This window comes from Acinetobacter sp. H1(2024), assembly GCF_046557555.1.
Taxonomy (GTDB): Bacteria; Pseudomonadota; Gammaproteobacteria; order Pseudomonadales; family Moraxellaceae; genus Acinetobacter; species Acinetobacter seifertii.
Window position 1 is genome coordinate 1,153,427 of the sequence record NZ_JBKGFO010000001.1, and the last position, 57,671, is coordinate 1,211,097.

Sequence of the window (57,671 nt, forward strand, 5' to 3'; positions counted from 1 at the left end):
TGATAGTTTAAATGCTGACATTGAATGTGATGTCGTGGTTATTGGCGGTGGTTTATTAGGTTCATCGACTGCCCTACACTTAGCTGAACAAGGTGTAGATACGGTTTTATTAGAAAAAAACCGCATTGGTAGTGCAGCTTCTGGGCGAAATGGTGGACAACTTACTCCTGGTTTAGCACGCTGGGAAGCTCAAGAAATGGCTGACCGATTAAGCTATGAAGATGCAAAAAAACTATGGCATTTTACTTCTACGGAAGCCATGCAACTCATTGATGATATCTCGGAAAAATACCAACTCAACTTTGACCGTAAATACGGGCATATTACTGCCGCTGTTCATGAAGGACATTTGGTTGGCTTAACCCAAGGTGCCGATGCCAGAAAATACTTAGGTGAAGACCATACCCGTATTGTGGGTAAACATGAACTCATGGACTTTATTAAGTCAGACTACTATACAGGCGGTTTAATTGATGAGTTAGGTGGACAAATTCATCCCTTGGCTCTAAACCGTGGTTTAATTTATGGCTTTTGCCAAAATGGCGGTACTGTTTATGAACAAACAGAAGTTATTTCAATAGAAGAAAAAGAAGATGGTATTTATGTTCACACAGCAAATGCTGTCGTAAAAGCTAAAAAATCTGTAGTTCTGGCAGTACACCATGCCTCGTTTAAACTTTTATCTGAACAGAACAATACCACTATTCCATTTTATACCTATGTCGCGACCACCGCTCCTTTAGAGTTTGACACCAAAGAGCTTCTGCCATTTGGACATCCGGTCTATGACACTCAGTTCCAGATTGATTACTACCGTCCTGTGTTTAACAACCGTTTATTGTTTGGTGGCCAAGGTACAGGAACATGTTGGGGACCAGAGAAAACTTTAAATTATTTAGAGCATCGAATTCATACGGTGTTCCCGCAAATTAAAAATCTAGAGATGGATTTTGTGTGGAGTGGAACCACTGATTTAACTGTTAATGGTGCAGTCGATAGCCGTAAATTTGGCAACAAGTTCCCGATTTATGCTGTTCACGGCTGGAGCGGTCATGGCGTAGCACAGACAGTACGTATTGGTAAAGCCATCGCAAATGATTTTGTTGGCCAATCGAATGACTTTGAAATGTTATCTAACATTGACCATCAAAATATTATTTTTGGCCGTACCCTTGCCCCTGTTGTTATTCCACTTGCGAAAAGTATGTATGGCATCGGTGCAATGATTAACCCAGGCAAAATGGTGTCTTTCTAATTTATAAAAACATCATTTTTCTAAAAAAGGATTCGTATAGCTTTGTGCGGATCCTTTTTTATTTAACTGAGTAAAATCCTTTTCAAATTAGGTTATCCCTAGCCAATCTATTACAATAGCATCAGCTTTTTTAGACAGCGCATAGTATTTTGAGTAACTCAACTTCCCAATTAAAACGTGGACTTAAAAATCGTCACATCCAGTTAATCGCTATGGGTGGTGCTGTGGGCACAGGACTGTTTTTAGGCTCTGCACAAGTCATTCAGTCTGCTGGTCCTTCAATCATTTTAGGTTATGCCATTGTCGGTTTGGTTGCATTTTTAATTATGCGACAAATGGGTGAAATGATTGTAGAAGAACCTGTGGTTGGCTCTTTTAGCTACTTTGCACAAAAGTATTGGGGAAGGTTTCCCGGTTTTTTATCGGGCTGGAACTATTGGGTAGTCTACATTTTAGTGGCTATGACTGAGCTTACCGCCGTAGCGAAATATGTACATTATTGGTGGCCTCATATACCTGCGTGGGTTTCGGTTTTATTTTTCTTTGTACTGGTCACTTGCTTAAACCTAGGCAACGTTAAATTTTATGGCGAATCTGAATTTTGGTTAGCCATTATTAAAGTTACCGCGGTCATTTCAATGATTGTGTTTGGCTTATATTTATTGCTGACGGCAGGCAACGACTCTATAGCGAGCTTTTCAAACCTATGGCAGCATGGCGGCTTTTTCCCGCATGGTTTTTCGGGTTTGTTCTATATGCTCGCCTTTTTAATGTTTGCATTTGGCGGTATTGAACTGATCGGAATGACCGCTGCTGAAGCTGAGAATCCGGAAAAAAGTATTCCACAAGCCATTAACCAAGTTATTTTTCGAATCTTGATTTTTTACGTGGCTTCACTCGCGATTATTATGTCGCTTATTCCTTGGAACCAACTGGACCTGGGTGGTTTAGATAAAAGCCCATTTGTCATGATTTTTAGTCAGCTTGGCATTGGATGGGCGGCACATTTACTGAACTTTATTATTTTGACTGCTGCACTGTCAGTTTATAACAGCGGCATGTATGCCAACAGCCGTATGTTGTACGGACTAGCAGTACAAGGCAATGCCCCTAAAGTCTTTGGACAAGTAAGCAAACAAGGCGTACCAACAGCCGCTGTTGTCTTCTCTTCTATCCTAATTTTTGGGTGTGTTTTACTTAACTATTTTGTACCAGAAGAAGCTTTAAGCCATCTTATGTACATGGCTGTTGCAGCTTTAGTTTTAAACTGGGCCATTATTAGCTTTACCCATTTAAAATTTAAAAAAGCCATGAAACTTGAAGGCAAAGTTGCCAAGTTCCCTGCTCTATTTTCACCTTTAAGTAACTATGTCGTGCTCGTTTTTATCGGCATGATTTTATACATTATGTGGACTCAAGGTTTTAAAGAATCGGTAATTTTGATTCCAATCTGGATTGTTTTAATGCTTGGTTTATATAAAGTTTTAAGATTAGATAAATCACTCTGAACGTCCTAAAAGGCTTATTCAAATAGAATAAGCCTTTCTTGTTTTAGGGAACTATAAATGCTTACCCTTACTGCAAGTCTAATCAAGCCAAATATTTATCTTGTTTCTGATCAATCACACATCACTTAGTCGCTTTTAGGTACAGGTTATCCATTTAAAAATGGTGCTTAAGACATTTTTAAGAGATGATTATTAAAGTACAAGTGTTTACATGATCTATAAATATTTGTGCCAATGTTCAGCTAAAATCGTGGCTGACCAGGTATATCGTTGCGATCACCAATCAGGAAAAAGACGCTTCGCCATAAGTCGTGTTCTTTACCCACTTTACTGATTCTGCTCCATTCACTGCGTCACTTAATGATGAAAGACAGGAAAAATTTTATGGAAAAAACGCTGCAATGCCCAAAGTGTGGTTCTACAGAAATTGAAACACGTGATCATGACAAACTACTTAAAACCACTGGCGGTGTTTTACTAACAGCTGCGGGAACAACAGCGGGTACCGTAGGCGGTGCTGCAACAGGTGCTTCTATAGGAGCAGCGATTGGTACAGTTGCTGGACCATTAGGTGTGATCGTTGGCGGTACGGTAGGAACCTTTGTCGGTGCAGTTAGTGCAGGTATTACTGGCGGTGTAGTTGGCAATATTTTTGGTAAAAAAGCAGGTGTAATGATCGACAAAAATATATTTCAGGATTATCGCTGCCTAAAATGTAAATACCGCTTTAAAGTAAAGAAATAATCTAATTTCAATTGAATTAAGCAGGTAAAATCAATTTTCAACTGACTCTCCTGCTTAAACTCAACTTTTATAAAGTTCCTCAAATCATAAAGATATGAAGCAACTTATCTAATAAATTAAAACCCAAATTCAGATTTTAATTTACTTCGCAATTCCATCTTGTTGGTACTGAGGTGAGCGTGGGCCATATAACAAACCTGTACCCGGACTATAAGGAGTCGGAGTAAACAGTTGAGCATTTACCATACTTGCTATTGGATAAGCACGATCATTAAAGTTGCTAGAAATCTGTTCAACCAAAGCACCGACTACAGCACCAAGTAAACCAGAGTTACCATCACTACTTGATTGGGATAACTTTTTCTCACCTGTCCAAATCACATCACCTGTTTTTAAATCAACAAGTTTTGCATCTGCACTTACTGTGGCAACACTTTGAATCACTTGATATTTAGAGCCATATTCTTTAATTCGAATGTATAAAGCAGCATCTGCACCAAAAATCTCTTGTAGTTTTTGAGGAGCAATAGACTGCGCATCACTGCCATTGGTGACACCATTCTCTTTAAACATGTTGTCTACAACAGAGATGGGAAAAACATAATAGCCAGCTTCTGCTACAGGTGCGATTACGGTTGGCCAATAACTGTAAGTCGCTTTTACATCTGGTGAATCATTGACTGGTGGCAATACCAAAATTGACTTTGGCATATGAGCTTTATAAGCGGTTATGTCTTTATTCGGTGCTGGAGTGACTGCACATCCAGTAAATGTAATGCTAGAAATAACCAAACCAGCAATTAGCAACTTCTTAATCATGATTTTGTATTCCCACCATTCGCATTCATTTTTTGCAATAAGCGATCCATTAAAACTGTAGACTCTGGATAGACTTGACGTTCAAGCTGGAAATACTCGATTGCTTTTTGAGAATTATTTTCTTGTAAATACAATAACCCTAAATGCGCATATAACCCCGGCGGAACAGCTAGGCCCTTACCTTTAGTTTTTTGAATCTCAGCTTCTAATGTCGTGATTTGTGCACTTGGTGTCGCTTTTTCAGGTGCGGTATACATCAAATAAGTTTGATGCGGATAACTTCCCCATTTATATAAAGATTGAGGACCAGTGGCACAGCCCACCAATCCCAAAGCAAAAACACTACTTAAAACAATTTTTTTCATCTAACACATATCCAAAATTATTGAATTGACCAACGGTTATTTTGAATATCTGTTACAAGATTATTTACCGCTTCACGAACAGCTAAATCGAGCACTTTACCATTTAAAGTAGAATCGTAAGAGGCAGTAGAACCAAAGCCTAAGACTTCACGTGCACCTAATGCATATTCACCAGCACCTTGTACTGAGTGCACAACTTCTGAAGTTTTTACGTCAATAATATTTAAATTAACTTTTGCATAAGCAACTTGCTGTTTACCGCGGCCTAAAATACCAAACAGTTGCTGATCACCAACTTCTTTACGGCCAAACTCAGATACATCACCAGTAATCACATAACGAGCACCTTTAATAGATTGAGCAGTATTGCTATAACCTACTTCTTGTTTTATTTCAGATAAATTGTCGCGATTTAAAACTGAAAAATAACCAGTTTGCTGTAAATGTGTCTCAAGAATCGTTTTCGCTTGGCCGCCTAAACGGTCTACATTATCTGAGAAAACTCCTCTCATATAGCTAGAGCGGTTATCAAACTTACCAATAGAAACAGGAGCTTTTACTCCATTATATTTAATTGCAGAAGTTGCTGCGGTGACTTGAGGACTTTGTATCGTTCTTGATGTTTCAGTGGTTGAACATGCGATTAAACCAAAAGAACTCGCCATAGTAATGATTAATATTTTTTTCATGTTTACTCTATAAAGATAACTAAAATACAAAGAATACATATTATATACAAAAAGACTATCAAATGAGCTTCTAAATCAATCCGTGAGCAAAAATCTGATCAATTAAATTAAAACTTTTAAGTAATCCACTTATTATTTTCTGAATATTTAATCATAAGAAGCATATAAATAAATAGTCACTCCAATGAGCTGTGTATGCCTACGAAGTCAGTTAGAGAAATTCTATCTGTACAATCAAAATCAGCTACTTACTTTACGCTATTTATAAGATATGAAAGAATTACGGCCTCATATAACTTTTGAAATTTAAAATGAGAAAAATATTATTTTTAACTTTAGTCAGTGTGCTTAGCTCGTATAGCTTTGCAGAAGATAATAATTCGGTTTATAGAGGACTTGGTACTGGGCCTCAGAATTTTTTAAAGTTCCAAATACTCAAACAAAAAGGCTTTTTAGCCAATAAACCTAATATTTCACGAGCAGACTATAACGATATATATAAACTGAAAAAGCCTTATGAGTTTATGGGTCAAAATGTTGTACTCATTTCAGATGAATATATGTCTGAATATGTAGGCTGTTGTGTAAGTGAAGGTTGGGGAGCTGTATTTAAGCAAACTTCTAATTTGAAATTGATTGAAAAATTTGCAAAAACAAATCAATGTAGTGTCGGTCCTATAGAGTCAACCAGTGATTACTATGGCTTTAAAATTCGTTCTCTACCAAAAGGTAATTACTATGAATTATCATGTCGTGAACGTGACTTGGCTCAGTCTGAATGAGTTAAAATTAAAATCTGAAAATAAATAATAGTTTTTAAAATCTCTGATAAAGACAGACAAATATCTTTGTCTGTCTTTATCATTAAAACTAAGATCTAATGAATTCCAACAGATCTTTATTAATTGTTTCTGCTTCAGTAGTCGGCATTCCATGAGGGAATCCTGGATAAGTAATTAACTTACCATTTTGAACAAGCTCTGCAGATAATTTACCCGAAATTTCAATAGGAACAATTTGATCATCTTCACCATGCATAACAAGAACAGGAATCTTAATTTTCTTTAAATCTTCGGTGAAATCAGTCTGAGAAAACGCAACGATTCCATCATAATGAGCTTTAGCTCCACCCATCATTCCTTGACGCCACCAATTTAAGATAACTGGCTCTGATACTTTTGCACCTGGACGGTTGTACCCATAGAAAGGACCTGCTGGCACATCGTAATAAAACTGAGAACGATTTTTAAAAAGTTGATTTTGAAGATCGTCAAAAACCTCTTTTGGTAAACCATTTGGATTATTCTCAGTTTTAACCATTAGCGGAGGAACTGCACTAATAAGCACAGCTTTAGCAACTGGATCATTTTGATAATTAGCAACATAATGTGCTACTTCTCCCCCTCCTGTAGAATGGCCAACGTGCACTGCTCCATGAACACCGAGATGATCAACTACTGCGGCAACATCAGAAGCATAATGGTACATATCATGACCATCCCAAACTTGTGATGATCGACCGTGACCACGTCGATCATGAGCAACGACGCGGAAACCTTCTTTAAGAAAGAAAAGTAATTGTGCATCCCAATCATCTGAGCTTAGTGGCCAGCCATGATGGAAGAAAATAACAGGAGCATCTTTCGGCCCCCAATCTTTATAAAAAATTTCTACATTATCTTTTGTAGTTACATAGCCCATTTTATGCTCCTAAATAGAAGTTATCACTTTTAATTCATTCAATTGAAAGCTATAAGCTGCAAATTGCTAACCTACAACCTAGGAATATCAACACTAAATTTCATGTTGATGTTTTTTTAAGAAGGCGTAACAAATTTACCCTCAACTCGTTAGAGTTTTCAAAAACTTATTTATCTCTACCGTCAACTAGAAGTACTAATTGCCTGAGTTGATACAACTACCGCGAGCAACATTTAGCTATTGAAAGAGATAGTTTTCTAATATCAAACCTATTTTTAAATAGAGATAATTTAGTTTTATCTCAAATAGTTTGATATCAAACTATTTGTATAATTATTATTTGCATACATTATTAATTAAGTCAAATATTTTTTATACTAACTACTTAAAGCCTGAAATCATTTTTCACAATATGAATAAAAACCGTACTTTAGATAGTCAGCTTTGTTTTTCGCTATACACAGTTGCGAATGCATTGACTCGTAAATACCGCCCTTATCTTAAAGAGTTCGATTTAACTTACCCTCAATTTATTGTTTTATTGAGCTTATACGATAAAGATAATATTTCACTTAAAGAGTTAAGTGAGAATACTTTAATAGATGCAGGTACGCTCACACCTTTAGTCCAAAAATTAGAAGCAAACGACTTTTTAAAGAGAATACCCGTACCTGAAGATGAAAGAATGAAAAAAGTTGTCCTTACACAAAAGGCAGCTGATTTAAAAGAACAGATTATTGATATTCCAGATAAAATTCGATGCTCAATGAGCATGAATGACGAAGAATTAGATCTAATCATTCACTTATCAAAGAAATTACTGGTTGACTTATAAATTGAGCCTTCATTTATAAAAGATCATTAAAGATGTAACGCCTTTAATGATCTATATTTATCGCATTTACTTGCATAAAATTCACAAAGAAATTAATTAAATAATTATCCAATATTTATGCTGAAATTTATAAAATGATAAATCCTGTTGTTTGTCACATCCACGCATAGAACTTAGATGTAATTTAACGCAAAGTATTAAAAAACCGCTCCACCACTGCATCTCTTTCATCTAAACAATCTGTACTTAAAAATTTAAACATTAAGCCATCGATTAGATTTAAAACCATGTCAGCACTTGGCCTTAAGTCACGGGTTTCAATACTAAAAATTAAGTCAAAAATTTCATGATGCAGCCATTTTCTATACTCAACTGCCATTCGATAAGCCTGAGGATAAGTCACCTTAATTTCAAAAAAGGCTTTAAGTAATAAGTGGTATAGGCTGTTAGAGTTAGCATGTAAAACTATAATTTCTTTCAGCTTATCGGTTGATGTGCGGTAATAGCTTGAATAAATAATAGCGAGTACTTCTTCTTTAAGTAGACTTTTTTGAAAGCCGATGCACATTTCAATCAAACCCTCTTTTGAGTGAAAATAGTTGTAAAGCGTGGCTTTTTGAACTTCTGACTCTTTAGCAATCAGGTCTACACCTGCTGTGTGAAATCCATAGGTTGTAAAGAGGCGAATGGAAGTTTGAATAACCTGTAATTTTTTGGAAGATGTTTCTAAATTTCGCATAGTTTTACCGTTATAAAGTTCTTGTTGTTTCTAAAGGAGAAAAAGCCTGTGCCCTTTCTGGGAGAAAAAAAGGCACAGCAAAGCCGTAAAGACTGTGCTTGGCACATCTCAAGTTTTATAGTTGATGCAAGTTTTTTGAGCCGTAATGACTTAAAGCCTGAAAACCCTAAAGGCCATCAAGCTGCTTTAAATTGTTAAGTAGTGTCGTTATAGCTTTTGGCAAAGGCTGCCAAGAAATAATGGATGTGCAAAGCCAACTCCTTTTTATTGGGAGTTCTGCCAAAACATTAAAATTATGGTGGCAGAACGAAAGGGGGTTCGCAGACTGGAAACAAAGGAACCAGCACACCCGAAGGTGTCCCCCTTCCGCCCTACCGTAGAGAAAAAGGGGGCGAACGAGTTCCCGACACACAAAATAAGAATTTTGCATATCGACTTTGTTTTCCCGGTCTGCGACAACCGACTGGCAATGTGGCCAGCAGGCAAAGAATAGTGCCCAACCCTGTTGCAGTCAAGCACACAAAATGACATTTGTTTTAAATTAGATCATTAAAAAGTAAGGATAAATAATTGACAAGTTATTGTTAATTTGAGGTTTATAAAAATAGAAAAAATCTTAATAACGTGTGCAAGGTGAGATGTTTAGGACTTAAGTGAGAGCAAGTGATGTTTTTTAATTTTTAAATAATTAATTCTATTCTGATCAAACGCTAATGATTTAACCATACAAAAAAGGAGTGACTTTACTCACCCCTTTCTTATTAAATATCCGTGAATTACCAACCCCAACACGTTCCTGAAGCAGGTTTTCCACATAACTTGTAGTTTACCGCATACCAAATACTTCCACCTGTACGCGGTGTTTTATCTTTCTTAATTTCGTCACGGGTCAAATCTGCAAGATTAGAAATTGAAGTCGCAGTAACAGAACCTTTAGCGGCATTTTTCACAAGCTGTAATGCGCCCAAATCTGCGGCAGTTGAAGTACCATAAATAATATCAGTCGGTTTAGTACTTCCCATCAATAATGAATAATCAGCAACCGCTGCCTGATAGCCTGTTGCACTGCCCGATACAGTTAAATCACTTTTTATTTCAGTAGTTGCCAATACATCTGCAGCACCATACACACTCGCATCGGTATGATAAAAACTTAAAGGATGTACCAGATTATTAGCGATTTGCTTATTAAACCAATCTTCCCATAAAAACTCAGTATAGTCCGTTGCATTGGCAACTTTGCTATAACCAATATCACGTGTGAAATAAACCAATGAACGATATGGATTATTTTGCATACCGTCAGGGTTAGTTGCAGATTTTAGGCCTAAGTTTTTAGGTAATTGTTGATATGAAATCGGTTGGTTTTTTCCATCTCTTAACCATGCTTGGCCATTGGCAAGCATTTTCGCCCAAAACTCATCCGCAGTTTTACTATCGCTATAATTCCCAACAACTTTTACCCATACTTTAAGTTGACCACCGCCATCAGGCAGCTCACGGAATTCGGTCATTGTATGATGACCATCGGTCAAATAAAGACGCCCATCATAACCCACAACAACTGTTTTCAAATCAGCCGTTTCAGTGCCCGGCTGTTCTTGACAGTTAAATGTCTCCAATTGTTTTAAATTGGCCTTTTGTAGGTCTTGCAGACTTGTAAAATCATCACGACCTTTTGCACCAATCGCTTCACAATAATCGCTAAACTTCTTACCAATGGTTTTATTTAAATAAACTAATTGATTGACTGGGTCTGCTTGCCAAGTTGGGCGCTGTAAATCACCTTGCCAACGCCCTAATTTATAATAAATTTGATCATAACCAATTGCACCCTGCGTCGGAATCAAATCAGCAATCGTAACTTGAATTACATCATTGGTTTTGAGTGTAAGAAAACGCTGGTCACGGGTATCTGTAGGTGTTGGAGAAACTGCCGTAGATTGCTGATCATTACTATCATTGCAAGCAGTTATAGCCATCATGCTCGCAACAAGAAATACTAAACTTAGAACTTTATAAGATTTTTTCTGCATGACTGGAATTTACCCCAATAAATTGCATTATTTTTGTACAGCAAGATTTCATTTATATGACCAATCGATGTCATTTTGATGAATATATAGTTCGATTAGTCAAATATGGTTTTCTATACTCAGCATTTCAAAAACACTTAACAATGTCAGAACTTTGTTATTTTTAAATTAAAATAAAAAAATAGTTATTTAATATCTGCAAATTCAAAAAAGGTTATTCACTCCTACTTTTATGTATCCTGATCTTTTACTTCAGGAAACATTAAAACTCATCTATTTTTATAGCTTTCACAACACCCAATAAATTGACGTCCAACTTTGTAGACCCTGCAACCAGCTTACGGAAGCTGAAATCAGTCATTAGATTAAGGTCACCTTCAAGAGCCATTATTTTGCCCAGTACAACTGTATATCTACATATTATTGGCTACTTGGAAAAGATATATTAAACTCGACATATCTATTCAAATAATATTTATTCAAATAGAATATAAAAACTTAAAGATAAATACTTAAGATCGTTATTATTTAAATTTTATTTTATATAACAAAGTTTTTACAGTTCTAACAGGAATAATAAGTCATGGAAAAGCAAGATAACTTATCAATTGCTCATAGATATCTTTCTAATACTATTTCAAAAGTAACAAGCTTGCCCACACATGAGCTGAAAAATTACAACACAGCCGAAAATGTAAATTCGTTCTTTTTTACTCATGACTTTGGTACTTATGAGTTAGAGGCTAAATTTAGTTATGGCGAGGGTTCCCCACAGAAAATAGCATTACTTATACATGGGGGTAACTCTGATCTAAGCTCTTTAACCCCTTTAGAAGAGCTTCTTAGAAGTAAAAATATTGCAACACTTTCCTTTAACTTAAGCGGTTTAAATAATACAAGCGAAACAAAGTCATCGTTATCTCAAAACATAAATGAAAGTATGACTTTTTATAGTCTTTTAAAAAAAGTAGATATTGTTATTGGATATAGTTTGGGTGGTTATATTGCAATTCATTTAGCAAAAAAATTTCAAATAGATGAATTAATTTTATTATGCCCAGCCATATATTCAGATCTGGCAATAAATAAAATGTATGGGCCAGATTTTAAAAATGAAATTTCAAAACCTTATAGTTTTTATTATTCATCAATTTGGAACTTCTTAATGAGTTATAGAAAAAATGTATTAATTATTTATGGTGAACTGGATGGAGTAAAAACTAACAATGGAAAGTCAAAAGGATTTTATGAGATTAATGAAGTTACGAAGTACTCTCCTATTCCGTATGAAATAGTTCAAACTTTCAAAAAAATTTCTATGCGAAAAGCAAACTTCAATTTAATAATTGAGAAAGACAAAGATCATTATTTAATAAAAAATATAATAAAATATAATATTTAAAAAAATATTGATTTTTTAAAAGAGACGCTCTAGTCTTTAGCTGAATTTTAATCACAATAAACTAGCCATGAATCAAATAGTTAAAAACTTAGACACTTATCATCTTTATCTTTCTCCCTAAATTTCTCATTTAATTAGTGAAATGTCATATGAACTGGCTTTACTAGGAGGCCCTGATTCTTTACATGTTCAAGATAAAATTCTAGCTTTTAAAGAAATGCTAATTGCAAAGTTAAACTCATATGAAAAAAGTATTATTGAAAAATATATTCGTAGAGAAATACCTTATCTCGTTCTTGAAGGACTCAATATTAAAAAGTTAGATCGTAGTAAAATTGATATTACTCAATCAACACAATTACCGTCACTTGAATTACTTGAAACAGATATAGATATATTAACACTCGCTTCTTCTGAACAAATCATATTGGCACTGCTTGAGGAAGATGCTTTCGCATTTGATATAGATAATTTAGGCAAAATCGTTAGAGTTGTTGCAAACTTAAAAGGTGGTGGAATCACAAAAATTGAAAATGAGAATCCTGACAAGAGTTCACATTCAGGTATAGCACTAACTGCACACACCGAAGCTCCTTATCATACAGTGACTAAAGTTGTTAATAATCATTCACCTGCTCCCTCTTCTTTAATTTTAACAGCAAGATGGAATCCCCTGAACGAACCTACTAGTTTAATTCCAATCTCAAGAATATTAAGTCAATTAACTCTTGAAGAGACAATGGCTTTAACAACAGAAAGTTTTAACTTTACTAGAAGTGAAACTTTTAATGAAGGCCAAGGATCTGGTGGAGAAAACGTTTCTATTTTAGAAGTAGATAAACATGGTTATATAGCCATGAAATATAACTCCTATAGATTCACTCCAAATGAAAATGCTTCTTTAAAAATTAAAAATGCTTTTTATAAATTTGAATCAATTGTTCGACAAGCGCATATTGTTGATTCAATTAATTTAAATCCTAATACAGTTTTAATTATTAACAATAGTTTATGCTTACATTGCCGAGATATTATTAAAGATAACCGTAGAACATTAGTTCGATTATTTGGTTATAGAAAAAATCTTGATTATATTGTGCTGCAAAAAAATCCACTTATTGTGAAAGGCTAATAAATTGAATTTTGAACTCCTCCTTATCTTAGGCTTAGTGGCTATGGTAGCTGGATTTATTGACGCTATTGCAGGTGGAGGAGGTTTAATCACTCTACCTGCATTGCTCTTATCAGGTGTCCCTCCCGTATCTGCAATAGCAACCAATAAATTACAAGCAGCCTCTGCAACACTTTCAGCAACTATTAGTTTTGCAAGAAAAGGGCTTATCGAGTGGCGTAAGGCAATCCCTATCGCTTGTATGTCTTTTTTAGGGGGAACATTAGGGGCACTTTCAGTTACCCTGATGCCTAAAAATGTTCTTTTAACTATCGTACCAATACTTTTAATTTTGGTTGCTTTATATTTTATTTTTTCACCAAAGCTCAGTGATGTTGATAAAAAACCTCTTATTCCTTATTTTTTATTTGCACTTCTAGTGGCGCCGTTACTAGGGTTCTATGATGGCGTTTTTGGTCCCGGGGTTGGTTCATTTTTCATCGTTGCATTTGTACTGTTATTAGGATTTAAGCTAGTAAGCGCTTTATCTTATACCAAGTTAGCAAATGTGGCTTGTAACCTAGGTTCGTTATCTATATTTATCATTAAAGGATACGTCATTTTTCCAATAGCTTTTGTGATGGCTGGTGGAGCTTTTATTGGTGCCTCGATAGGCGCAAAATTTGCAGTAAGATTTGGCTCAAGAGTGATCAAGCCCTTACTCATAATCATCAGCTTATGTATGGCTTTAAAGTTACTATTAGACCCTAAAAACCCGATTTTTATATATTTAAGCCATTTCTTTTAGTCTATTTATTAATTTGTCTGCATCTCAATAGTTTGTTTTCTAACAGCTCTTACATTTGTTAAAAGCTTACCACTCTCAAAAATACATATTATAAAAAAAGCTAAGCCCCGATTAGCGGGGCTTAGCTTTTAAAAAGTAATTCTAATTTAAAAATTACTTATTTGATGTCTGCAAATTCAGAAACAGGTTTGTTCACTTCAACTTTTGTGCCACCGAATTTTTCACTTACGAATTTTTGCACTTTCGGTAAGTGGTAAAGTTCACCAAGTTTCGTATAGATCGGGTCATTTTTGTTTGCTTCAGCTACGCCCAATAAATTGACATAAAGCTTAGTAGACTGGTCAACAGGCTCACGGAAGATAGCGTCTTTCATTACATTAAGACCACCCTCAAGTGCCAATGTATTACCAAGTACAATTGCATCTACATCGTTTTTAACACGAACTGCTGTAGTCATTTGAATTGGTTTTAATTGTAAATTTTTAGGGTTTTCAGCAATGTCGTTCGTAGTCCCTTTTATAGGATCAAAGTTTGGTTTAAGTTTAATCAGTTTAGCAGATTGTAATAATGTTAATGCACGAGCTTCGTTAGCAGTATCGTTTGGAATTGCAATCGTCGCGCCTTGTGGGAACTCTTCAACAGTTTTAATTTTATCTGCATAAATACCCATTGGTTCCAAGTAAGTTGTCGCAATAGCTGCAACTTTCGCTGTATTTGAAGCATTGTAAGCTGCCAAATAGTTAAATGACTGGAACGCATTTACATCTTGCTCACCATTTGCGACAGATGTATTGAGCACAACATAGTCAGTCAAATTGGTAACTTGAAGTTTAATACCCGCTTCTTTAGTCTCAGGAAGCGTTGCAACATATTTCCATACATCCGTATCTGAACCTGTTGAAACCAGTTTAATTGTTCGAACAGACTCAGTTTTGTCTTTGGTTGTTGCAGTATTTTCAGTTTGTGCAGGTTGTTTATTACATGCAGTCAGTGTTAGTACAGATGCGCTGAACAATACACTAAATAATTTTTTCATAGGTACATCCTAAAATAGGAAACGCCTACCCTACAAAAGAGTGAGACATTTCCAACCATTGGGTCGAAATGCAATATTTGGCCGGAAATAATTTCCAGATATAGGGTTTAGAAGCCTGAATTCAGCACTATTCATTCCTTGAACTTGCTCGCTAAACAATAGAATTATGTTTTGAAACAGCCTCTAAATATGGGATCATCATATATCAACAAGTGAATATTCTACAAATAACTTGTTCAATTCTGATATATAGTCATGCTCACAGCAACATATTGAAAACATAAACATTTTTTAAATACCACATACATATTTGATTTATATGAAATTTTCAGGATTTGTTATCAATATTTAAGCTAAATATAGATTTAATTTGTACTTTAATCATGTGCTTAAGATAGACAACGCATCTCATAAACTTTCATTTGAGCAATATGCGATTTTAATTAATGCAAAACAGATAAGTTTTCATTTCTTACATTTATCACCAGATGTAAAGCCACATCTGAGGTATCAGCAATATTTTTATATATTACAAATATTTTAATCATATTTATCGAATAATTTTTGATCATACCACTTTTCAAATTCAAAACTGGTTACAGGCAATTTTTTGATCATGTCCTCACTTTCCTTAAACATTTTTTCGACTTCATCTTTAAAATCAATATTAAATCCTTCTAAATCTTCTAGCTCAGTCCCTCTATGAATTATATTAATTAAGTCCATAGAACAATTATTTTCTTTCAAAAGTCTAAGCATATATGGTGTATACAAAAAATGTTCAGCTTCATTTATATCTATATAATTATTTTTTAAAGAATGCAAAAGCCCGAGATTAACTAGTAAAATTAACTTTTCCAAATCAGTTTTTCCTGATTTATTCATTTTTCCCTCCAAAAATCCTATCTTAGCTTCAAAAACCTAAACAAAAGTTCTTTAGTAATAATGGATATATTCACTTCACATCCAAGCAACTATATTAAATTTTTCTTTTTTGAACTATTTAAAATTTTACAAAATAGTTAGGTACTTTTTTGAGTCTGTTATATGTATTTATACAACTACGGAATAAGTATGATAGCCACTGACATCAAGGCCATATGTTGTTTCAACTGAATCAATTTATGTTATAGAAATAAAAAAGCCCCTGCTTGTAACAGAGGCTTTCAAAATTTGATGGATACCATGAAATCCAAATTCAATAAAATACTTCTCAATAGATTTTATTAAAGTTTATTTCCTTGGTGAGCAATTAGCTCAAACTAAGTATGGATGATATAGCACTATGTAATTCATCTTCTGCATTTTCAATTTCATTGCTTGTCCAAGCAATATAGCCGTCTGGTCTAATCAGCATGCATTCATTTTCATCATTAGTCCAACAGCGTGAAAGCTCTCCATAAGAGTCTTCCACATCTCTTTTTGGCCCTATCTGTATAACTTTAATATCCAAGTTAAGCTGTCTATTAATATGATCTACAGCAAGCTTCCATTTATCACCTTGCAACCAACAGAAAAGCGTAAATTTTCCATTGCCGATTAAATCCAAAGTTGAGATTTTTCTATGATTTTTGACTAACCATGTATGAGAGAGTTTATGGCCAGCATTAAATGAAGGATAGTAATAAAGATCTTCATCTCTACAAGAATCTAATTCATTTTCAATATTATGTTTTGCTCCAATAATTGCAGATGAATCATATCGTACATTAGTTTCTACACCTAAAGCAGCAAACTCATAAGCTTTATATTCAATTGCAGACCTTAAATCACGGCGTTTAAGAGCACCTTTTTCATTACTCTCACTCAAATCATTAATGCTTTTTTGCATCGCCTCTGTACTGTACTTTCCATCTAACTCTAAAGCAGAAAATATAGTAGAGAACTCTCGGACACTTTGATTTGCACGCTTAACAATTCGTTCACCAACAGATGCTCTTTCATCATTAAAACTGTCTAATAAACCACGACCCGCTTTGCCATTTAATACAAATGCTAATTTCCAACATAAGTTATAAGCATCTTGTATAGATGAGTTTGAACCGAGTCCATTAGAAGGTGGATGGCGATGGACAGCATCACCAATACAGAAAACTCGACCTTTCGAATATTGCTCCGCATACATTTCATTGACTGTCCATAACGACTTACTACTTATATTTATTTCAATGTCGTTATCGCCAATAAGCTGTTTGCAAATCGCAATCGCTTCATCATCGGTAAGAGAAGGCTCCTCTTTTTCAATGTCGTACCCCCAAACAATCTGCCATTCATTCCAAGGTCTGACCATTCGCAGTAAGCCTAGCCCAATTCCTCCAATGTTTGCTCCGGGTTGTATAATCCACCAGAGGTATCCAGGTCGATGCGAAACATATTTTGTTAAATCGGCTTTAAAAATAATGCTGATACTGCCACTTTTCCCCATTTTACCAGCCATAGGCAAATCTAAGTCTTTTACGACTTGGCTGCTTGCACCATCAGCTCCGATTAGATACTTACATCGGATTAAGTATGTTTGTTTAGTTAATCTATCTAAAACAGTGACGGTTACACCATCTTCATCTTGTACATGAGATATATATTCCGTATCAAATCTTGGATGGCTACCTCGTGATGCCGCATTTGAAAGCAAAATAGGTTCAAATAGGTGTTGAGGAAGATCACACTGTTCACAAGGGCTCGCTTTAGCATACTCAGACATTCTTTCTGGATGATTCATTCCATAAGGAAAACGTCCAATTTCATCACCCGTTAAAGATGTGCAATAAACCACATCTCCCATAACTTCTTTTGGGGCTGCTTTTACGATTACTTCATCTGAGATGCCTAAGTCTCGTACAACTTCCATTGTTCTTTGACTGATATAATGGGCACGCGGACTGTTTGCTAGCCATCTATATTTAGTTATTATGATATTTCTAATTCCATAAGTACTTAACATAAGTGCAGCAGAAGAACCAGCCGGACCACTCCCAACAATTAAAACATCAGTTTCTAACATTTTTATCCTATTATTTACATATTTTTAGTATCTAAATAGTTATTGCACATATTTAAAGCAAATAACTATCTTAAACATAATGTTGCTTCAAAAACTCTTTAAAACCAATTGGAGATAAAAGCTTCACTATATTAATTTTCCAATAGATCTATAAAATAGATAAAATTAATTTCCACATATTTATAGATCTATTATTTTCACAAATATAACATTTAAGGTTTATTGGTTACATTGGCAAATCCCTACACAATATATCTTTTAGATACATCTAACTCTCCGATTAAGTTTATATTTTTTAAGCATAATTTTTTATTTATTAAAATTATATGAGCCACACCTTTAAAAATAAAATTATAAAACAATCATTATTTCAATTATACTTTATAAAAACAAATATTTTGATACCATCAATAGAAATATGAGCCATGAAAAATAAAATAATATTGTCGATTTTAGATAAATATTTTACAATACTATTTCCAATCCAAAAGATTTCTCAATTTATAAGCTAATAAAACAATAAATCTATTGAAAATTAAAATATTTTTTATACATAACTTTGATACTTATGAAGTAAATTAGCAAAATAAAAAAAATATTTTATTTTAAAAAGACCTATCAATTATGCAATACAAAATAAAGCCCTTTAAACTTTCTAGTTTAAAGGGCTTTTAATATTCATTTAAATAAGAAAGACTTTTAATTTGTAGGAGCTAATTCAAAATCTGGAACAATACTGCAAAAAGTAGAATATTTGCGATCACTATGGCCCAACCACCATATAGCATGTATTTCAGTTGACTTGAACGTGCTAAGCCCATTTGACCAAACATATCAGAAGATGGGAAAGGACCAAACCAGTCTACTTGGGAACTTGATAATAGAACTGCTGTAACCGCAACAGGTGGAACACCATTTGCCAGTAAAATTGGTCCAAAAATTTTATTGGTAAACGTCATTTGTGCAACAGCTGCGCCTGGAATATGCCCCACAATATTAAATAAGAAAATACCAAAACACAGCATTGCAGGACTTAAGTCGACCAAATACGGTGTCGCATTATCCAACAGTGTTTGGTAAGCATTGAGTTTTTCAACAAGAACTAAAATTGGATTGTATAACCAGTAAAGAATAAACATCCAGACTAATTTACCGCATCCCTCATAGAGTGCTTCCAAAATTTGTTTAGGACTAAACCCCGCAACTAACCCAGTTAATGTGGCAACAGTAAGCATCACAATAATTGCAAAACTAAAACCTGCTTTAAAAATAATTCCAAGAATTGCCATCACGATAATTGTTCCAATGAATACAATCGCCGCACGTTTACTTCTTTTCAATTCGGAGGCACTTTCTATTTTTTCAGAAGGCTCTAAGAAATTTTCATTATAGGTATATTTTCCAAAAGTCCACTTTTGTATATAGCCAGACATGAACCAACCTGTAAGAAGTGTGACAACACTCATAGGAATGGCACAAGCACTTAAGTATTGCGGGTAAGTCAAGCCTCCCAACTCTAAAATAGTCACTGTACTTGGTGTAAATGGTCCTATAAAAAGACCGACCGAACCTGCTGTCATCAACAGTAATGCAACGGTGGGTGGCGTTAAACCAACAGCTGCTGCAATGGGAATAATGACAGCAACAATAATGGCATTACCACCTGCCATAGTCCCCAGTGAACCACAAATAACAACTGATGAAATCATGATGCCAAGTTTCACGCGAGGAATACTTGAAAGCCCAACTTTATTGACAATAAATTTGACCAACTCTTTCGCTGCACCTGTTCGGTTGGCAACTTCACCAACCCCAGCACCCAACATAATAATAAGACCGACAGTTGCAATAAATGAACCTGTAGACTTTGCAAGTATTCCACCCAATTCAAATACACTGGTGGATGTCATTATCACACTGATAATAATCGCAATAATCACCGCAAGCACAATATCTAGACCGATAACAGTTAAGAGTGCTAAGGCAAAAATAGGCAATAACCCAATTAAACCGACCTCCTCTATGGGTAAGCCTTTTGCATAAAATGCTAAAACAAAGCTAAGAATAATAATTGCAATAAGGACAATATTTTTAGGTGTCCTGATATTAGGTATTGTTATAGAAGATTGCTCAACTGACATATGTATCACTCCTTGATCATTGGCATTGAATTTCATACCAATTTACAAGGGTTTATTGACATTAAATAATGAATTCTAATAGATTACCTATAACTATTAGTTATGTGCTCATTTATGAATCTTCGACACCTAGAAATCTTCTATTTAGTCATGCTTTTTGGTTCACTCACAGAGGCAGCATCATCGTTATGCATTTCACAGCCTGCGGCAAGTAAACTACTCAAACATGCGGAACAACGACTTGGTTTTTCTCTATTTAAGCGAGTCAAAGGTAAATTACAGCCAACAAAAGAGGCCTATATCTTATATGATGAAATTAAGCCAATTTATGAAAAAATAAATGAATTAAATAAATTAACGGATAACTTAGCAAGAAGTACTCAAGGACAAATCACACTCGGGTGTTTGCCCAGTTTAGGTTTGAGTCTCATCCCCAAGTTAACTGCAAAATTTCTAAAAAAATACCCTGATGTTTTTGTCAATATTGGTACAGATCATACTCAAGCATTAGAGCAGAAATTATTAAGACGTGAAATTGATATTGCGGTGACATTCCAACCTCATACTCAGCATGGCATTATTGCTACGCCTGTTCTGGATATTCCTTTGGTTTACATCGACTCTCAGCCTATTGATGCAAAGCAAGATCTTCACTCAATTGATGAAAATAGATGGATTCAACCCTACTCAGACTCCCTCATGCAAGTTGTAAAAAGGTACAGAACATTTAATAAAAGTATTGTGAATGTACAAACCTATTATATGGCGAGTGAACTTGTGCGCGAAGGTTTAGGGTGTAGCATTACCGATATTTATACTGCTGCACACTCCTTACCAAATCATATGATTCACGAAATAAAACCAAGTTTATCTACCACAATTTATATTTTAGAAAATGCTAATGTGAGCACGACCAAAGCGACTGAAGATTTTATTGAATTAATTAAAAGAGAAATTGCTTCGATGACGCCATCGATTAACCAAAAGTTATGAGTAGTATCTAAAAACTCATTTGTTTAACGTTTTATCTTCTTCTTTAATGCAAATGTGTGTTGCAGATATAGCATGGAAGAATGAAAAAACATGTCGTTGTCATTGGTGGTGGAGTCATTGGTTTAAGTACAGCCTATGCACTTATTCAAGCAGGCCATAAAGTTACAATAGTGGAAGAAAAAGACCAGATTGGCTGCCAGACAAGTTTTGCAAATGGTGGTCAACTCAGTTATCGCTATGTTGCACCTTTAGCGGATGCAGGCGTTCCATTTCAGGCACTGCAATGGTTAGGAAAAGCCCACTCGCCTTTAAACTTTAAATTAAACTTTTCACCTCTTCAATGGTCTTGGTTATTCCAATTCCTCATGGCATGTAATCGCAAAGATAACATTGTGAATGGAAATCATATTTTACGGTTGTCCCTATATAGTCAAAGTATTATGTCTAAATGGCGTGATGAAATTGATAATTTTGACTGGGTAAAATCGGGAAAAATGATTATTCATCGCAATGAAAAAGCATTTAAAAAAGCAGCATTAGCGATAGATCCAACTGTACAAAAAGTGCTGTCACCAGAAGAAACCGTTCAACTTGAACCTGCTTTGAAAGGTATTGAATCTACATTAGTGGGCTCAATTTATACACCTGATGATGAAACAGCAGATTGCTACAAATTTTGTTTAGCACTGTTTAAAGCTCTAGAGGAGAGTAACAACTTCAGATGTTTATATGGACATGAAGTAACAGATTTTTTTGCGGAAAATAATCAAATTACTGCAATTGAAACAAATCAAGGACGTATAGAAGCAGATGAATTTGTCGTTGCTGCGGGCAATGGTAGTACTGCAATTTTTAAAATGGTGGGTATTTCAGTTCCAGTTTATCCATTAAAAGGATATAGCCTGACTTTACCATTCCCAGAAAAAGCCAACATTGTACCCAATATAAGCGTGACCGATTATGCGAATAAAATTGTATATGCAAAATTAGGGAATCAGCTTCGTATTGCCGCAATGGTCGATATTGGCTATCAAGATACCTACATTCGAAAAGAACGTATAAATGCATTGAAAGATACTGTACGAAAAACATTTCCTGATTTATTGGGTGTAAATACAGCACAAGAATGGAGTGGTTTACGTCCATCTACCCCTACAGGTTTACCTATTCTAGGTCGTACGAAATATTTAAATTTATGGGCAAATATTGGCCAAGGTAGTTTAGGTTTCACATTGGCCGCTGGTTGTGCCATGGTCATTAGTCAATTAATTAGCCAAGCAACATCACCAATTACATTAGATGGTTTATCTCTGGAGAAATAAAATGAGTCATGATATTCAACGTATTGACACAAATGCACGATTATCAGGTTGCGTGCTTCATAACGGTTTAGTGTATGTTTCGGGTCAAGTTCCAACGAATTTAGATGCTGATGCCAAACAGCAAACTTTAGAAGTTCTGGCAAAAATTGATGCTTTACTGGAACAAGCTGGTAGTGATAAAAGCCGTATTTTAACTGCACAAATTTGGATTAAAAATATTGCAGAAGATTTCGCAGTCTTTAATGAATGTTGGGAAGCATGGTTACCAGATGGAGCAGCACCAGCACGTGCGGCTATTCAAGCAGATTTAGCTCGTCCGCAAGTATTAGTAGAAGTGATGGTTACAGCGAGTGTTAAGTAAGATTTGCCTTAAATAAAGCCAGTGAATTTACTGGTTTTATTAATTTCATATTCAAATATAGCCACTCATAAACACCTACTATTCTTCACTAAAAATTTAGTTCACATTGACTTTCTAACAAACGTTAGTTAGATTAATTAAAATTCAATCTCCTAAGAAGCTATAAATGATTTTAGTTCAACAAAAAGATCGCATTTGGACAGAAAGTGGTATTTCTGGGGTTCAAACCTGTCAAACTTGGACCTATAAAGATGGAGTTGGGAGCTATCTGGCAAAATTTCAGGCTGGAGCAAGCTTTCCTAAACACACTCATATTGGATGGGAACAGATTGTCGTTCTAGAGGGTGTAATCCGTTTCAATGATGTCGAAATGCAAGCTGGAGATGTGTTACAAGTTCAGGGCATCGATGAACATGAAGCGTTTGCAGTAGAGAATACTCTCGTGTTCGTTACACATCATGGCGGCATTGAGCTAACGGATTAATATTATGGCATCCACTAGAAAAACTCATCAACCGCTCACACGTGAAAAAATATTGGACGCATCAATCCATCTTTTTCAACGGCATGGATTTAGTGGACTAGGTATGCGACAAATCGCTGATTGCTTACAAATTAAAGCACCTAGCCTTTATTATCATTTTGAGTCTAAAGATGATTTGGCTCGATATGCTCTTCAGCAGTACCGAGAGCAACAATTCTGCCGATTGCTTGAAATTGAAAAGCAGGATGGTCTAAGCGAAAAACTGCATGCATATTCTGAACTTTTTGCCGAGATGTTGAATGATGAAAACCGCCTATGCCTGTACTTGATAATGGTAAGGGAAGCCTCTTTTCAGCAAGAGCCGTGTTTGAATGAATTACGGCTGTTCGCCAAACAAAATATTGATTGGCTAGAAGATACTCTGCTCAAGGCTAAAAACAAAAAGGAATTATCTCAAAACATCGGATCTGAGCGAAATATGGCAGAACTTTTATTCTCTTCTTTAGAAGGCATTATGGCGACCTCGCTAGTTGATAAGAGTCCATGTAAATCTTTCCGATCAAGAGTCAAATCCCTTATCAATATTTGTATCGTCTGTAACGAATAACTCAATGAGAAATCAGACTCTAATTGTTCTCAAATCCGTGTGATGTTCGGATTTTGAGAACAAGAGCTGTAATACACATCTTATTATAACAAACTGTTATTACCTTCTTATTTGTCAAGATTTTTACAACTCAAGCAAATTTGCAGTATGAAAATCTTATTTCTCATCTTTGCACAAAATAGATCATGATAATTGGACATGCTTTCTAAGAAAGTAGTTACCTATTGATGATGCCAATTAAAATTAAGTATTAAATACCCATATAAAAAAAGCCCCTGCTATTAACAGGGGCTTTTCGAATTTGGCGGAAGCGGTGAGATTCGAACTCACGGAGGACTCACACCCTCGTCGGTTTTCAAGACCGGTGCATTAAACCGCTCTGCCACGCTTCCATGTGCGTAAGAATACAAAGCTTATTCATTTTATTCAAGAAAAATATCATCGCTTTGTGTTCAAGTGCATATTGTTTCATCAATTTTACAGTTGAGCAGCTAATTCCGCTCCTTCTTTGATCGCACGCTTCGCATCTAGCTCTGCTGCAAGCTTTGCACCACCAATAATATAGTAGTTTGCTATAGTCGACTCGCCTTCTTTTGGCATCAAGTCTTTTACCGATTCTTGACCTGCACACACCACAACAGTGTCTACGCGTAAAAGCTGGTCTTGACCATTATGCTCAATCCACAGTCCTTCATCGGTAACAGCTTTATATTGCACACCACGCAGCATGCGTACACCATGCTTTTTAAGTTGTGCACGATGCACCCAGCCCGAAGTCTTGCCAAGACCAACACCGAGCGGTGTTGTTTTACGTTGCAGTAAATAAATCTCGCGGATTGCTGGTTCAACTACTGGCGGTTGCATGCCACCTTCAGAAATATAGTTCGGATCTGGGTCTACACCCCATTCACGTTGCCATTCAGCCAAAGGTTGAGGCTGTGGCTGATGTGGTGGTTTAAGTAAGAACTCTGATACATCAAAACCAATACCACCTGCCCCAATCACTGCAACTTTTTGTCCAACTTCTGCACCTTGCAAAACTTGAGCATAGGAAAGAACTTGTGGTGCATTACTTCCTTCAATTTTTAAAGCACGTGGTATTACACCCGTTGCCACAATCACCTCATCAAAACCTTCACGCTCAAGTTGCTCACGATTTACACGAGTGTTTAAACGTACATCTACACCTGTTTTTTGAAGCTGTACTTTAAAGTAGCGAATCGTCTCGTGGAATTCCTCTTTACCTGGTACAACCTTGGCAAAGTTAAACTGACCACCTACATCTTTATTAGCTTCAAACAAAGTCACTGCATGACCACGGCTTGCGGCAACAGTTGCAGCAGACATACCTGCCACACCACCACCAACAACTGCAATACGCTTAGGCTGTTTAGTTTTTAAATAGACCAGTTCTGTTTCATGGCCTGCACGTGGGTTGACTAAACAAGACACACGTTTATTTTTAAATGCATGATCTAAACACGCCTGGTTACAGGCAATACAAGTATTAATTTCATCTACACGGTTGGTCGCAGTTTTATTTACCCAAAAAGCATCGGCCAATAAAGGACGAGCCATTTGAATCATATCTGCCTTGCCTTTTGCCAAAATCTCTTCGGCAGTTTCAGGCATGTTAATACGGTTAGATGCAATGACTGGAATTGAAATATGTTGTTTTACATGAGCTGTGTAATCGACAAACGCTGCACGAGGCACAGAGGTTACAATAGTTGGTACACGTGCTTCATGCCAACCAATACCCGTATTTAATAAAGTTACACCCGCTTTTTCTAAAGCTTTAGCAACAGTCACCACTTCTTGCATGGTATTACCGTCATGCACAAGGTCGAGTAGCGATAAACGGAAGCAAATAATAAATTTTTCGCCTACTTTTGCACGAATTGCTTTGACGATTTCAACCGGAAAGCGCATACGGTTTTCGATTTCACCGCCCCAACGGTCAGTACGCTGGTTTACATGGCGACTTAAGAACTGGTTAATCAGATATCCTTCCGACCCCATAATTTCAACGCCGTCATAACCTGCTTTTTTAGCAATGTCAGCGCACTGTGCATAGTCTTCAATGGTGCTGAGAATATTTTTTTCAGAAAGCTGACGCGGTTTAAATGGTGAAATTGGCGATTTAATTGCTGTTGAAGACACCACAAAAGGCTGATAACCATAACGTCCTGCATGCAAAATTTGCATTAAAATTTTTGAACCATGTTTATGGACAGCGTGAGTCACTAAGCGATGCTGAGGAATATCAAATAAGCTATTCATAGTACCGCCAGCTGGAGCCAACCAGCCTTGACGGTTCGGAGAAATACCTCCCGTCACAATCAGACCAACCCCACCTTTTGCACGCTCTTCAAAATAAGCTGCGAGTTTTGGATAATTATAAAAACGATCTTCAAGTCCCGTATGCATAGAACCCATCACCACACGATTTTTAATAGTGGTAAAGCCTAAATGTAATGGTTTTAATAAATTGGCGTAACTTGTCATGCTGCGTCCCAATAGTTTTTGCAACTTGTTGCATAGTACTTTAATACTTTTTTAATAATTTTGGATGACCAAGAATTATTTTTTATTTGAGATTATGGTCAATCTACCTATCTAGATGACAATCCCATATTTTATTAAATAATAAATACCAATCATAACAAGTGAATTAATGCTTTTTTTGCCAAAAAAGCACCATAAATAGTGCTACAATAGCCGCCATTCAGAATTCTCGAGACCACCTCAACGGGGTCTTTTTCATAAATGTTAGGATTAGCAATGACTGATAATGCAACTATCTTGCAGCATGTACCAGTAGGCAAAAAAGTTGGGATTGCCTTCTCCGGTGGTCTAGACACTTCAGCTGCTTTATTGTGGATGAAACAAAAAGGCGCTGAGCCTTATGCATATACTGCAAACTTAGGCCAGCCAGATGAAGATGACTACGATGCAATTCCAAAGAAAGCAGAACAATACGGCGCTGTAAAAGCTCGCTTAATTGACTGCCGCTTACAATTGGCGCTTGAAGGTATTGCTGCAATTCAGTGTGGTGCATTCCATATCAGTACAGGTGGCGTTCCTTATTTCAATACGACTCCACTCGGTCGTGCAGTAACAGGTACCATGTTGGTTACTGCAATGAAAGAAGATGACGTAAACATCTGGGGTGACGGTTCAACTTATAAAGGTAACGATATTGAACGTTTCTATCGTTATGGTTTGTTGACTAACCCAAATCTTAAAATTTATAAGCCTTGGTTAGATCAAAACTTTATTGATGAGCTTGGTGGCCGTGCAGAAATGTCACAGTTCCTCATCGACAACGGTTTTGACTACAAAATGTCAAAAGAAAAAGCGTACTCAACTGACTCAAACATGTTGGGCGCGACTCACGAAGCAAAAGATCTTGAATACCTAAATGCTGGTATCAAAATCGTTGACCCAATTATGGGCGTTGCTTTCTGGAAAGAAGAAGTTGAAATCAAATCAGAAGAAGTAACTGTACGTTTTGAAGAAGGTGTACCTGTTGCATTAAACGGTCAAACTTTTAACAATCCAGTTGAGCTTATTCTTGAAGCAAACCGTATTGGTGGTCGTCATGGTTTAGGTATGTCTGACCAAATCGAAAACCGTATTATCGAAGCAAAATCTCGTGGTATTTATGAAGCACCGGGTATGGCCCTTCTTCATATTGCTTACGAGCGTTTGGTTACTGGTATTCATAACGAAGATACAATCGAACAATACCGCATTAACGGTTTACGTTTAGGTCGTTTACTTTACCAAGGTCGTTGGTTCGACTCTCAAGCACTTATGTTGCGTGAAACTGCACAGCGTTGGGTTGCTAAAGCGATTACTGGTGAAGTGACTCTTGAACTTCGTCGTGGTAATGACTACACCATCATGAACACTGAATCTCCAAACTTAACGTACGAAGCTGAACGTTTAACAATGGAAAAAGGCGATTCAATGTTTACGCCAATGGACCGTATTGGTCAGTTGACTATGCGTAACCTCGATATTACCGATACACGTGCAAAACTTGGTATCTATACAGATGCTGGTTTACTTTCAATCGGTCAAGGTTCTGCTATTCCTCAATTAGACAGTAAGAAAAAATAATTTTCTTATGACGTCAAAAAAGCCACCTCTATAGGTGGCTTTTCTATATTTAAAATTAAATCAGGCAGTTTCTACGATTTGTAAAGGTTGATAATAAATTTGGTTACGACCAAGCTGCTTTGCTCGATATAAAGCCTGATCTGCGGCATGAATTAATTCATCTTGCCCCATTTTTAGCCCACCTGTATATACAGTAAAACCTAGACTGATGGTGACATATTTCGAAACTAAGGAAGCAGCATGTGGAATAGCTTGGCGTTCTATCGCTTTATAAATATTTGCTGCCACTGAATAAGCACCCTGTGCTGGTGTTTCAGGTAAAAGTACGACAAACTCTTCACCTCCATAGCGTGCGACAAAGTCGACATGGCGAATTGAATTTTTGATTGCAGAAGCAATAGATGAAATAACCTTATCCCCCATCTGATGCCCATAAAAATCGTTATAGTTTTTAAAAAAATCAATATCAATAAATAAGACAGCTAAAGGACGTTTTTCTTGATTCGCACGGTAATAGTAAAAATCAAACATTTCGTCAAAAGTACGACGGTTTGAAATTTGAGTCAGCGCATCTTGCTGGCTCAATTGAAGCAATTCAGATGCTTCAATACGTAAAATTTGTTCATTAATTTCAGCAAGCTGATTACTTAAAAAAAGACTGCGCTCTCTTGAGATAAGCATTGTACTTATAGAAAAACCCAAAATACAACTACCAAACAAAGCACGCCCAAGTGCAATATAATCACAGTTCACATTTAATAAAATGAGTAACACAAAAACCAATATTGCCGCAGATAAGCCAACATAAAGCATATGCAAAGGTTTTATGCCGCTCAAAATAAACCCAAGCATATATAAAAATGAAAGAAGCAGCATCGACTGATTTTTAAGAGCCATATTTCCAACACTAAGCAACAGCATGGCACTTGTAATAATTGATAAAAAAACAATGCTACAGGCAGCAAAATAAAAATGCTTAGAGAGTTTTTTAAACCTAGCAAATACCCAAAATACTAAAAGTGCAAATGCAATATTCATTGCACTTAACAAACAGTAGACGAAATCTAAAGTTATATAAGGCACCCCGATTACAAAGTAGTCTGTCGGCAACACCAGTAAAATAAAAATGATATAAGTGAGTACACCACTTGCTAAAAATTTTGAGATGTTTTGCCGAGTTCGATCGAGGTTTAAAAGCCAGAATTTTTTTTCAAGTTGTTTTGGCAAAGGCATATTGGCATAACGATGGGTATGTAGAGTAACCAAATACTCGATTTCTTCTTTAGATTTGAGTAATTGATGTACATTTCCCCTATTTGCCACTAGTCGATTCCCACATATTCCGCGTTAACAAAATATAACATTATTTTTTAAAGCTCCCTGCGCTTTATTTTGCCATTTGTCCGTAATTCTCGTTACCATTTTCACACTTTATCGATTATCATTTGTTTTATTTCGAAGTTTGAACTGCCTTGAACTCTATTACCCTGCTCCAGCCAGATGATTGGCATGCACATTTACGTGATGGTTTAGCATTAAAACGTACTGTTCCAGATTTGGCTAAACAATTCGCACGCGCGATCTGTATGCCTAACCTTGTACCGCCTGTAAAAACAGTAGATGAAGCTTTAGCTTACCGTGAACGTATTCTTGCGCATGTTCCAGAAGGCAATAATTTTGACCCTCGCATGGTGCTTTATTTTACTGATCACACTTCACCAGATGAAGTTCGTAAAATTAAAGAATCAGAACATGTAAATGCAATTAAACTTTACCCTGCTGGTGCGACTACAAACTCAGACAATGGTGTGAGTGATATTCGCAAAGTTTATGCAGTCATTGAGCAATTAGAAGAGCATCAAGTGCCGTTATTGCTTCATGGTGAAGTGACTCACAATCATGTAGATATTTTTGATCGTGAAAAACGCTTCCTAGATGAGGTATTATCACCATTATTGAAACAGTTCCCAAAACTTAAAGTTGTGCTTGAACACATTACGACAAGTGATGCAGCACATTTTGTTTTAGAACAAGACCGTAATGTTGCAGCAACAATCACTCCTCAGCATTTATTATTTAACCGTAATGATATGTTGGTTGGTGGTGTTAAACCGCACTTTTACTGCTTACCAATTTTAAAACGTCAAACACATCAAACGACTTTACTTGAAGTGGCGACTAGCGGTAATCCTAAGTTTTTCTTAGGTACAGACAGTGCCCCTCATGCACAAAATGCAAAAGAGAATGCTTGTGGCTGTGCAGGCTGCTATAGTGCACCTAATGCAATTGAGCTTTATGCACAAGCTTTTGATCAAGTTGGTAAATTAGAGCGTTTAGAAGGTTTTGCAAGCCACTTTGGTGCAGACTTCTACGGTCTACCACGTAATACTTCTACCATTACTTTGGTTAAAGAAGACAACCTCATTCCCGAATCTTTTGATTATTTAGATGATCAGAAAATTATCCCGCTGCATGCCGGGAAAACGCTGCAATGGAGAAAAGTGTGACACAAGAAAATTCTGTCCCGGTCATTGGCCAACGTTTTCGTGGCTTCTTACCTGTTGTTGTCGATGTTGAAACGGCAGGTTTTAATGCCCAGACAGATGCATTGCTAGAAATCGCGTGCATTCCAATTGTGTATGATGCTCAGGGACAATTTGTCCCTGGTCCTGCATTTCATGCACATATTAACCCGTTTGAAGGTGCAAACCTCGATCGCCGTTCGCTCGACTTTATTGGTATTGATCCATTCAATCCAATGCGTATAGCAATGGCTGAAGACGAGAGAACTGCGCTACGTCGTATTTTTAAATCGGTCAATGAAGTTCGTAAACAACAACATTGTACTCATGCGGTACTTGTAGGTCACAACGCGCATTTTGACCTTGGTTTTTTACAAGCAGCAATTGCACGTACAAGCACGAAAAACCAAAACCCATTTCATAGTTTTTCAGTCATGGATACGGTTACTTTAAGTGCAGTTATGTTTGGACAAACCGTGCTTGCTAAAGCATGTATTCAAGCTGGAATTGAGTTCGATGGTAAAGAAGCTCACTCTGCTTTATACGATACTCAGAAGACTGCTGAACTGTTTTGCTATATTTTGAACAAACTGTCTCCTTACCTACTTGACAGTTTAGTGGCGGCTTCTTAAGATACCGCCATCCTCAACGTCCCTATCGTCTAGAGGCCTAGGACATCGCCCTTTCACGGCGGTAACCGGGGTTCGAATCCCCGTAGGGACGCCATATTCTTTCTATAAAGAATCATCGTTTTAAATTGTTTTATCTCACTTCAAATTTCATCCATGAGATAAATTTCTTATTTTCAAAATCAAGACTTCAACTTTACTTCATTAATATGTTGTGCAGGTTGCATAGTTGGATCATCTCTCTCAATAATTATTGCATCAGCAACTAACTTTGTTTTTGTTAAATCTGGTTCTATTAAAACTTGAGCTAATGAACTTGATGTAATATTAAAATCACGATGTATTTGTGCCAGTTCTGGTGTTCGTTTATAACGTATGACTTTAAAACCTGCTTCTTGAATTAAAGTATCTCGCTCTGCATCGAACTTTTCTTTCCCTTTGTGGCTAGAATCATCTAACTCAACAATAGCAACGATATTAAATGCTTTATCCAACACAACAAAATCAGCAACTTTTCGATTAAATAAATTACGCGTCGCGTATCCTTGCGCTGTCATAAAAGCACTGAAAGCGACTTGCGCCAAAATAGTATATTCAGGCAAAGCTTCCTTTAGTTTCATAAAAGTAGGTTGTTCATTCATAGTAATGATACGCTTTCCCTTGATTGGGTTACGTTTTGCATTTCTATTTTTGCTTTCCCCTTTCTTTAAAACACTTAAAATCGCTAATACCATTATGGCTATTAAAAATATGCCAACTATCACAAACATCGAATTTCCCCTAAATAAGTATAAAAACTATTTTGATTTTAAAAATACAATTAAAAACGGCCAGCTATCAATTATTTATATGATTTTAAAAGCTATTGTTCTTTGTATTTAATACTCAATTTTAGACTTTAATTTATAATTTTTTAAATCTATATTTTTAATTTTTGTCATTTATATTAAAAAAATACACTTGTGCAAATTTATCACTGATTGCATATTCCTTTTACATACAGTTACATTATAATAATTCTTATTTTTATACTGATATTTATTATCAACAAGGTTTTAAATGGATCTTAAGCTTCGCATCCTCTCCCTGAGTATTGCTCAACTATGCTGTATCTCATCTGCTTTTGCAGATACTGACACTTCTTCAACCACTCTTGCCACTATCAAAATTAAAGCCCAACAGGCATCAGATCAAACTTATAAAGTTGATAGCTCGAGTAGTGCAACACGCAGTGAAATTGCTTTAAAAGATACCCCTCAGTCGGTCAGTGTGGTCAACCAAAAAGTAATTGAAGATATTGGCGCGACACGTTTGATTGAAGCGCTTGACTTAGCTGGTGGTGTTACTCGTGCTAATAACTTTGGCGGTCAAGGTTTAACAGGCTTTAATCTTCGTGGATTCACTAGCGGTGAGTTTTATCGCAATGGATTCCCTATCAACCGTGGCTATCCAAATGCTCCAGATAGCAATACTATTGAACGTGTAGACGTTTTACGTGGACCCTCTTCTAGCTTATATGGTCGTGGTGACCCAGGTGGTACGTTTAACTTAATTTCTAAAACACCAAAGTCTGAAAAACAAACCACTTTAGGTGCTCAGCTTAACAGTGAAGGTTTATACCGCACCACGATAGAGACGACAGGTGCTGTACCAAATGCAGAAAACATTGGTTATCGTCTAAATGTGATTGCAGAAGGCGGTGATAGTTATCGCGATCATGTCGAATCAAAACGTTACGGAATTGCTCCAGTCATTCAATGGCAAGCTTCTGACGCGACAAAAGTTACCTTTGAAGCCGATATTTTAAGAAATCAGCATCCACTTGATCGTGGCCAAACACGCTATGCAGGTCAGAAATCATTTAACAGCTCACCCGAAACCTATTTATGGGAAACAGGTAAATACAACAACCGACTCTACAATGATAACAATATGACTCAATTACGAGTCGAACACGACCTTGGTAATAATTGGAAGCTGAATGCTGGTGTGCAATATTTAAATGGCAAGTTACATGGCTATGCGGTAGAGGCAAATGGCATTCAAGATGACGGCGAAACTTTAAACCGAAATTACAACTATCGCGAATTAAAATGGCAAGATACCGATGCCCAAATTAATCTAACAGGTAATTTCCAAGTTTTAGGTCTAGCTCATACTTTAGTGACAGGGCTTGAATATGAAAATTATGATTATAAGTCATATATTATTCGTTCAGATACTAAGTCAAATAACTACCCGATCAATATTTATGATCCAGTTTTAGGCCAATCTCTCCCTGAGCTTAAAAATATTACGACCCATGACCGTGAAAACTTAAAAACCACTGCCCTTTTTGTACAAGACCAAGTCGATTTAAATGAACGTTTAAGCGCGCTATTAGGTTTACGTTTTGAACATTACGAACATGATTACAAAAACCTATTACCGAATACCGCGAATTGGAATACCAGTCATAGCGCGTTTATTCCACGTTTAGGTTTAGTCTATAAAGCAAGTGACGATCTTTCCATCTACAGTAATGCTGCGAAATCTTTTAAGCCAAACACTGGTGCTAGCCGTAATGGAGAAGGTTTTGACCCAGAAGAAGGCTTAGCTTACGAGTTAGGCTTTAAATGGCAAGCACTTGATAATATGTTATCAATTGATTCCGCTATTTTTTACGCCAATAAAGAAAATGTCTTAACACTAGATCCTGTAGATTCAGCCTACAAAGTTGCTGCTGGTAAAGTTCGTAGCCAAGGTATTGAGTTAAATATTGCTGGTCAACTTACACCTGCTTGGAAAATTATTGGTGGCTATGCCTATACAGATGCAGAAGTCACTAAGGACAATAGCCTGCAAAAAGGAACAACTCTAGCCAACATTCCAAAAAATAGTTTTAATCTTTTAAATATCTATGAATTTCAGGATGGGCCTTTACAAGGGTTGGGTTTAGGCATCAATCAAAAATATATTGATAAGCGTGCAGGTCAAACGGCCAATAGTACCTACACCATGAAACGTTATGCAGTTACAGATTTGGTTTCCTATTATCAAGCATCACCAAAACTTCGTATTAACTTAGATCTGAAAAATCTTTTTGACAAAGTTTATGATGAAAGCGCTTTCAATCTATATGCATATCCGGGTGAATCACGTACTGTTCAATTAGGTATGAGCTATAGGTTCTAAACTAAGAATATAACGAACCAAAGCATCAGCCTTTTACCGTATAAGATCTCACTAAGGAGATTAGTCATTAAAGAAGCCACTGTCTAAAAATACAGTGGCTTTTATTTTCTCATATAAAACATTATAAATTTATGATTTATAAATATTTTATTATACTTAAATTCTTTTCTACCCTATACTAAAATTAAATCAAAAGTATAATTTGAACATGACATGCAAATTCGATTATTTCATTTACAAAATTCACGCTCTCAACGCATTATTTGGTTTTTAGAAGAATTAGGACTCAACTATGAGCTCATCACTAAATATCATTCGGACGAAGACAAAAATAATAACTCCCCGCATCAGTTATCAAAATTTCCAACCCTCGAAATTATTGAACACGAGCAATCTTCAATTTTGGCCGAAACCTCAGCAATCCTAGATTATTTCTCTTATTTACACCCACAATTGGGACAGAATAACTTAGGAAATCAGCAACTAAAAAATTTTTATTATTGGAAAAATTATTGTGAGGCAACATTCATTCCCGATCTGGTACTCAAACAAATCTTTCAACAAATTGCTGAGCGTACGCCTTTTCCAGTACGTTTCATTCCAAAGCTTTTAAAATATGGATTCGATCAAGGTTATCTCAATCAATCATTACAACAACACATGAGCATGATCGATAAACATTTAAAGCACCACTTATGGTTTGCTGGAGATCAGTTTACTACTGCTGATATTTTGATGTGGTTTCCGTTATTGGCTTGCTCACCAAATTACAGCCAGTTTAAACATATACAGCGTTATCTGACCCAAATAGAAAACAGACCTGCCTTTAAAAATGCTTTAATTAAAGGTCAATGGTCTGCTTCTACTTTTCAGACTTACTGGGCTATTGCTTGGTAATTTATTTATGCAGATTTACGTGAATTCACGCGCCCTTGAACAACGGCCTTAATATTGCCCTTCGCGTAATTTAAAAACACAATTAAAGGCGATAGTTTTGGATTTGGTTTTTTGCCCTGCCCAATAGCTTTAAATTGTGCTGCGTACCAAATAATTTCCATAATCGCCATTTTGTCAACAAAAGGTAAACCTGTTTTAATTGGTTTTACGGCATAGCGAACATCTTGGCCTGCGATTAAACGGTCAGTCAAATCTGTTTCAACAGCAAGTGGACGAGCAATACCAATAAAGTCGCATGCTCCACTTGCCAGAGCAGCATTCATGCCTTCTACTGTACGGAAGCCACCTGTCACCATAAGTTTACATTTTACATGCTGACGGATTTTTTCAGCAAAGTCTAAGAAGTATGCTTCGCGTGCAATGGTACTTGCCTTACGTTTATCAGCTTTAGCACCAGCCATTGCTGGTGCTTCATAAGTACCACCTGAAATTTCAATTAAGTCGATGCCTGCTTCATCAACTGCTTTAAATACCGAAATCACATCTTCTTCGCTAATACCACCGCGCTGGAAGTCAGCAGAGTTAAGCTTAACTGAAATAATAAAATTCTCTGAAGTGGCCTCACGTACTGCTTTATAAACTTCTAGTAAAAAGCGAGTACGATTTTCAACTGAACCACCCCACTGATCTGTACGTTTATTGGTTAATGGTGATAAAAACTGGCTAATTAAATAGCCGTGTGCACCATGTAACTGTACCCCTTCAAAACCAGCTTTCTCACAAATGCTGGCAGCTGTTGCAAAGCGTTTAATAATATCCAAAATTTCTTCATGTGTAAGCGCACGTGGAGTGCCAAACATCGTCGCTAAAGCTGGACTAAAAGGAACTGCCGAAGGTGCGACTGTTTCTTTATTTAAGCCTTTAGGGCACTGACGACCTGGGTGAGATAGTTGAATGAGCTGTACCATTCCATATTGTTTACCAACCGCTGCCCATTCTTTTAAACGCTCTAGGTCACGTTCGGTTTCAATCACCACCACGCCTGGTTCATTTTTGGCTTCGAAATTGACCATCACATTACCAGTAATCGCACAGCCTAAACCACCTTTAGCCCATGCACCATACAAGCCTAAATGTAAGTCATTTGGCTGTCCCTCATAGTTTGCAAGTGCCTCACTCATTGCACCTTTAATAATTCGGTTTTTAAATGTGATATTTCGAATCGTGATTGGCTGTGCAATCTGGCTCATGGTTAACCTCTTTTAATACTTTAGAGCAATTACTCTAATTTAGATGAGTTATAGGTCATGTCAAGGGAAAATCGATAACTGACAATAGCACATGTCAAATTTAAAAAGTATAGAGAAATGCAACTTTTTGAATTAAAAATTTAAATAATATTTATGCTTATAAAACAAAATCTTATTTGAATAAATTAAAGACTCATCCTAATTAATTGCTTGGTATATTCAGTTTGAGGATCATTAAATAACTGTTCAGTCGGCTGATATTCAACAACTTTTGCATGTCGTAATACCATCACTTTATGACACAGTGCTTTGACCACATTTAAATCATGACTAATAAAAATATAGCTTAGGTACTCTGTTTGTTGTAAACGTCGCAATAATTGAATCATCGCTTTTTGAGTCGTTCCATCTAAGGCAGATGTTGGCTCATCTAAAATTAAAAGTTTAGGCTGAACAACTAAAGCTCTCGCTAAAGCAACGCGTTGACGTTGCCCACCAGAAAGTTCATGTGGATAGCGATGTTGAAAATCTTCAGCCAACTCAACTTTTACCAAGACTGATCCAACTTGCTGTTTGATCTCGCTATCAGCTACAGCTTTCACTTTTAAGCCTTCAGCAATAATCTGCCCTACTGTCATACGTGGGTTTAAACTACCAAATGGGTCTTGGAAAACAATTTGTAAGTCTGACCTGATCTTACGCAAAGCTTTTTGTTCTAAGCGGTTTATGTCTTGCCCTAAAAAGATAATTTGCCCATCACTTTTGAGTAATCGAACCAGCGCTAAAGCCAATGAGGTTTTACCTGAACCACTTTCACCTACAACACCTAACGCTTCGCCTTGAGTAAGCTCAAAAGTTATATTTTCAATAGCAGTGGTATAACTTTGAATTCGGTTAAAGATACCACTCCGAATTGGGTATTTAACATTGAGTTGTTGAACAGATAAAATTTTATGACTGGAGGAAAGTGGCTGAGCAAAACCAAGATCATGATCTAACAATTGCTTAGTATAAATTGATACAGGATTTTCAAAGATCTGTTCAAGCTGACCTTGCTCTACAACTTGCCCCTCGTGCAATACAATGAGTTCATTGGCATAACGGCGCACCAAATTTAAATCATGGCTAATTAAAATCAGCGCCATGCCATATTTGTTTTGCAAAGATTTTAATAATTCTAAAATTTGCGTCTGTAAAATGACATCAAGCGCGGTAGTTGGTTCATCTGCAATTAAAATCTTAGGTTGAAGTGCAAGCGCAGCTGCAATCATAACCCTTTGCTTTTGTCCACCTGAAAGCTCATGCGGATAACGCTTTAAAATGTGCTCAGGATTAGCAATTCCTACATCTTTTAATAATTGAATCACTTGCGGCTGAGCTTTCGATTTTGACCAACCTTGTAAAATAAAATTTTCACCAACAATTTTCTCAACCTGATGCAATGGGTTTAAAGCCGTAGAAGGCTCCTGAAAAATCATGGCAATATGATGGCCACGTAAATAAGTTCTAGTCTTTTCGTCTGCGTCTAAAATATTTTTTGAATCAATAATAATACGACCAGATGTTTTTAATTTTTCTGGTAATAACCCCATCATCGCCAAACAGCTTATTGTTTTACCTGAACCACTTTCACCTACAATTGCAAGCGTATCTCCAGCTTGTAAGTGTAGACTGAGACCCTCCAATAAAGTCTGATCTTGCGTAGAAATTGAAAGGTTTTCTATTTTTAGCAAGGTAGTATCTGAGTTCAATTTATTTTCTTGGGTCAAATGCATCGCGTGCAGCCTCCCCAATATAAATTAATAATGACAACACAAAAGCTAAGCTAAAAAACCCAGATAAAGCCAACCAAGGTGCATCTAAGTTATTTTTGCCTTGTAGCAATAATTCACCTAAAGAAGCTGCATCTGGCGGTAAGCCATAGCCCAAAAAATCGAGTGCGGTTAAAGCAATAATATTGGTGGTCAAAATAAAAGGTAATTGCGATAGGCTAGAGCTTATAGCATTTGGCAGAATGTGCTTAAAAATAATTCCGCGATCATTTACACCCAAAGCCTGAGCTGCATGGACATAGTCAAGTTGACGCGCTTTTAGAAATTCAGCACGGACAATTCCCACAAGCACAGTCCAGCTAAAGAACAACATAATAAAAAATAGCCAATATACATTTGGGGTAAACATGCTGACCAAAATCATGACCATAAACAGCATGGGTAAACCATTCCAGACTTCTACCAGTCGTTGCCCTAACAAATCGACCCAGCCACCATAGTAGCCTTGTATAGCACCTACAAAAATCCCAAGTAGTGCTGCACAAGCTGTTAAAGCCAAGCCGAAAAGTAATGAGACTCTTAGCCCATAGAGAATACGTGCCAGCACATCTCGCCCTTGGTCATCTGTTCCTAACCAATTCTGCTTGGAAGGTGGCGAAGGCACAGGTACAGCTAAATCTAAATTAGGTGTCTGATAAGAAAACTGAATGAGCGGCCAAACCGCCCAACCTTTATGATTAATTAGCTCTTGTACAGCAGGGTCTTTATAATCTGCTTCTGTTTCAAATACACCACCAAAAGTAGTTTCGGGATATGCCTTAAAAACAGGTAAATAATAAGCGTCCTCATATTTCACCAACAATGGTTTGTCGTTAGCAATGAGTTCAGCAGCTAAAGAAATCATCAAAATAAGGCTAAACAAGATAAAGCTTATCCAACCAAGTCTATGTTTCCTAAACTTTTGCAGTCGTGACCGCACAATCAAAGACATTATTTGCCTCCTTGTGCATCAAAGTGAATACGCGGATCAATCCATTGATACAGCACATCACAAATAAGTCGTAAAAGCAGACTAAACAGCGTGAAGAAAAACAATACGCCAAAAATAACTGGATAGTCTCGCTGAACAATGGCTTCAAAGCCTAATAAACCGACACCATCTAGGTGAAAAATAATTTCAATAAACAGATTTCCCACAAAGAAAATACCAGCCAAAACCTCTGGCAATCCAGCAAGAACCACTAAAATGGCATTACGAAATACATGTTTATATAAAACTTGCTGGCTATTTAAACCTTTTGCATAAGCTGCCAAGACATAAGGTTTATTAAGCTCTTCTAAAAATGAATATTTGGTTAAATAGGTTAGACTCGCAAAACCACCTAACACCATGTTAATAAGCGGCAAAGTCATGTGCCATAAGTAGTCTGTAATTTTTTCAAAAAAACTTAATTGATGAAAATTATCCGACACAAGATTTTGCAATGGAAACCAGTGAAAATATGACCCACCTGCGAAGAAAACAATAAGTAAGATAGCAAAAACAAAACTTGGCACCGCATAACCCACTACCAGTAACAGTGAAGTAGAACGGTCAAACCAAGAACCTTGTTGTTTGGCTTTTTTAATACCCAGCGGAATTGAAATAAGATAAATCAGCAAAGTGCTCCATAGCCCAATCGAGATCGACACAGGCATTTTTTCCCAAAGCAACTCAACTACTGGTTTATCTTTAAAAAAGCTTTGTCCAAAGTCTAGAGTTAAATAACCTTTTAACATCAACAAGAAACGTTCTACTGGAGGATGGTCAAAACCGTATTGTGCTTTAATTTGCTCTACCATTTCGGGGCTTAATCCTTTAGCACCTTGATAGTACATTTCAGTACCTAATATCCGCCCTGCTCCTACGCCACTTTCTACCTCATGGATTGCTTGTTCTACAGGTCCACCCGGCGCAATTTGCACGACCACAAAGTTGATCAATAAAATAATGAACAACGTTGGAATCATTAAAAAAAGTCGCTTCAGAATATATGAACCCATATAACAGGATTTCCTTTAGGTACGTGCTTTTATTGTTGATGTAAATATTGGGCAACTTTTTTGGCTTGGTTTGGATTAATCCACCAATACTCTATACCGGCTGAGAGCACGGGTTTCACTTTAGGTTGCTGATACATATTCCAGTATGCATACCAATAATCACCTTTTCCATAAGTCGGAATTTGGTAATACCCTGCGCGAAGTAATCGATCAAGAACATGAGTATAGGTAATTTGCTGTTCACGGTCTTTAGCAGTGACCAGTTTTGAAATGACTTCATCAATAACCGGATTACGAATACCAGCGTAGTTATAGTTGCCATCTTGAATGGCTGCTGCGCTGCCCCAGAACTGAGCCTGTTCATTGCCCGGATTTAAAGATTGCGGCAAGTTCATGGTGGTCATGTCAAAATCATAACGGCGTGTACGTTCTAAATATTGCGGTGCATCGACTTGCCGTAAAGTAATATTAATTCCTAATTTTTTTAAATTTCTTACAAATGGCATGAGTGTTCTTTGTTTGCCATCTTGCTGAATAAGAAACTCAATTTGTACAGGCTTGCCTTCAGGCGTATATAACTGCCCTTCTTTAATTTTATAACCGGCCTGAATGAATAATTGTCTTGCGATTAATAAATTTTGACGGTTAAAACCACTGGCGTCCGAAACTGGATATTTCCAGTCTGCCAAAACAGCTTTTTGCATAACTGGTGAAAGCTTTGGTAAAAGTGGTTTTAATATCGTGAGCTCACTCTTTGAAGGACGACCTGTTGCTGCCAACTCACTATTTTCAAAATAACTTTGTAGTCGTTGATATTGTCCATAAAACAAAGCTTTGTTCTGCCATTCAAAATCATAGGCATAGGTTAAAGCTTGTCTAAAGCGAATATCGTTTAAAGGTTTTCGTCGTGTATTAAACACATAACTTTCGGTTGCAATCGGGTTATGGTGTCTAAATTTATATAGAGTGACAAAACCTGCTTTTACCGCTGGAAACTTGTAGTCAGTGACCCATTTTTTAGGATTAGTTTCTTCATGCAAGGTATATTGCCCAGATTTAAAACCTTCGAATGCAATATCCCAATTTCGGTAATAAACATATTTTAAATGGTCGAAGTTATAGCGCCCTCTATTAATAAGCAAATCTTTTGCCCAATAATTCGGGTTTCGTTTATAGCTAATACTACGTCCAGCATCTATTTTTTCAACAACATACGGCCCTGAACCTACAATCGGTTGCAAGGTAATACGGGTAAAATCACGGTTCTGCCAATCTGCTTTTGAGTAAATCGGTAAGCTCGCCACAACAAATGGCATTTTGGGATTATGACTAGACTTAAAAGTGAATTTAACTTGATGTGGGTTGATCACTTCTGTTTTTGCCAAGTCAGCAAGATACATTTGTAGACCAAAATTAGATTTAGTTTGATAGACATCAAAGCTAAATTTTACGTCTGCTGCTGTTAAGGGCTGACCATTACTAAAACGAGCTTTAGGATTTAAATAAAAAGTAACGGATTGAGTTCTTTCTGGGTCATACGAAACTTTCTCAGCTAAAAGTGGGTATAAAACCCCAACTTCATCGAGTGACTGAGTCATTAAAGTATCAAAAAGATAATTTACCCCTTCTGTCGCGTTCCCCTTACCATTCATGCTATTTAAATTATCAAATGTCCCTTGCACGGCCTGACTCAACACTCCACCCTTAGGTGCATTTGAATTGGCATAAGGCATAGCAGCAATTGTTAAATATTTAGGCTTAGAATGAATTGCAATATACGGCGTGGTTTGCTGTGCAGAGAATACAACTTGCGAAAAGACACTGAGCCCGACTAGCAGGCTCAGTTGACAATATAACTTTTGCATAAAGTTCTAATTATTCTATAAATTAGGCACTTTTATGATATCGCCAATACGCAATTGCGTCGACGGTGTTAGGTTATTGAGTTCCGCGAGTAAACTGGTTTCTAGACCATATTTACTTGCAAGACCAATTAAAGTGTCACCACGTTTGACTTTGTATTCCACTACAGTTTTTGGAATCACAATATTTTGACCGCGCTGTAGACTAGCATTTGCTTTTAATGCATTCATTTCAGCAAGTTCACGAACTGAAATACCTGCACGACTCGCAATCGCATTTAACGACTCACCCGCTTTAACCGTATACTTTTCAGTATTTTTACCTGCTGCAACAGGTTTAGCCGATGATTTTGCGGTATCAGCTTTCGCTGTTTCTACAGGTACATCACCTGTTAGCTTTAAATGCTGACCGACACGAACACTACTGTTACGAGACAAGCCATTTAATGCAGTTAGATAATCTAACTGTAAATGATAACGGCTAGCGATGCTTCGTAAGTTATCACCAGACTTAACGGTGTAAGTATCTGGTGTTTCATCTTTAGCATTTTTAGTAGCAGCTTTGCTCGGTGTTTCAACCTCACCTGTCAATTTTAAACGCTGACCAGCACGGACACCTGCTGTACGTGATAATCCGTTTAAATCGGCCAAATAACTGGTTTGTAAGTTATATTTAGCTGCAATCGCATGTAAGCTATCACCAGACTGCACAACATAGTGTTCAGGAACACTTACACCCGCAGGTACTTTCAAGTTTTGGCCAAGCTGGACATGGCTACTCGCTTTTAAGTTATTCAGTTCTGCAAGTTCAGCTAAACTAATTTTAGACTTGGTGGCAATGCTTGATAATGTATCACCGCGTTGCACTTTATAGCTTTCAGTCTTATACGACGGGCCTGCTGCAAGTTTTTCATATTTGCCAGAAGCTTTGTTGTCATCAGATTCATCAACAGCAGCAACTTCTTTTGCAGGTACATTAATTTTCTGGCCAGCCATTAAATTACTACCAGCTGACAACCCTGGTGTTAGCTCTGCCAATTCCTGATTAGATAATGCATAACGATCTGCAATTAACTTTAAGTATTCGCCACGTTTAACTGTATAGCTCTTTGTTGCAATACGACGTGTACTTGCCTGAACAGCTTTAGGTTCTGCCTTAGCCGAATTACGGTTGCCTTTAGGCTCTTTCAAATGCAGCTTTTGACCAACAAATAGACCATCACTTACAGATAAATCGTTATATTCAGCAAGCTGTTTCACAGACAAATTAAATTGATTTGCCACACCTGTTAAACTGTCATTTGCCTGAACAACATAAACATCAGGTTTAACTGTTGATTTAGCCGTAGACTCAACTTCTTGTGGTTTAGCATCGTATAAATACAGGCTAGTTCCTACAAACAGCGTCTTTTCTGGATCAATCTGGTTCCACTTGGCAACATCACGCCAGTTGACCCCATTTTTCATCGCAATAATTGCTAATGTATCGCCCGGCTGTACAGTATAGGTACTACGCTTGCCTTTAGGTTGTACAACGACAACATCAGTATCGGTTTTAATGTAAGGCTTATCTTTATTGCGCTGTGCTTCTTCAGAGTTTGCAACACTTGCATCTTCAGTTAACGTTTTTGGATAAGCAAAGCCCTTACTTAACTCTTTACCTTGCTGTTCAGCAACGGATTGACTTGTCTGAATCGCAGTTAACTTAATTTTGCCATCGTAAGGATCAACAATTTCGGTACCTTGCGGTGCAATTGCCTTTAACTCAGCAACCACTTGGTCTTTTTCAGCTTGAGTGGCTTGTGGTTGTAAAGCTTGCTCAACTGTTTCTTTCTCACCTTCAGCACGAACAGCCGCTAAAATTTTCTCACGCTCAACAGCTGAAATTGGCGGTTCTGTTCTTACTGGCTTAACATTGGTCGCAGGTGTCACTGCAACTGGAATACGAGGTGCACTTGGCACATCAGCTGAGGCTGCAAAAGCAGCTAAAGCATCAGAACCACGTGGTGTTGAGGTTTTTACCGAGACAGAACTGCCCGTTGTTCTTGTAGGAGTCGTAGGTCTTACAGGCTGAACTTGAGTCGCTGGTGATGTTTTAACAGTGACCGAGGTTGAAGTCGTTGTAGTTGGCTTAGATGGCGATGTGACATTTGCCCACCAACCTGAACCACCACCAGATTTCATTCCTTTTAATTTATTATCCACTGAAGGGCTAATATCAGCAGGAATTAAAATACGCATTGGGCTTGCAGGGTCTACTGTTTCACCACGATAACCCGGGTTTAATGCATATAACTCGGCACGGCTAAGACCACTGACCGATGCAATTTCATTTAAAGACAACGGCGCAGACAATGTCACTTCACGGAAGTGGGGTCTGTTCGCAATTGGTGGTAATGAAACCCCGTAAGCACGAGGATTTTTGATAATTTGAGCAACTGCCAAGAAACGAGGAACATAGTTCATGGTTTCTTGTGGAAGTTTTAATGACCAATAATCGGTTGGTAAACCCGCAGCTTGGTTACGGTTAATCGCCTGTTGGATACGACCCGGACCAGCGTTATAAGCTGCCAAAGCCAATTCCCATGAACCGAACTGGTTATATAAGCTACCTAAAAACTCATATGCAGCACGTGTAGACTCAACAACGTCACGACGACCATCATACATGCCCGTTTGTTGTAAACCATAAATACGGCCGGTACTTGGAATAAACTGCCATAAACCTGCTGCTGCCGCACTACTTGTTGCAGCAGGGTCATACGAGCTTTCAATTACTGGTAATAACGCAAGTTCAGTTGGAAGACCACGGCGTTCTGCTTCTTTAACAGTATGATATAAATAACGACTTGCGCGAGCACTTAAACGGTCAAGGTAGGGCTGACGTGAAATAAACCAACTACGCTGCGCTTCAATACGTGGATCCCAGTGATCGAGATCCATTTTAAAGCCGACAGCCATACGTTTCCAAACATCACCGTGTTTTAAAATAAGTAGACGGTCACCCTCTACAGCACGCATATCAGTTGCTGAAAGTAAATCTTCTAACGAGTCTAGACTACTTGCATCAAGATAACCTGCTCCACTAACCTGTTTTGTTTTCGAGGTTTTTGCAGATTGCGGAGTCGAAGAACAGCCTGTTGTAATACCCAACGCAGCTAAAGCAGAGCTAAGGACTGTAATTTTGAATAATGATGCTGCAGATGGCTGCCACACAAATGTGGTTGGTTTATACATAAAAACTTCCAAACAACTCGCGTAATATTTCTTGGGGTCTGCCCACAAACCCTAGGTCTTCGATGCCATTGTAGTAAAGCATGCAAGATAGACAAGGCAATAATTTAATGTCATTTGCATGGAAATGTTACAAGAAATTAAAAAAAGCTTGCTTTGTAACGATGGAACCGAACTTTTTGCGTATACAATACACCATATTCAGCTCTTTTTCTTTCAGTTTAGGTTTCGATTTATGTCTCAAACAATCACACTGTATGTTGATGGTGCATGTCGTGGCAATCCCGGTTTAGGCGGTTGGGGTGCATATGTCATTACCGAACAGGGTGAACATAAATTATTTGGCGGCGAACCCGATACAACAAATAACCGTATGGAACTTACTGCCGCGATTGAAGGTGTTTCTTTTTGCCCACCCGATGCACAATTAATTATCTGGACCGACTCAAACTATGTAAAACAAGGTATTACAGAGTGGATTCATGGCTGGAAAAAGAAAAATTGGAAAGATGTTAAAAACCCTGACCTATGGCAAAAACTTGATGCTGTTTGCGCAGGCAGAAATATTGAGTGGAATTGGATTAAAGGCCACGCAGGACATGCAGGCAATGAAATGGCAGACCAACTTGCCAATTTAGGTGCAGATAAGACTGCTCAAGAACTCAAGCAACCACAGCCTGTTGCTGCACCGCAAGATATAAAAAAGCATGAACAGGACTGGTTGCTAGACGACCCTTTTGGATTTGATCTGGTTGAAACAACCGATGATGAAGATATCGCTCTTGAACCATCACAAGAAGTTGAGATGATTGCTGTAGACGAGCAAGTAAATGAAGTTGAAGCTGTAGAGCAAGAAACTAAGCAGCAAATTAGCAACATTCATCCACAGATTGTGGTGACAGAAGCAAAGCTTAAATTGCAAGGCCCTCGTCAGCTCATTCTCGATACTGAAACGACTGGTTTCTATTTCCAAGATGGCGACCGCATTATTGAAGTCGGCGCAATCGAAATGATTAACCGTAAGCTTACGGGTAGTTCGATTCACATTTATATTAACCCTGAAAAACCAGTGGGCGATTCAGAAAACATTCACGGTATCAGTGATGATTTCTTAAAAGACAAACCCCTCTATGCAGACATTGCAGATACTTTATTTGAGTATCTAAAAGGCGCAGAAATTATCGCTCATAACGCGACCTTCGATATGAACTTCTTGGATATGGAGTTTAGACGTGTTGGGTTACCTGCTCTTTCCGAAGTTTGTGAAGTTACTGATACTTTAGCACTTGCAAAAAACAAGCATCCGGGACAGAAAAACTCACTCGATGCTCTAGTCAGACGTTATGAAATTCCAGCTCGTGACCGTACCTTCCATGGTGCATTACTCGATGCTGAAATTCTGTCTGATGTTTACTTGGCAATGACAGGTGGTCAAGTATCGTTTGATATGGATGCACTATCGCAAAGTGAAAAAGATCAGCAAAATACAACAAGAACTAGAGTTCAAATTGATTTACCCGTCATTTACCCTTCTGATGAAGAGTTAAGCACACATGAGACTTGGGTCAAAGAATTTGAGAAAAAACATGGAGAACCTTGCCTTTTTGCAAAATAAATTTTTGATTCTCTAGTGTTTTTTTGGTTTCCCCTTTTGCAAGTTAAGTTATATTAGTCGTATAGATTTTTAGCTCAAAATATTGAGCCATGACGAATATAACAATTGATTTTTTTTGCAAAGGGGAATTTTTATGTCTGAGCATAATTCGATTCAATTTGATCCGACAGCGTTGCTTATTATCAAGAATGAAATTGATAACTCAATAAAACTTGTGGAAGGCGCTGTAAGTACATTAATTGAAGAACAGGCTCTCCCTTTTGGTATTGATGATGCATTAGAACAATTTAAACAATGCACTCAGGTATTACGCCTCATTGATATCCCTTATTTGGCAAAAATTACTCAATATTCAACCGAGTTGATGCAAAAAATCATGGCTAAGCCAGAGCACATCAATACCAATGAGGTGGTTGCTCTAAGTGAAGGCACGACCATGGTTAAACGCTATATCGAGTTTATCTGTTTACGCGAAGTTGAAGTACCACAGTTTCTTTTGGACACTCTAAACAATTTAGAAAAAGCTTTAAACAAGCCATTAACATCATCTGGACAACAGATTTCTGCAAATCTTACAGTAGCTTCACTTGAGTTACCTTTATCCGAGGTAGTTATTAATGAAAAGACTCAGTTTATTCATCAGCTTTATAAGTTGTCTTTGCTTAAATTTTTAAATAAAACTGAAACTACTCAAGATTTCCAAGCATTTAAACTGATTGGTAGTTATTTAGTCAGCATGGCGCATGGCCAACCAAGTCAACAATATTGGCAATTGGTTAATTCTGCCTTTAATCACATTGATGAACTTGTTTTAAATGATGCTCGCTTACGTGTATTGATTAATCTTGAAAATTCTATAAGTCTATTTTTAGCAGCACCTGAAAGCTTTGAAGCAAATTCGAATGCCCTAGCAGATATAATTAGTATTGTGATTGGACAAGAAGATCAACTTGCAAAGCAAATTCGTAAGCAACTGAATATTGGTTATGAATTTCTCACCGATGCTCAGCTTAAAGCCTTAAGTCAGCATTTGTATGGTCCAGACTTCGACACCATGGAAACGGTAAGCCAATTGATCTTAAACGAAATGAATAAAGTTCGTAATGATATTGAATACAACTATCAAAACATGTCACCAGAAAAGGCACAGCAATTACAAAACAGCCTTATGCAACTCGCACATACATTTAAATTACTTAATTTAAATGAAGCAGCAGCCGAGCTTTCTCATCAAGCAAGCAGCTTAAGTCAAATCAATATATTGAGTAATGAAAATTACGCTCAGCAACTGATGAAGAGTATTTTGTCAGCGATGAATGCCATTGGTATTTTGGTACGAAATTATTCTTCTAGCCGTCTACAAATTCGTGTAAACAACACCAATATTTCTTTAGATCGTTTGGATGAAGCACATCAAACCTTATTAAATGAGACAAAAAATTTAATCGATTTTGTATGCCAAAGTTTGACTTTATATGCCAACGATCGTACTCAGAATATTGAAGCAATTGCAGGCTCTTTAAAAGAGTTGGCTGGTGCAGCTGAATTTTTAGGCAGTACGGTTCAACAAAATGCTTTGCTTGAAACTGCTAAATTTGTACAGAATCAAATCGATCAGAACCAAGCTTTTAGTCATGATCAGATTCACTGTATTTTTAACGTATTAGCTGGACTAGATATGTTAGTTGACAATTTAAAAAATAAACAGCCTGTTCTACAATCCATGTTTGATGTAGCATTGCTAAGTAGTCAACAACTTCAAAAAAAGGCAGCTTAATGTCTGAATTATCACTTGCTTATATTTTTCATCATCAACAATTATTGGTTGACCACAACCTTCAATTACCCAAAGTCGAAAAGTTAGCAAGTGATCTGCTTTTCACTCATAACGAACAGGTCATTGCACGTGACCTACTGAGTGAAGAGGCTATACCAGAAGGTCTGCAACTCGTTCCCATACGTCAGCTTATTTCCAACTGGTCAAAAGAGCAATTTTTACAGGCAAGTCGTGCTGTACAATTGCTCGAATGGCGGCGTAACCATAAGTTTTGTAGCCATTGTGGTCATGCCACCGAAGTCCACTCAAGTGAATATGCAATGGTGTGCCCTTCTTGTGGCTATTACCAGTATCCTCGTGTCAATCCATGCATTATTACTATCATTACTAAAGGTGATGATGAAGTGCTATTGGCGAAATCAATTCACAATAAAACCAACATGTATGGCTTAATTGCAGGATTTGTCGAAGTTGGCGAAACACTCGAAGAAGCGGTACAACGTGAAGCTTTAGAAGAAGTGGGTATTAAACTCACAAATATTCAATATATGTCAAGCCAGCCTTGGCCGTTTCCAAGTAATCTCATGATTGCTTTTAGAGCTGAATATGAGTCAGGCGAGATTTCTTTGCAGGAAGATGAAATTGCCGATGCACAATTCTTTAAATTTGATCAGCTTCCTGAAATTCCATTTAAAGGCAGTATTGCACACGCAATGATTACGCAGATTACTCAAGCAAAGTAATCTGCGCTTTCTAAAACTCAATAGTTTTAAAATACTTCATCAAGAAAATGCAAAATGGTTCGTTTTGTTTTGAAGTAGTGACTTACAAAACTCGATAGGCTGGCCAAAATCGTAATATGGCCAGTTTTAGGGATAATAGCAATATGGCTATGATTCCCCTTCTCCCTAAGAGCTTGATCCATATCTAAAGTATTATGTTGCTTTACGATCTGATCATTTTCAGCCATGAGTAGATAATGCTTAATATTATTTTGATTTACAAAATAATAAGGCATCACTTCTTTATAAGAAATGTCCTGATCAAAAGCATCTTCAGCAAGCGGATCACCTTTATAATCAAAATGATATGGTCCAGCTAATCCAACTATTGCCTTAATTTTCCCTAAACATTCAATTTTAGTGGAATCAGGGTGATAAACAGCAGACATTACATTAAATGCACCTGCCGAATGTCCCATAAGCACAGTATTCTCTGTCGAGATTTCTAATTTTTCCTGATTTTGATGCAAATAATTTAACGCTTGTGTTAAGTCATCTACATAACTTGGAAAAATATTTTTGGGTGCGAGCTGATAGTTAATGACAGCAACGTCATAACCTTCTTTTGTAAAGGCTTCACCAACGAATAAATAGTCTCGTTTATTACCGTGTTGCCAAGCACCACCATGTACAAAAACAATGAGTGGTCGATGTGCTAAGCGCTTAGTAGAACGATAAATATCTAGACGATGACGAGGCTTTAAGCCATAACGTACATTTAAAACCTGCTCAAAACCATCTTTTGGTGTAAAACGATTTAAAGCAAAGCTCCCCAAATCATAGAGGCGGAACTCTTTATAAAGAGTTCTCGCCTGCTCAATTTTGCTTTGTAATTGTTCGATTAAGTTCATATTTTATTGTGCAGTAGATGATGCTGGATCTGCTTGGTCCGGATCAATTGCAACAGGAGTTTGAACTGTTGGTTGAGCAAGAACATTATGAATTACTGGCGTAGTCGTTGCGTTGCCAGTCGATGCTGCCGGAGCAGGTGCTAAATCAATATTATCAATGAGTGTCACAATTTTGGTCACGTTACCAACATTTTGAAGCACATTGTTTAAGTCATTAATTTCAGCTGTATTTAAACGACCCATCACATATAAAACACCATCTTCGGTATGGACGAGCACTTTACTGTCCGATACAACTGGCGCTTTCATTAATAGAGCACGTGTATTTGCAGTTACACCAGCATCTTGCATGATCGTGTTATAGCTTACTTTGTTACCTACCGTAATATAGTTATGTACGGCTTTCACATCGCTCATCGCTTTAACATTATCTTCTGCCAGCTGTTTCAAGTATGGGTCTGGCACCTGACCAGTTAACAATACTGTGCTATGGAAGCTTTCGATATTAATACGAGATTGTTTAAAACGCTGATCAAGCTTATAGAGGTTAATATTCGCTGTACGTTTAATTGAAGAATCAATGAATACCTGACCTAAGCTACGTACACCACTATCTGTTCCAACTGGAGCTGTACCTGTTCCACCAGAAATAAAACTTGCGCAACCTGACAAACTTGCGACACAAAGCGCTGTTACAGCAATACGTTTCAACACTCCACCAGACTCCTATCAATCTCTTCTTGGCTTGATCATAAACATCGGTTTTAATTTGCTCAAAAGAGTAATGAACTCTTAATACAAAGTAAATGCATTTTCGATCCATTGCAGATCATAATGGAATTTCGAAAAGTCTTGCTGTACTGTTTTTGCAATTTTCTGTGGAAAATCAAAACAAATCACATCAAAACGACAATAAAAATCCTGATAAGATGGGTAGCGCTGTAAAAACCTCATCGCCGTTTTAATTATTTTTTTCTGTTTGCTCACAGTGACCATTTCACAAGCTTGTCCATAATTGCCCTGTCCACGCGCTTTTACCTCAACAAAAATCAATTCGTTACCGCGTTTTACAATCAGATCAACCTCTCCACGGCGTGAATGATAATTACTGGCGACCCATTCATAATTTTGTTCTTTTAAAATTTTTAATGCCGTTTGTTCAGCCCATTGCCCGAGCTGCTGCGCGACTAACATAATTTTCCCCATTAGAAATGTAAATACTCTCAATGCTTGCTCTATACATTTTTAATTTTTTTCAATTGAGCAAATCAAAAGCAGATGTCTTAAAAAGTAAAAAAGCCCAATGACATTGTTCACGCCAAAAAGATAATTTCGGGTACACTAACCGATTAAAATTGTTTATCTGTACGGAGTAAAAAACCAAATGAGTGCTCAGTTATTTGTTGTAGCCACCCCTATCGGGCACTTAGATGATATGACTTTCCGTGCAATTGATATCTTAAAATCAGTTTCTATTGTGGCTGCCGAAGATACACGCCAGTCGGCTCAATTATTTAAGCACTATAATATATCTACTCCACTTACAGCATGCCATGACCATAATGAAAGCAATAAAATTGAACAGTTAGTTCAAAAGTTACTCGCTGGTGAAAATATTGCTTTGATTAGCGATGCAGGTACGCCGCTTATTAGTGATCCCGGTTTTAAACTGGTTCGAGCTGCACAAGAACATGGTATTAGAGTTGTACCTGTACCCGGTGCATGTGCTGCAATTGCTGCATTAAGTGCGGTGGGCTTACCAAGTGACCGTTTTAGTTTTGAAGGCTTTTTACCATCAAAAGCTTCTCAACGTATTACGCAACTTGAAAAGCTTAAAAATGAAACTCAAACGTTAATTTTTTATGAAGCACCTCACCGTATTTTAGAATGCGTAAAAAATATGACTGAAGTATTTGGTGAAAACCGCCCTGTGGGTTTCGCACGTGAAATTACCAAAACTTTTGAAACCATCAAAAAAATGACTTTAAAAGACTTGGTCAGTTTTATTGAAAATGACCACAATCAAGAAAAAGGTGAAATTGTTCTGGTAGTTGGCGGTGCACCAGAAAAGACAGATCTGGAACAAGAAAAACTAGACGAACTTCTAAAGCGTTTACTTCAAGACTTATCTGTTAAAGCGGCATCTCAACTTGCAGCCGATTTAACGGGTATTAAGAAAAAAGTTGCTTATCAACGTGCACTTGAGCTGACACAATCTTAATTTTTTAACAACACGGTGATGACTAACAATTTGTCATCACCGTGCATGAATTTTGCATAATAATATTAATCATAAAAACAAGAGTATTGATATGGCTGAACAGCTTGGGAAACTTGGCCCTCATGAAGGGCAAGAACTAGAATTATTATTGTCTGGTCATAAATCGATTGCTTTATTTTATGACTTATTACCTACTGAATTTGTAAAGCACCTTGAGCAAGGTACTTTAACTATGCTCAGTAAAGATATTGAAACATCTTTACCCGTACCTTTTTCAATTATGCTGATCTATAAAGATGCCTCTTTAGCAGATTTGAATGAACTCGTGTTATGTATTGAAAAATCAATAAAAGAAACTCAACTTGAAGACCGCTTAGCATTAGACCGTAGAATCGGACAACTTTTAGGTTATTCAGCGCAAGACATAGAGTTTTACATTCAACACGTTTCAAACTTTTATGCACGTTCTCGTTCTTGAGTTTATCTCAAGATATGTCTTGCTGATTGAACAATTGTTTCGGTCAGTACATCAAGTTGTTTCGACTGTCTTTTCCAGTGGTGCCAATACAAAGGAACATCAAGTTGAGCCTCAGGCATAATATCAATAAGTGTTCCGTTTTCGAGTAATGGTTGAACTTGAAGCTCTGGCACCATTCCGTAACCTAAACCCAGCTGAATTGCTTTAACGAAAGCATCTGTTGCCGGAATAAAACTATAAGGATAACTCTGCATCGGTAAACCGTATCCTTTTAATAAAACTTCCGAATGCATTAAATCTTTATGATTAAAAATAACTGCTGGTGTTTTTCTTAAATTTTCTCGGTTAATTCCACCACTAAACCACTGGTTTACAAATTCGGCCGATGCCAGCATTTTATAGCGCATTTTACCAAGAGGCTGAGCTAAGCAACCCGCCATAACCTGCTCTTCTGCTGTGATACATGCATTAACCTGCCCCGTTTCTAGCAAAGTATGCGTGTGTGATTGATCATCAATTTTTAGCTCTAACACTATTTTTTCTTTAAACAATGTCTGCTGAATAGTTGGTAAAAGCCAAGTTGCTAATGAGTCTGCATTTGAAGCTAAAGCAATTTTATAAAATTCCGATTCAGAAGATTTGCCCATTAAACCTTGTAAAAGATTTTGCTCCATTAACCTTGTATGACGTAAATGCTGGAGCAAGGTTTGTCCTGCTTGTGTGAGTACACAAGGGCGGCCTCGTATAATTAAAATCTGACCCAAATATTTTTCTAGTGCTTGTACGCGTAGTGATACAGCAGAGGGAGTTATACATAAATGCTCTCCTGCTGCATCGAAACTCCCGACTTCTGCAACGGCGAGAAAAGCGTCACATTGCTTACTATCTAACATATACAAACCTAAATTATTTTTAGCCAAACCTAAATATTCTTAATTTTACTTATTTCCCAATAAAAAGTCAGATAATTCCTGCATCTGATTTTTTCTGTTTAATGGTTATGCTTTCTCTGAGTGTGTTTTTTAAAGGTTTAGGTATTGGTAGCGGCCTAATCGTAGCGATTGGTGCCCAAAACGCTTTTGTTCTAAAGCAAGGACTTAAACAGCAATATGTATTTTGGCTATGTTTAATCTGTGCCTTGTCTGACTCGATTTTAATTGCTTGCGGTGTATTAGGTTTTGCCGAAATTATGACTGCATCGCCTATCTTAATCTCGGTCGCTAAATATTTAGGGGCAACGTTTTTATTCGTCTACGGTGCAAAAGCATTCTATGCAGCGTTTAAAACGAACCAAGGCATGGAACTTGGAGGCAGCCCAAAACAAACTTTAACCCAAGCACTAGTGACCTGCCTTGCCTTTACTTGGTTAAATCCACATGTCTATTTAGACACCATTGTGCTGATGGGTTCGGTTGCAACCCAGCTAGAAGACAAACTTAGTTTTGCTTTAGGCAGTATTCTTGCTTCTTGGATTTTCTTTTTCAGTTTAGGTTATGGTGCAAGATTACTAAAACCGTTATTTACCAATCCAAAAGCTTGGAAAATTTTAGACTTTCTTATTGGTTGCGTTATGTGGAGTATCGCAATTTCGCTTCTCATCTAATGTATTCAACCATTAAAAAGTACCATGTTTAATGGTACTTTTTATTTATGCAATCAAAATTAAGCTTCTGAACCTAACATCACTTTTGACTGTTTTCTTTCCTGTAATGATTGCTTAATCACAGCATAGCCGGAAGATACACCTAAGTATGCAATCACGAAGGCTACCAATAAATCCGGAAATACGGTGCCTGTTCCAAACACACCTACAGCAGCAAAAATAACAGCAATGTTCGCAATAGAGTCATTTCGACTACACAGCCAAACAGAGCGCATATTGGCATCACCATCCCTAAATGCATAAAGCATAAGCGCAACAGAAACATTCGCAATTAAGGCGATTACCCCAATTGTGCCCATGACCATCGGTTCAGGTGAAACGCCATGAAAAAATGACCATACGACTTTTGCAATGACGAAGAAACCAAAAGCTGCCATGGTTAATCCTTTAACCAGTGCTGCGGTTGCGCGCCAGTAAAGGCTCATCGAAAGTACAACTAAAGACAAAGCATAATTTGCTGAATCTCCTGCAAAATCGAGTGCATCTGCCCACAATGAAACAGATTGGGCTTTATAACCGCCTACTATTTCAACCACAAACATGAGTGCATTAATCACAAGTGCAATCCACAACGCCTTTCTAAAACGTGGGCTGACTTTCTTTGTAGGGGAACATGTTGAAGCACATCCACATCCGGCCATTTTATTTCCTCAAAAACTCTTTTATAGTGATTAAAAACCCTTGAGTAGCTCCAGAGTCAAGTCTTATGAGTCTTTCTATTGGCCAATTATCAAAAAAATCCGATGTTCCTATCGATACTATTCGCTATTACGAAAAAGTAGGTGTGCTGGACCGTATTCAGCGCTCAGAAAATAATTATCGTATTTACACAGATCAAACGCTCGCAGACCTATTATTTATTAAACATTGCCGCGAATTAGATATTTCCCTTAACGACATTAAAACGCTAAAACAGATGAAAGCTCAGCCGAAACAGGCTTGTACGGAAGTTGATAATTTGGTGAATAAATATTTGATTGAAGTATCGGAAAAAATTGAACGACTTTTGCTTTTAAAAGAAACACTCATCGATTTAAAACAGCACTGCTCTACCGACCGCACAGTAGACGAATGCGGCATTTTAAAAGAACTGCAAAATAATCTTTAACTCAATTTAGAAGCCAATAAAAAAGCATCACTCATGTGATGCTTTTTTAATATTAATGGTCGCTATGTTCGTCTGGTGGAACTTCAGTAATTCTCCCACCGCGAGCTAAAAATGCAGCAACCTCATCTTCCAATGCTTGGCGCTGTTTTTGTTTCGCAGTTACGGTAAGCGTTTCTGCTTCTGCAAGATCGGCATCCGTTAAGTTGCCTGCTTCTTCATCAGCCGCACCGCTCTCAGCCGCTTTGGCTTCATCTTCATCTACAGCAGAATCTTCTGCATCTTCATAATCATTGATATCTGTCATATTTACACTCCCCACAATGATTTGTATTGCATCATCGCTATGGCCTTTGAGACCTCAGAAATTTAGCAATCTCTTTGCATTTAGCAAAGAGCCAAATTGGTCAAATCCGTATCTTTTCTGACCGAATTGGTAATGATATATAAATGATTGTTTAAAAAATATCTACTGATATTTATTTAGACCAGTAGAGCATAAACTTCGTAATTATTTTAACGACTATACAGGGTGTTTTGTAAAGCCCCTAAACCGTTCGCTTGTTGCATAAAACGCTCTTTTAAGAACGAAATTTGTTCAACCTGCTTAAGTCCTACATTTCGAGCCAAAATAAATGGGAACAACTCAGAACTTTCTAACCAACCAATCGCAGACATGCTATGCATCATCGCATCGTTTTGTCCTTTACGGCGGTGTTCATAACGTCTTAATGTTTGTTCATGCGCCCACACACCACGGCCTAAATCATGCAGTAGCGCATCACAGAGTACAGCGGCATCTAAACAGCCAATATTTACCCCTTGGCCAGCAAGCGGATGGATAACATGAGCGGCATCACCGATTAGGGCTAAACCAGCCTTCACATATTGTTTTGCAGCACGAGCCTTAAGTGGGAACTGTGCTCTTGAACGAACATCGAGCACTTCACCCAACATATGCTGGCTTTCACGAGTTAGAAGCTGCATAAATTCAACATCACTTAAAGCCGAATATTCATCGGCATAATCATCTGGCAGTGTCCAGACAATTGACTGCCAGTAGCCATTTTCACTTACATCCAGACTCGCCATTGGCAAATATGCCAAAGGTCCAGTAGGTAAGAAAATTTGACGAGCAACATGTTGATGCGGCTTAGACGTTTTAATTGCACAGCTGATGGCTGCTTGTTTGTAATCTAGGACATCTAGGTCAATAAAAGCTTGCTCACGTACAAATGAATTGGCACCATCTGCGCCAATAAGCAATTTAGTTTTAAGTGTTGTGCCATCAGCCAATTGGATATGCCAACACCCAACACCTTGCTCAATACGTGTCACGCGCACTTGAGTACGATAATCGGTTAACTGCTCTAGCATTTTTTGCTGAATGGCAACATTCAATACACTCGGCTCAACCATAGAACCCAAGGCTTGCTCTGGCATTGGTCTTTGTACAGACTCATGACCAAAATTAATTTCACCATAGCCATTTAAGTTCCACACTTGCATGCCGGTATAAGGCATTTGACGTGCTAAATCATCCCAAACATTCACTGTTTTCAGTAAATGAATCGTGGCTTGGCTAAGTGCTAAAACACGCGGATTCATCACACTTAATGTTTTTTCAACATCAAGTACAGGGGCAGCATCCAGCACGGTAGGCTGTACACCACCTTGCGCAAGTAATAGAGCAGTTAAGCCACCGACCAGT

General features: G+C 37.2%; 52 protein-coding genes and 2 tRNA genes (2 of these 54 running past the window's edge). 27 read left to right on the plus strand and 27 right to left on the minus strand.

The genetic code is table 11. From position 1 onward, the window contains the following. From ACLCEG_RS05320 to ACLCEG_RS05330, 3 genes are all read left to right on the plus strand, one after another. Positions 1-1,255: the 3' portion of an NAD(P)/FAD-dependent oxidoreductase gene (locus ACLCEG_RS05320; RefSeq protein WP_410566431.1), read on the plus strand. It extends 191 nt beyond the left edge of the window; the window shows 1,255 of its 1,446 coding nt (coding positions 192-1,446); the start codon falls outside the window, past its left edge; it ends in the stop codon at positions 1,253-1,255. 149 nt (positions 1,256-1,404) lie between these two features. Beyond that, positions 1,405-2,763 (plus strand): amino acid permease, encoded by a 1,359-nt coding sequence (locus tag ACLCEG_RS05325; RefSeq protein ID WP_191028525.1) that lies wholly within the window; start codon positions 1,405-1,407, stop codon positions 2,761-2,763. A 384-nt stretch (positions 2,764-3,147) separates the two neighbouring features. Next, a complete protein-coding gene (locus ACLCEG_RS05330) occupies positions 3,148-3,507 on the plus strand; it encodes a hypothetical protein (protein ID WP_077166103.1) in 360 nt (119 codons plus the stop codon). Positions 3,508-3,648: 141 nt separating this feature from the next. Here the strand turns inward: ACLCEG_RS05330 and ACLCEG_RS05335 are convergent, their stop codons facing one another. The 3 genes from ACLCEG_RS05335 to ACLCEG_RS05345 are packed head-to-tail and all read right to left on the minus strand — an operon-like array spanning position 3,649 to position 5,380. Continuing rightward, positions 3,649-4,326, minus strand: a complete 678-nt coding sequence (locus ACLCEG_RS05335; RefSeq protein ID WP_004702899.1) for a DUF799 domain-containing protein — start codon at positions 4,324-4,326, stop codon at positions 3,649-3,651. After that, entirely contained in the window at positions 4,323-4,691 is a 369-nt protein-coding gene (locus ACLCEG_RS05340) for a DUF4810 domain-containing protein (protein ID WP_410566436.1), read from the minus strand. Before ACLCEG_RS05340 ends, ACLCEG_RS05335 begins: the two co-directional genes overlap by 4 nt. A gap of 17 nt (positions 4,692-4,708) precedes the next feature. Next, positions 4,709-5,380 carry a CsgG/HfaB family protein gene (locus ACLCEG_RS05345; RefSeq protein WP_002048002.1) on the minus strand — a complete coding sequence of 224 codons (672 nt, stop codon included), beginning with the start codon at positions 5,378-5,380 and terminating at the stop codon, positions 4,709-4,711. Between the two features lie 311 nt (positions 5,381-5,691). Between ACLCEG_RS05345 and ACLCEG_RS05350 the strand changes: the two genes are divergently transcribed. Next, positions 5,692-6,162: a hypothetical protein gene (locus tag ACLCEG_RS05350; protein WP_077166102.1), complete on the plus strand. Its 471-nt coding sequence runs from the start codon at positions 5,692-5,694 to the stop codon at positions 6,160-6,162. An 88-nt stretch (positions 6,163-6,250) separates the two neighbouring features. Here the strand turns inward: ACLCEG_RS05350 and ACLCEG_RS05355 are convergent, their stop codons facing one another. Beyond that, positions 6,251-7,081 carry an alpha/beta fold hydrolase gene (locus ACLCEG_RS05355; protein WP_077166101.1) on the minus strand — a complete coding sequence of 277 codons (831 nt, stop codon included), beginning with the start codon at positions 7,079-7,081 and terminating at the stop codon, positions 6,251-6,253. A 412-nt stretch (positions 7,082-7,493) separates the two neighbouring features. On the opposite strand from ACLCEG_RS05355, the gene ACLCEG_RS05360 reads away from it, so the two are divergent. Beyond that, positions 7,494-7,916, plus strand: a complete 423-nt coding sequence (locus ACLCEG_RS05360) for a MarR family winged helix-turn-helix transcriptional regulator (RefSeq protein ID WP_004702909.1) — start codon at positions 7,494-7,496, stop codon at positions 7,914-7,916. A 184-nt stretch (positions 7,917-8,100) separates the two neighbouring features. Here ACLCEG_RS05360 and ACLCEG_RS05365 read toward each other — a convergent pair whose 3' ends face one another. After that, complete coding sequence (locus ACLCEG_RS05365) at positions 8,101-8,655, minus strand: TetR/AcrR family transcriptional regulator (protein ID WP_077166100.1); 555 nt, start codon at positions 8,653-8,655, stop codon at positions 8,101-8,103. A 48-nt stretch (positions 8,656-8,703) separates the two neighbouring features. Here ACLCEG_RS05365 and ACLCEG_RS05370 point away from each other — a divergent pair, with 48 nt between their 5' ends. Continuing rightward, positions 8,704-8,853, plus strand: a complete 150-nt coding sequence (locus ACLCEG_RS05370; RefSeq protein ID WP_167370366.1) for a hypothetical protein — start codon at positions 8,704-8,706, stop codon at positions 8,851-8,853. 578 nt (positions 8,854-9,431) lie between these two features. Here ACLCEG_RS05370 and ACLCEG_RS05375 read toward each other — a convergent pair. Next, positions 9,432-10,691, minus strand: a complete 1,260-nt coding sequence (locus ACLCEG_RS05375) for a ParB/Srx family N-terminal domain-containing protein (RefSeq protein WP_410566440.1) — start codon at positions 10,689-10,691, stop codon at positions 9,432-9,434. A 583-nt stretch (positions 10,692-11,274) separates the two neighbouring features. Here ACLCEG_RS05375 and ACLCEG_RS05380 point away from each other — a divergent pair. The 3 genes from ACLCEG_RS05380 (at position 11,275) to ACLCEG_RS05390 (ending at position 14,012) form a co-directional block, all read left to right on the plus strand. Further along, positions 11,275-12,093, plus strand: coding sequence for a YqiA/YcfP family alpha/beta fold hydrolase (locus ACLCEG_RS05380; protein ID WP_410566442.1), 819 nt, complete (start codon positions 11,275-11,277; stop codon positions 12,091-12,093). 142 nt (positions 12,094-12,235) lie between these two features. Further along, on the plus strand, positions 12,236-13,225 hold the full coding sequence (locus tag ACLCEG_RS05385; protein WP_410566445.1) for a hypothetical protein: 990 nt from the start codon (positions 12,236-12,238) through the stop codon (positions 13,223-13,225). 43 nt (positions 13,226-13,268) lie between these two features. Then, positions 13,269-14,012: a TSUP family transporter gene (locus tag ACLCEG_RS05390; protein ID WP_019458230.1), complete on the plus strand. Its 744-nt coding sequence runs from the start codon at positions 13,269-13,271 to the stop codon at positions 14,010-14,012. A 157-nt stretch (positions 14,013-14,169) separates the two neighbouring features. Here the strand turns inward: ACLCEG_RS05390 and ACLCEG_RS05395 are convergent, their stop codons facing one another. From ACLCEG_RS05395 to ACLCEG_RS05410, 4 genes are all read right to left on the minus strand, one after another. Beyond that, on the minus strand, positions 14,170-15,048 hold the full coding sequence (locus ACLCEG_RS05395; protein WP_004702956.1) for a MetQ/NlpA family ABC transporter substrate-binding protein: 879 nt from the start codon (positions 15,046-15,048) through the stop codon (positions 14,170-14,172). 540 nt (positions 15,049-15,588) lie between these two features. Then, on the minus strand, positions 15,589-15,933 hold the full coding sequence (locus ACLCEG_RS05400) for a DUF3969 family protein (protein WP_019458231.1): 345 nt from the start codon (positions 15,931-15,933) through the stop codon (positions 15,589-15,591). Between the two features lie 367 nt (positions 15,934-16,300). Further along, positions 16,301-18,049 carry an FAD-dependent oxidoreductase gene (locus ACLCEG_RS05405; protein ID WP_410566448.1) on the minus strand — a complete coding sequence of 583 codons (1,749 nt, stop codon included), beginning with the start codon at positions 18,047-18,049 and terminating at the stop codon, positions 16,301-16,303. Positions 18,050-18,762: 713 nt separating this feature from the next. Beyond that, positions 18,763-20,190 (minus strand): Na+/H+ antiporter NhaC family protein, encoded by a 1,428-nt coding sequence (locus ACLCEG_RS05410; protein WP_151741662.1) that lies wholly within the window; start codon positions 20,188-20,190, stop codon positions 18,763-18,765. Between the two features lie 114 nt (positions 20,191-20,304). Here ACLCEG_RS05410 and ACLCEG_RS05415 point away from each other — a divergent pair, with 114 nt between their 5' ends. The 5 genes from ACLCEG_RS05415 (at position 20,305) to ACLCEG_RS05435 (ending at position 23,957) form a co-directional block, all read left to right on the plus strand. Beyond that, positions 20,305-21,183 (plus strand): LysR family transcriptional regulator, encoded by an 879-nt coding sequence (locus tag ACLCEG_RS05415; protein WP_410566452.1) that lies wholly within the window; start codon positions 20,305-20,307, stop codon positions 21,181-21,183. An 80-nt stretch (positions 21,184-21,263) separates the two neighbouring features. Beyond that, the gene (locus tag ACLCEG_RS05420; protein WP_410566455.1) at positions 21,264-22,505 is read left to right on the plus strand and encodes a D-amino acid dehydrogenase; all 1,242 of its coding nucleotides are present in this window, start codon (positions 21,264-21,266) and stop codon (positions 22,503-22,505) included. Between the two features lies 1 nt (position 22,506). Then, entirely contained in the window at positions 22,507-22,866 is a 360-nt protein-coding gene (locus ACLCEG_RS05425; protein WP_151683152.1) for a RidA family protein, read from the plus strand. 166 nt (positions 22,867-23,032) lie between these two features. After that, positions 23,033-23,350: a cupin domain-containing protein gene (locus ACLCEG_RS05430; RefSeq protein ID WP_347913291.1), complete on the plus strand. Its 318-nt coding sequence runs from the start codon at positions 23,033-23,035 to the stop codon at positions 23,348-23,350. Positions 23,351-23,354: 4 nt separating this feature from the next. Further along, positions 23,355-23,957: a TetR/AcrR family transcriptional regulator gene (locus ACLCEG_RS05435; protein ID WP_191015369.1), complete on the plus strand. Its 603-nt coding sequence runs from the start codon at positions 23,355-23,357 to the stop codon at positions 23,955-23,957. A gap of 302 nt (positions 23,958-24,259) precedes the next feature. Here ACLCEG_RS05435 and ACLCEG_RS05440 read toward each other — a convergent pair. Further along, positions 24,260-24,349, minus strand: a tRNA-Ser gene (locus ACLCEG_RS05440). 85 nt (positions 24,350-24,434) lie between these two features. Next, positions 24,435-26,465, minus strand: a complete 2,031-nt coding sequence (locus ACLCEG_RS05445) for an NADPH-dependent 2,4-dienoyl-CoA reductase (protein WP_134262823.1) — start codon at positions 26,463-26,465, stop codon at positions 24,435-24,437. A 261-nt stretch (positions 26,466-26,726) separates the two neighbouring features. Here ACLCEG_RS05445 and argG point away from each other — a divergent pair, with 261 nt between their 5' ends. Next, the gene (gene argG / locus ACLCEG_RS05450; RefSeq protein ID WP_410566460.1) at positions 26,727-28,085 is read left to right on the plus strand and encodes an argininosuccinate synthase; all 1,359 of its coding nucleotides are present in this window, start codon (positions 26,727-26,729) and stop codon (positions 28,083-28,085) included. A 60-nt stretch (positions 28,086-28,145) separates the two neighbouring features. On the opposite strand, the gene ACLCEG_RS05455 is transcribed toward argG, so the two are convergent. Further along, the gene (locus tag ACLCEG_RS05455) at positions 28,146-29,408 is read right to left on the minus strand and encodes a diguanylate cyclase (protein ID WP_019458244.1); all 1,263 of its coding nucleotides are present in this window, start codon (positions 29,406-29,408) and stop codon (positions 28,146-28,148) included. Between the two features lie 149 nt (positions 29,409-29,557). Between ACLCEG_RS05455 and pyrC the strand changes: the two genes are divergently transcribed. The 3 genes from pyrC (at position 29,558) to ACLCEG_RS05470 (ending at position 31,333) form a co-directional block, all read left to right on the plus strand. After that, on the plus strand, positions 29,558-30,592 hold the full coding sequence (gene pyrC / locus ACLCEG_RS05460) for a dihydroorotase (RefSeq protein WP_024438022.1): 1,035 nt from the start codon (positions 29,558-29,560) through the stop codon (positions 30,590-30,592). Further along, a complete protein-coding gene (gene rnt / locus ACLCEG_RS05465; RefSeq protein ID WP_004702976.1) occupies positions 30,577-31,239 on the plus strand; it encodes a ribonuclease T in 663 nt (220 codons plus the stop codon). The genes pyrC and rnt overlap by 16 nt, the downstream gene beginning before the upstream one ends. A gap of 18 nt (positions 31,240-31,257) precedes the next feature. Continuing rightward, positions 31,258-31,333: transfer RNA gene (locus ACLCEG_RS05470), tRNA-Glu, on the plus strand. Between the two features lie 85 nt (positions 31,334-31,418). Here ACLCEG_RS05470 and ACLCEG_RS05475 read toward each other — a convergent pair. Further along, positions 31,419-32,006 (minus strand): DUF2726 domain-containing protein, encoded by a 588-nt coding sequence (locus ACLCEG_RS05475; protein WP_410566464.1) that lies wholly within the window; start codon positions 32,004-32,006, stop codon positions 31,419-31,421. 289 nt (positions 32,007-32,295) lie between these two features. On the opposite strand from ACLCEG_RS05475, the gene ACLCEG_RS05480 reads away from it, so the two are divergent. Together ACLCEG_RS05480 and ACLCEG_RS05485 are read left to right on the plus strand one after the other, a co-directional pair. Continuing rightward, positions 32,296-34,410 carry a TonB-dependent siderophore receptor gene (locus ACLCEG_RS05480; protein ID WP_410566467.1) on the plus strand — a complete coding sequence of 705 codons (2,115 nt, stop codon included), beginning with the start codon at positions 32,296-32,298 and terminating at the stop codon, positions 34,408-34,410. Between the two features lie 213 nt (positions 34,411-34,623). Then, entirely contained in the window at positions 34,624-35,307 is a 684-nt protein-coding gene (locus ACLCEG_RS05485) for a glutathione binding-like protein (protein ID WP_191105552.1), read from the plus strand. 5 nt (positions 35,308-35,312) lie between these two features. On the opposite strand, the gene ACLCEG_RS05490 is transcribed toward ACLCEG_RS05485, so the two are convergent. The 6 genes from ACLCEG_RS05490 to ACLCEG_RS05515 all read right to left on the minus strand — a co-directional run bounded on the left by ACLCEG_RS05490 (position 35,313) and on the right by ACLCEG_RS05515 (position 45,471). Beyond that, positions 35,313-36,557 (minus strand): NADH:flavin oxidoreductase/NADH oxidase family protein, encoded by a 1,245-nt coding sequence (locus ACLCEG_RS05490; RefSeq protein ID WP_410566471.1) that lies wholly within the window; start codon positions 36,555-36,557, stop codon positions 35,313-35,315. Between the two features lie 185 nt (positions 36,558-36,742). Continuing rightward, positions 36,743-38,332: an ABC transporter ATP-binding protein gene (locus ACLCEG_RS05495; protein ID WP_240285912.1), complete on the minus strand. Its 1,590-nt coding sequence runs from the start codon at positions 38,330-38,332 to the stop codon at positions 36,743-36,745. Continuing rightward, entirely contained in the window at positions 38,310-39,320 is a 1,011-nt protein-coding gene (locus ACLCEG_RS05500) for an ABC transporter permease (RefSeq protein ID WP_240285911.1), read from the minus strand. The genes ACLCEG_RS05495 and ACLCEG_RS05500 overlap by 23 nt, the downstream gene beginning before the upstream one ends. Beyond that, positions 39,320-40,372, minus strand: coding sequence for a microcin C ABC transporter permease YejB (yejB, locus tag ACLCEG_RS05505; protein WP_410566476.1), 1,053 nt, complete (start codon positions 40,370-40,372; stop codon positions 39,320-39,322). The genes ACLCEG_RS05500 and yejB overlap by 1 nt, the downstream gene beginning before the upstream one ends. Positions 40,373-40,401: 29 nt before the next feature. Next, the gene (locus ACLCEG_RS05510; RefSeq protein WP_410566479.1) at positions 40,402-42,237 is read right to left on the minus strand and encodes an extracellular solute-binding protein; all 1,836 of its coding nucleotides are present in this window, start codon (positions 42,235-42,237) and stop codon (positions 40,402-40,404) included. 15 nt (positions 42,238-42,252) lie between these two features. Beyond that, on the minus strand, positions 42,253-45,471 hold the full coding sequence (locus ACLCEG_RS05515) for a LysM peptidoglycan-binding domain-containing protein (RefSeq protein WP_410566482.1): 3,219 nt from the start codon (positions 45,469-45,471) through the stop codon (positions 42,253-42,255). 232 nt (positions 45,472-45,703) lie between these two features. On the opposite strand from ACLCEG_RS05515, the gene dnaQ reads away from it, so the two are divergent. The 3 genes from dnaQ to nudC all read left to right on the plus strand — a co-directional run bounded on the left by dnaQ (position 45,704) and on the right by nudC (position 49,603). Further along, the gene (gene dnaQ, locus ACLCEG_RS05520) at positions 45,704-47,083 is read left to right on the plus strand and encodes a DNA polymerase III subunit epsilon (RefSeq protein WP_410566485.1); all 1,380 of its coding nucleotides are present in this window, start codon (positions 45,704-45,706) and stop codon (positions 47,081-47,083) included. Between the two features lie 133 nt (positions 47,084-47,216). Next, on the plus strand, positions 47,217-48,860 hold the full coding sequence (locus tag ACLCEG_RS05525) for a chemotaxis protein (RefSeq protein ID WP_410566488.1): 1,644 nt from the start codon (positions 47,217-47,219) through the stop codon (positions 48,858-48,860). Continuing rightward, a complete protein-coding gene (gene nudC, locus ACLCEG_RS05530; RefSeq protein ID WP_410566491.1) occupies positions 48,860-49,603 on the plus strand; it encodes an NAD(+) diphosphatase in 744 nt (247 codons plus the stop codon). Before ACLCEG_RS05525 ends, nudC begins: the two co-directional genes overlap by 1 nt. 26 nt (positions 49,604-49,629) lie before the next feature. Here the strand turns inward: nudC and ACLCEG_RS05535 are convergent, their stop codons facing one another. The 3 genes from ACLCEG_RS05535 to ACLCEG_RS05545 all read right to left on the minus strand — a co-directional run bounded on the left by ACLCEG_RS05535 (position 49,630) and on the right by ACLCEG_RS05545 (position 51,687). Continuing rightward, positions 49,630-50,493: an alpha/beta hydrolase gene (locus ACLCEG_RS05535; protein ID WP_410566495.1), complete on the minus strand. Its 864-nt coding sequence runs from the start codon at positions 50,491-50,493 to the stop codon at positions 49,630-49,632. Between the two features lie 3 nt (positions 50,494-50,496). Then, on the minus strand, positions 50,497-51,207 hold the full coding sequence (locus ACLCEG_RS05540) for a BON domain-containing protein (RefSeq protein ID WP_410566498.1): 711 nt from the start codon (positions 51,205-51,207) through the stop codon (positions 50,497-50,499). Positions 51,208-51,285: 78 nt separating this feature from the next. Next, on the minus strand, positions 51,286-51,687 hold the full coding sequence (locus ACLCEG_RS05545) for a YraN family protein (protein WP_410566501.1): 402 nt from the start codon (positions 51,685-51,687) through the stop codon (positions 51,286-51,288). A gap of 190 nt (positions 51,688-51,877) precedes the next feature. Between ACLCEG_RS05545 and rsmI the strand changes: the two genes are divergently transcribed. Together rsmI and ACLCEG_RS05555 are read left to right on the plus strand one after the other, a co-directional pair. Beyond that, positions 51,878-52,714 (plus strand): 16S rRNA (cytidine(1402)-2'-O)-methyltransferase, encoded by an 837-nt coding sequence (gene rsmI / locus ACLCEG_RS05550; RefSeq protein ID WP_198071463.1) that lies wholly within the window; start codon positions 51,878-51,880, stop codon positions 52,712-52,714. Positions 52,715-52,805: 91 nt separating this feature from the next. Then, positions 52,806-53,192, plus strand: a complete 387-nt coding sequence (locus tag ACLCEG_RS05555; RefSeq protein WP_198071464.1) for a hemin receptor — start codon at positions 52,806-52,808, stop codon at positions 53,190-53,192. A gap of 2 nt (positions 53,193-53,194) precedes the next feature. Here the strand turns inward: ACLCEG_RS05555 and ACLCEG_RS05560 are convergent, their stop codons facing one another. Then, positions 53,195-54,085 (minus strand): LysR family transcriptional regulator ArgP, encoded by an 891-nt coding sequence (locus ACLCEG_RS05560; protein WP_346790560.1) that lies wholly within the window; start codon positions 54,083-54,085, stop codon positions 53,195-53,197. Between the two features lie 107 nt (positions 54,086-54,192). On the opposite strand from ACLCEG_RS05560, the gene ACLCEG_RS05565 reads away from it, so the two are divergent. Next, complete coding sequence (locus ACLCEG_RS05565; protein WP_077162691.1) at positions 54,193-54,795, plus strand: LysE/ArgO family amino acid transporter; 603 nt, start codon at positions 54,193-54,195, stop codon at positions 54,793-54,795. Between the two features lie 59 nt (positions 54,796-54,854). Here the strand turns inward: ACLCEG_RS05565 and ACLCEG_RS05570 are convergent, their stop codons facing one another. Continuing rightward, the gene (locus tag ACLCEG_RS05570) at positions 54,855-55,496 is read right to left on the minus strand and encodes a cation transporter (RefSeq protein WP_019458261.1); all 642 of its coding nucleotides are present in this window, start codon (positions 55,494-55,496) and stop codon (positions 54,855-54,857) included. Positions 55,497-55,561: 65 nt separating this feature from the next. Here ACLCEG_RS05570 and ACLCEG_RS05575 point away from each other — a divergent pair, with 65 nt between their 5' ends. Beyond that, on the plus strand, positions 55,562-55,963 hold the full coding sequence (locus ACLCEG_RS05575; RefSeq protein WP_077164767.1) for a MerR family transcriptional regulator: 402 nt from the start codon (positions 55,562-55,564) through the stop codon (positions 55,961-55,963). Between the two features lie 52 nt (positions 55,964-56,015). Here the strand turns inward: ACLCEG_RS05575 and ACLCEG_RS05580 are convergent, their stop codons facing one another. Both ACLCEG_RS05580 and ACLCEG_RS05585 read right to left on the minus strand, forming a co-directional pair. Then, positions 56,016-56,267, minus strand: a complete 252-nt coding sequence (locus ACLCEG_RS05580) for a hypothetical protein (protein WP_004703010.1) — start codon at positions 56,265-56,267, stop codon at positions 56,016-56,018. A 209-nt stretch (positions 56,268-56,476) separates the two neighbouring features. Beyond that, a protein-coding gene (locus tag ACLCEG_RS05585) for an FAD-dependent monooxygenase (protein ID WP_410566506.1) crosses the window boundary here: on the minus strand, positions 56,477-57,671 show its 3' portion. The gene runs 38 nt beyond the window's last position; 1,195 of the gene's 1,233 nt are visible here — the last part of the coding sequence; its start codon lies beyond the right edge, outside the window; its stop codon occupies positions 56,477-56,479.

Excerpts from the sequence above, each read along its gene's own strand:
- ACLCEG_RS05330 (WP_077166103.1), top strand. The coding sequence starts at position 3,148 with ATGGAAAAAACGCTGCAATGCCCAAAGTGTGGTTCTACAGAAATTGAA.
- ACLCEG_RS05335 (WP_004702899.1), bottom strand. The coding sequence starts at position 4,326 with ATGATTAAGAAGTTGCTAATTGCTGGTTTGGTTATTTCTAGCATTACA.
- ACLCEG_RS05340 (WP_410566436.1), bottom strand. The coding sequence starts at position 4,691 with ATGAAAAAAATTGTTTTAAGTAGTGTTTTTGCTTTGGGATTGGTGGGC.
- ACLCEG_RS05345 (WP_002048002.1), bottom strand. The coding sequence starts at position 5,380 with ATGAAAAAAATATTAATCATTACTATGGCGAGTTCTTTTGGTTTAATC.
- ACLCEG_RS05350 (WP_077166102.1), top strand. The coding sequence starts at position 5,692 with ATGAGAAAAATATTATTTTTAACTTTAGTCAGTGTGCTTAGCTCGTAT.
- ACLCEG_RS05355 (WP_077166101.1), bottom strand. The coding sequence starts at position 7,081 with ATGGGCTATGTAACTACAAAAGATAATGTAGAAATTTTTTATAAAGAT.
- ACLCEG_RS05360 (WP_004702909.1), top strand. The coding sequence starts at position 7,494 with ATGAATAAAAACCGTACTTTAGATAGTCAGCTTTGTTTTTCGCTATAC.
- ACLCEG_RS05365 (WP_077166100.1), bottom strand. The coding sequence starts at position 8,655 with ATGCGAAATTTAGAAACATCTTCCAAAAAATTACAGGTTATTCAAACT.
- ACLCEG_RS05375 (WP_410566440.1), bottom strand. The coding sequence starts at position 10,691 with ATGCAGAAAAAATCTTATAAAGTTCTAAGTTTAGTATTTCTTGTTGCG.
- ACLCEG_RS05380 (WP_410566442.1), top strand. The coding sequence starts at position 11,275 with ATGGAAAAGCAAGATAACTTATCAATTGCTCATAGATATCTTTCTAAT.
- ACLCEG_RS05385 (WP_410566445.1), top strand. The coding sequence starts at position 12,236 with ATGTCATATGAACTGGCTTTACTAGGAGGCCCTGATTCTTTACATGTT.
- ACLCEG_RS05390 (WP_019458230.1), top strand. The coding sequence starts at position 13,269 with ATGGTAGCTGGATTTATTGACGCTATTGCAGGTGGAGGAGGTTTAATC.
- ACLCEG_RS05395 (WP_004702956.1), bottom strand. The coding sequence starts at position 15,048 with ATGAAAAAATTATTTAGTGTATTGTTCAGCGCATCTGTACTAACACTG.
- ACLCEG_RS05400 (WP_019458231.1), bottom strand. The coding sequence starts at position 15,933 with ATGAATAAATCAGGAAAAACTGATTTGGAAAAGTTAATTTTACTAGTT.
- ACLCEG_RS05405 (WP_410566448.1), bottom strand. The coding sequence starts at position 18,049 with ATGTTAGAAACTGATGTTTTAATTGTTGGGAGTGGTCCGGCTGGTTCT.
- ACLCEG_RS05410 (WP_151741662.1), bottom strand. The coding sequence starts at position 20,190 with ATGTCAGTTGAGCAATCTTCTATAACAATACCTAATATCAGGACACCT.
- ACLCEG_RS05415 (WP_410566452.1), top strand. The coding sequence starts at position 20,305 with ATGAATCTTCGACACCTAGAAATCTTCTATTTAGTCATGCTTTTTGGT.
- ACLCEG_RS05420 (WP_410566455.1), top strand. The coding sequence starts at position 21,264 with ATGAAAAAACATGTCGTTGTCATTGGTGGTGGAGTCATTGGTTTAAGT.
- ACLCEG_RS05425 (WP_151683152.1), top strand. The coding sequence starts at position 22,507 with ATGAGTCATGATATTCAACGTATTGACACAAATGCACGATTATCAGGT.
- ACLCEG_RS05430 (WP_347913291.1), top strand. The coding sequence starts at position 23,033 with ATGATTTTAGTTCAACAAAAAGATCGCATTTGGACAGAAAGTGGTATT.
- ACLCEG_RS05435 (WP_191015369.1), top strand. The coding sequence starts at position 23,355 with ATGGCATCCACTAGAAAAACTCATCAACCGCTCACACGTGAAAAAATA.
- ACLCEG_RS05445 (WP_134262823.1), bottom strand. The coding sequence starts at position 26,465 with ATGACAAGTTACGCCAATTTATTAAAACCATTACATTTAGGCTTTACC.
- argG (WP_410566460.1), top strand. The coding sequence starts at position 26,727 with ATGTTAGGATTAGCAATGACTGATAATGCAACTATCTTGCAGCATGTA.
- rnt (WP_004702976.1), top strand. The coding sequence starts at position 30,577 with ATGGAGAAAAGTGTGACACAAGAAAATTCTGTCCCGGTCATTGGCCAA.
- ACLCEG_RS05475 (WP_410566464.1), bottom strand. The coding sequence starts at position 32,006 with ATGTTTGTGATAGTTGGCATATTTTTAATAGCCATAATGGTATTAGCG.
- ACLCEG_RS05480 (WP_410566467.1), top strand. The coding sequence starts at position 32,296 with ATGGATCTTAAGCTTCGCATCCTCTCCCTGAGTATTGCTCAACTATGC.
- ACLCEG_RS05485 (WP_191105552.1), top strand. The coding sequence starts at position 34,624 with ATGCAAATTCGATTATTTCATTTACAAAATTCACGCTCTCAACGCATT.
- ACLCEG_RS05490 (WP_410566471.1), bottom strand. The coding sequence starts at position 36,557 with ATGAGCCAGATTGCACAGCCAATCACGATTCGAAATATCACATTTAAA.
- ACLCEG_RS05495 (WP_240285912.1), bottom strand. The coding sequence starts at position 38,332 with ATGCATTTGACCCAAGAAAATAAATTGAACTCAGATACTACCTTGCTA.
- ACLCEG_RS05500 (WP_240285911.1), bottom strand. The coding sequence starts at position 39,320 with ATGTCTTTGATTGTGCGGTCACGACTGCAAAAGTTTAGGAAACATAGA.
- yejB (WP_410566476.1), bottom strand. The coding sequence starts at position 40,372 with ATGGGTTCATATATTCTGAAGCGACTTTTTTTAATGATTCCAACGTTG.
- ACLCEG_RS05510 (WP_410566479.1), bottom strand. The coding sequence starts at position 42,237 with ATGCAAAAGTTATATTGTCAACTGAGCCTGCTAGTCGGGCTCAGTGTC.
- ACLCEG_RS05515 (WP_410566482.1), bottom strand. The coding sequence starts at position 45,471 with ATGTATAAACCAACCACATTTGTGTGGCAGCCATCTGCAGCATCATTA.
- dnaQ (WP_410566485.1), top strand. The coding sequence starts at position 45,704 with ATGTCTCAAACAATCACACTGTATGTTGATGGTGCATGTCGTGGCAAT.
- ACLCEG_RS05525 (WP_410566488.1), top strand. The coding sequence starts at position 47,217 with ATGTCTGAGCATAATTCGATTCAATTTGATCCGACAGCGTTGCTTATT.
- nudC (WP_410566491.1), top strand. The coding sequence starts at position 48,860 with ATGTCTGAATTATCACTTGCTTATATTTTTCATCATCAACAATTATTG.
- ACLCEG_RS05535 (WP_410566495.1), bottom strand. The coding sequence starts at position 50,493 with ATGAACTTAATCGAACAATTACAAAGCAAAATTGAGCAGGCGAGAACT.
- ACLCEG_RS05545 (WP_410566501.1), bottom strand. The coding sequence starts at position 51,687 with ATGTTAGTCGCGCAGCAGCTCGGGCAATGGGCTGAACAAACGGCATTA.
- rsmI (WP_198071463.1), top strand. The coding sequence starts at position 51,878 with ATGAGTGCTCAGTTATTTGTTGTAGCCACCCCTATCGGGCACTTAGAT.
- ACLCEG_RS05555 (WP_198071464.1), top strand. The coding sequence starts at position 52,806 with ATGGCTGAACAGCTTGGGAAACTTGGCCCTCATGAAGGGCAAGAACTA.
- ACLCEG_RS05560 (WP_346790560.1), bottom strand. The coding sequence starts at position 54,085 with ATGTTAGATAGTAAGCAATGTGACGCTTTTCTCGCCGTTGCAGAAGTC.
- ACLCEG_RS05565 (WP_077162691.1), top strand. The coding sequence starts at position 54,193 with ATGCTTTCTCTGAGTGTGTTTTTTAAAGGTTTAGGTATTGGTAGCGGC.
- ACLCEG_RS05570 (WP_019458261.1), bottom strand. The coding sequence starts at position 55,496 with ATGGCCGGATGTGGATGTGCTTCAACATGTTCCCCTACAAAGAAAGTC.
- ACLCEG_RS05575 (WP_077164767.1), top strand. The coding sequence starts at position 55,562 with ATGAGTCTTTCTATTGGCCAATTATCAAAAAAATCCGATGTTCCTATC.
- ACLCEG_RS05580 (WP_004703010.1), bottom strand. The coding sequence starts at position 56,267 with ATGACAGATATCAATGATTATGAAGATGCAGAAGATTCTGCTGTAGAT.